We start from the raw sequence: 57,671 nt of genomic DNA, 5'->3' as shown, positions 1-57,671 counted from the left end.
CCGCCTGCCAGGGACTCATGGCCGGCATTAACGCCGCCCTCAGATCAAAAGAAAAGGAGCCGCTTGTCCTTAAACGATCCGAAGCTTACATCGGCGTACTGATCGACGACCTTATCACCAAGGGCACCGAGGAGCCGTACCGCATGTTTACTTCACGGGCGGAGCATCGCATCTTGCTGCGCCAGGACAATGCCGACCTTCGCCTCACAGAACTCGGCCACAAGATCGGGCTGGCCTCAGACAAACGATTTGAACAGTACCAAACCAAGAAACAAGCGATCGACCAGATACATGACCTTTTTGCGGAGTATACCGTCTACCCCGAAAAGATGGACCCGATGCTTCGGCAGCAGGGTACCTCCCAGCTCTCCCAGCCAGTCAAGGCGAAAACACTGATTCCCCGGCCCGAACTATCTATCTTTAACCTGCTCGAGGCCGACCCCCAGCTCAGGGATAAAGCAGAAAAAATAAGCACTGATGAACTCGTATTTGAACAGGTTGAAATCCAGATCAAATACGCCGGATACATCGAAAAAGAGTTTGAAATGGTAGAGGAGATGAAAGAAAAAGAGGATATGGAGATCCCGGAATCCCTGAAGTATGACAAGATCAACTCCCTTTCAACCGAAGGCCGCAACAAGCTCGACCGCATCCGCCCCGAAACCCTCGGGCAAGCGAGCCGTATTAGCGGGGTTTCTGCCAGCGACGTGGCGGTACTCATGGTATACTTGAAAAACTAACCACCTGCCTGTTTGCATGCCAACAAACACATCCTTCAATAACTTCAAATTCAAATAGTTTCACGTGGAACATCACCACATCAATCGCCAAAAGGTTTCACGTGAAACCTTTACAGCTGTTGACCAACTGATTGAGAAGTACCGCTCCCCTTTGGAGTCCTACCTCGACCGGCTTTTCTGGTGGAATGAGCGGGTGAACCTGGTCAGCCGCGACGTTTCACGTGAAACGGTCTGGGAGCATATCCGTCACTCGCTTATTTTAACGCAGTTTCCAGTGTACCGGAAGGCCGACCATGTCGTCGATGCCGGGACCGGCGGCGGACTCCCGGGAATTCCGCTGGCGATCGTGTCCCCCGAAAAATCTTTTATACTGAATGATATCGTTTCCAAAAAAGTGATGGCCATTCGCCAAATCCTCATCAATTTAGAACTTGAAAATGCCCTCTCCAAGACAGGATCTGTGCAAGAGATTCCCTTTCCCTCCTCTTCCCTTTTAATCTCCAAGCACGCATTCAAAATTGACGAGCTCTGGAATATGACGCATGACAAACCGTGGAATACAGCAGTTTTTTATAAAGGAATTGACTTCCAGCAGGAATTAAAAAGTATTGATACACCGCTGGAGGTTGACTGCTTTAGCCTTTCCCGAGGACCTGATTTTTATGATGGGAAAGGTCTTGTCATCATTAAGCGATAATCATGTTTGCTTTGGCTACAAGACCCTTTGCTTGTACACTAATAGGGCTGTTGCAAAATCCTGAATTCCTTATTCCGAGGGAGTCGTACTCCAGTTTCATTGGTTATATATGGTAGTTTTGTTCACGGTCCAGGGAGTGTTCACCATATTAAATGCAATGAATTGGAGGAATTAGCGGAAAAACCTTGTATTTAATAACCCATTTAGACTTGCAAGTTGCTGGCAGGTCATGAGTTAGCATCTGCCTGGGGAAGGCCCTATTTAGTTTATTTTAACACTTTCAATCCTGTTATAACCACCGGAAACCAATATGTCGCGCTCTTAGAGAGATTGATAAAACCTGTTACCTTTAACTCAAAAGTTACAATCTTCATCGAATAGCTTTACCGTTCAAGGTCAACTTAACATTGCAACTGGAAAACATGCAGGATACGTTAACGAGGCTTATTCAACAGTAACATGATCTCCAATTAATTTATTAATGCTACCATGGCATACCTGGCAAAATGCATTGTTTACTTGAGGCTTTGAAAAACCAGGAGTTTTGTTCAAGGCTAAAGCCTGAGCGGATTTGAAACCGCAGTTTATATCATTATAAATGAGGATTTAGCCCCCCCCAAAATGCCGGAATTGAGCAAAACAACGGTTTTGCAAAGCCCTCTACTTGTCTCCTATCACGCTTCAGCCAGACAATTCACCAGCAGTACCTTCTTTGCAGGGATCCTGAGAAAACCGTTTTTTATATCTAATTAATAAACATTTTAAATCCACAGCATGAATAGCAATGAACGCCGCATGAAGCTGATATTAATGCTTCAGCAATCCACCAAGCGACTGACCGTCAATGATATAGCCGAAAAATTTAATGTCAGCAGGCGCACGGTTTTTCGGGATTTTAACAGCCTGTCAGAGATGAACGTGCCGGTCACTTGGGATAAACACAAGGGCTACGGCATAATGCGGGGTTACAAAGTTCCCCCGCTGATGTTTACCTCGAGGGAGCTGGCTACTATATTGGTGGGACTCAATTTTGTGAAGTCGCAAGTCGACAAAACGATGGTGGAGGATGCCAGGGGCGTTGAGCTTAAAATAAAAGAGGTGCTCCCCGGGGAACTGAAATCGCTTATGGAGACGCTGGAAGAACGCACGGTTGTAGATCCATTTCTTAACTACGGACCCGAAAAAAAAGAAGGGGGTAACTGGTACCTGGTAAGTACGGCGACCTCTGAAAATAAGCAGCTTCAATTTTCGTACTTAAGCAAATCAACGGGCGAAGTAACTGAGCGGAAAATCGACCCCTACCTGCTGGTTTTCTATCGAGACCACTGGAATGTGATCGGCTGGTCCCACAAAAGAGATGATTTCCGAAATTTTGTGCTCGATCGCATGTCGCAGGTCAAAATATTGGACGAAACATTTACTCCAAAACCCGATATTGACGTAGAGGCCCTAATTTTTCGATTTGGCGGCAAATCTCATTTAATCAAGGTAGATGTATCCGAACCGGTTTTACGCCGCTTTAAAAGCAATTTACCGACAAAGATTATTAGGCAAAAAGAAATAAAACCTAATTTATTTAGGTTAGAATTTAATTTCGATAACCTGGAATTTATAAATAGCTGGTTGTTGCAATTTGGAAACAATATAAAAGTGGTGTATCCTGAAAATCTCATAGAAAAAAGAATAGATTTACTAAATAATATGATTGACAGTACCAGGTAAATAGCATCGTATCTTTTGTTCCTGATTTTCATCCACAACGCAGAAGACGATACCATTTCGAAGTTTGCTGCCCTGTGACAGCATGCTGGGTATTAAATATCCAGGTAACTCACGTTGCATCAGAATACTACAAGGCATGCAGCTTAATTCTCGTGAAGAATACAGGCTAACTATTCCCGCCCTTCCATTATTAACAAATTGCTAATTTTTTTCCTGTCAGTACACAAATCTCTTTATAGAAGCATAATCCTGCAACAATAGTTTTTTAAATCCGCTCTCCTACCTTCTCCCGTGAAGCTTGCAGCATTAGCTGTTCCCATTAAATCATTTCCAACATTCAAACATCATTCTTTTAAATAGTTAACGATACAGGACATTGTGTTATGAAAAAATATCTGCTTTCATGCTTACTCTTTCTCTCCTTTACAGCGGGAGCTCACGCTCAAGAGTTTCAGTTATCCGGTACGGTAACTGATGCAACTGCTCGCTCCCTGCCGGGGGTGAACATCATCAAAAAGGGAACTGCCAACGGCACGTCTACTGATGCCGATGGCAACTACAGCCTGACGGTTCAACCGGGTGATACGCTGGTATTTTCATTTATCGGGTATGAAACCAGGATGATCCCGGTTCTTGAACAAACGACGGTGCTGGACGTTACCCTCCATGAGTCCAGTACCGAAATAGGACAGGTTGTGGTAACGGCTCTTGGCCTATCCCAGGTGAAAGAAAAAATTGGCTACTCTACCCAACAAATTAACACTGAATCGATCACCAACACGAGCGCACAAAACCTGGGAAACTTATTCACGGGCAAGGTGGCGGGGCTATCGGTAGCCAACCCAACCGGCATGTTCTAGGAGGCACAATTTAGCCTGCGTGGCAAAGAGCCCCTTATCGTACTGGATGGCGTTCCGATAAAATCGGACCTGTTTGATATCTCCAAAAGTGACATTAAGGAGATCAACGTATTGAAGGGTACAGCCGCCTCTGCCCTCTACGGGGCCCGGGGCAAAGATGGAGCTATCCTTATTACCACAAAAGATGCCAGTACACAGGGTTTGAAAATCGACCTCACAACCAGCGCCATGGTATCAGCGGGCTATACCGTATTTCCGGAATACCAGGACCAGTACGGCAACGGTTCCAATGGGAATTACGAATTCTGGGACGGAAATGGCGGCGGAGTTGCTGACGGCGATATGATATGGGGACCAAAATTTGAGGAGGGAGTTAAAATACCACAGTGGAACAGCCCGATTCTCGACACCCAGACCGGTGAGACGATTCCCTGGTGGGGAACGGTAGAGGGTACGAAGTATGATGACAAGTCGCGATATGAGCGGGTTCCCATCGCATGGGAGTCTCACGACAATCTCAAGTCATTTATGCGCCCGGGGATCATTCCCAGTACCGATTTTTCCATCGCTTTTGGAGGTGATAAAAGTCAATACCGGTTTTCCGGAAATTATACCTACCAGCAGGGACAAGTCCCCAATACCGGGCTGAACAGGGGCGGTCTTAGCTTTGCCTCCACTTTTGAACTGAGTCAAAATATTACCCTCGAGAGCAAACTTTCTTATAACAAGGTCTATTCCCCAAACTACCCGGCGTATGGATACGGTCCGAACAACCATATCTACACCCTCCTGATCTGGCAGGGTACCGATGTAAACCCGCAGGATCTGGAGAACCATCTGTGGGTGCCGGGTCAAGAGGGTTATACCCAGGCCAACTGGAACTACGCATGGTACAATAATCCCTATTTCGGGGCGTACAATCGCAACCAGGAGTATGATTCAAACGTGTATCGCGGCCAGCTTCGCCTCGAATGGGACATTACCGAGAATCTGAGCATCCAGGGAAGATCCGCTGTGAACCAAAAAGACCGATTTGAAGACCAGGAACGCCCCAAATCATACCTGCGGTACGGCGATCCGCGCGATGGCTTTTACAAAACGTGGAATACGGCAGAGCTCCTGGCTGACAACGACCTTCGCGCCAGTTACCAACAGACCGTGACCCCATTTTTGGATATCGACATAACCGGCGGGGGAAACGTGGTGTACCAGGAGTTTGAAGAATATTATAATTCTACCGACGGCCTGATTGTGCCCGGCGTATACAGCCTGAACAACACCAAGCGAAATGTGCTGGCCTCCACGCTGGTCCGCAAAAAGTCGATCCACAGCCTGTATGCCACTGCTAATTTTGATCTTTTTGACGCATTCTACCTGAACGTGTCAGGTCGCAACGATTGGTCATCTACCCTCCCGGAGTCCAACAACTCCTACTTCTACCCTTCAGCATCACTGAGCGTAATGGCGTCAAACCTTGTGACACTACCTGACGAGATCGATTTTTTGAAATTCTATTCCTCGTGGGCGAAGGTATCAAGCGACCTGGATCCCGATTTTACCAATCCTTATCAAATTGAGACCTACTATCAAAAAGTGGGTGATTTTAACGGAAATCCACAGCTGGCCTATCCCTCCAACCTGGCCAATCCCAACATAGAACCCCAGCAGTCGATCTCCACGGAACTGGGTATTTCTGCCGGACTTTTGGATCACCGTCTCAATTTTGAGGTGACCTACTACAATATTTTGGATAAAAACCAGATCATTAACCTGCCGGTTTCGAATGCCTCCGGATTTAACAGCCGCAAGGTGAACGGTAACGAATACACCACCAACGGTTGGGAGGTTGTGGTCAATGCCGCTCCTTTTCGCAGCCCGCAATTTGGCTGGGATATTACGGCAAACTGGTACACACAAGTTCGGCGGCTGACCAGCATCTACGATGGGCAGCAGCGTTTTAACAACCTTTCAGTCGGTGAACGGGCCGACAACTACTACACCACCGGCTGGCTCAAGTCGGCCGACGGACGACTTGTACTGGATGAAGAGACCGGACTGCCCACGCAGGATCCCTATCCCCAGTTGAAAGGGCACCGAAATCCCGACTGGCGATTTGGGCTGCAGAACTCCTTCCGTCACAATAAATGGTCGCTGAGCCTCGGCGTAGATGGTGCCGTTGGCGGACTCATGCGCTCGCTTACCGTAGAAAAGATGTGGTGGGGCGGCAAACATCCGGAATCGGTAACCTGGAGAGATGAAGAATATGCGGCGGGTCACCCGGTGTACGTTCCGGAAGGGGTGAATGTAACAAACGGCGAGCTGATCCGCGATGCCAACGGGAATGTAATCAACGATACACGGGAATATAAAGAAAACACCACTGCGGTAGGCTGGCAGCAATGGGCCCAAAACTATCCATACCGGGCCGGGGTGACCCAGGATGAAAGTGAAAAATTTGCCAATATTTTTGACCGCAGTTTTATCAAGCTGCGCAGTCTTTCTCTTTCATACAACATCAGCGGACTGTTTGCAAACACCGGTATCGAAAATGCCAGCGTTACCGCATTCGGCTACAACCTGGCGATCCTGAAGTCAGCCAAAATTATAGATCCCGATTTTGGAAATGATAACGACCTGCAGGATCCCTCCACCCGCTATATCGGACTGAAAGTTGATCTATCCATATAACAGAGGTCTCAAAACCAGGAGTTTTCTCCAAGCTCAATCCCTGATTGAATTCGAAGCCGCAGCGTATACTACAGAAGTGAGAATTTCGAATGTGCAAAAATGCAGGAATTGGGCAACACAACGGTTTTACAAAAAACCTCCAATAATAATATCGTATATCACAACAGTTAAACCTTGCAAGACAATGAAACATATTCTGTTAATCGTTTTATCACTGAACCTGCTGCTCACCGCCTGCACCGACTTAAGCGTGGTAGGGGAAAATCCCAACAACGTATCCCAGGCTCCGCCTCAATTGCTGCTCACCCAGATAGCCTCCGATGCATTTCAGGTCGCCGGCAAAAACCCGCAGTATGCCAGCCGCATGATTGTAAGTACAGCAGTGGAAAATGAGATCCAGTATTACAAGTGGGGGCGGGGTAACTTTGATGATTATGACCGGCTGCGAAATATCACCAAGATGATAGAAGAGGCCAACCGGACGCAAAAGCCGGCCTATGAAGCCCTGGGAAGATTTTTTCGCGCCTATTACTTCTACAATTTAACCCTCCGGTTTGGAGATATCCCCTATTCCGACGCACTCAAAGCGGAATCAGAAGCTGTCTACGCACCGGAATATGATCTCCAGGAGCAGGTCTTCAGCGGTATCCTGGATGAGCTTCAAACAGCCGATCAGCTGCTTAATGCCGATGATATCATCGAAGGAGATATCATTTATGGAGGAGACGCCTCAAAATGGAAAAAGCTGATTAACTCCTTTCGGCTGAAGGTGCTGATCACGCTCTCTAACAAAACTGATGGCAGCACCATCGACATTGTGAGCCGGTTTGCCGATATCTATGCAAACCGTCCCCTTATGGAATCGATCGGGGATAACGGGCAACTGGAATTTTTCGACCAGATCGGCAGCCGGTACGGAGAGTTTAACGACAGCGATTACGGTTCCAGCATGTACATGGATTCCACCTTTATCAAACGGCTGCAGGACCGGGAAGATCCCCGTCTTTTTATTTATGCCGCCCAAACTAAAAATGCCAGGGAACAGGGACTCGCAATCGATGACTTCTCAGCCTATGAGGGTGGGAGACCGACCGGGCAGTACAGCTATAATGATGACAAGGCAGCGGCTGGAAATATTTCAAAGGTGGATCCCCGGTACTATTCCAACCCAACCAACGAGCCCCACGTATTGCTCGGGTACCCCGAACTTCAGTTTATCCTGGCCGAGGCCAGCGTACGGGGCTGGATCGGCGCCAGTGCAAAGGCGCATTACGAAAACGGCATCCGGGCAAGCTTCGAATTTTACAACACGTATGCCGAGAATTATGCCTCATTTCTGACAAGCCAGGCGGCAGACACTTACTTGCAAAACGGCCTGGTATCCCTGGACAATGCCGCAACCAGCGAACAGAAAATAGAGCGGATTGTCACGCAAAAATACCTGCAATCTTTTCTGCAGGGTGGATGGACCCCGTATTTTGAGCACCTGCGCACCGGGTATCCCTATTTTATGGAGCCCTCCGGCGGCGCCCCGCCCACCCGCTGGATCTACCCGCAAAGCGAATATCAAAATAATAATGCCAACGTATCGGCTGCCATTGAACGGCAATTCAGCAGCGACAACATTCGGGCTGTCCCGTGGTGGCTGAAATAAGCTGCTATTTTAGGAGCGTTAAGCTAATTTCCATAACGTGAAAGATTCCTCACTTAAATCATATATCATAAAAGAGATCTGATAATGAAATATATTAATTCACTTCCCCCTGTCCCGGCTTTAGTTCTTATCGTACTACTCGCAGGACTGGTACAACCTGTCCATGCACAGGATTCCGGGCAGGAGAAGATTTTCCTGATAACGTTAGATGGACTTCGCTGGCAGGAGCTGTTTACCGGGGCCGACCCCAAATTGATAACTCATCCGCAATACGTTTCAGACACCACGTCACTGAAAAAGAAATACTGGCGGGCCACGCCGGAAGCGCGGCGCCGTGTACTAATGCCTTTTGTATGGAACAACGTGGTGGAAATGGGTCAGATTCACGGCAATCGTCGGTACGGCAGCAAGGTTAACCTGACCAACTCCATGCTGTTCTCCTATCCCGGCTACAACGAAATCTTGACAGGGCAGGCTGACGACCAGCGGATTAACAGCAATAATAAAATTCCCAACCCGAATGTGACCATTTTGGAAGAGCTGAACCAGTCGGCTGAATACCGCGGCAGTGTAGCCGCATTCGGTAGCTGGGACGTATTCCCCTATATCATCAATGAACAGCGAAGCGGGGTGCCGGTCAATGCCGGTTTTGAGAAAGCCGCGGACGAAAACCTTACTGAGATCGAGCGGTTTTTAAACCGCATGCAGCCCCACACGCCCAGTCCATGGGGATCGGTGCGGCTCGACATGTTTACCCATAACTACGCGCTTGAATATATCAAGCGGAATCAGCCCGATATTGTGTATATCGCTTATGGAGAAACCGATGACTTTGCCCACGACGGTGACTACGATGCCTATCTTAATTCGGCTCACAGCACGGATGCATTTCTTCGGGAGCTGTGGGAGTATACCCAGTCGAATCCCTATTACAAAAACAGGACCACGTTCATACTGACCACTGACCACGGGCGCGGCACCACCCCGGTCGATACCTGGCGAAGTCACGGTTCTGACATTGAAGGAGCCGACCAGGTATGGCTGATACTTTACGGTGCCGGAATAGAGCAGACGGGTGAAATGAAGACAGAGGAGCAGCTCTACACCCCGGTTGTCGTGGATAAGATCCGGTCGATCCTGGAATAGCTCCTAATGCTCACGATAATGTATGAAAAAATAATGCAACCTGATGGCAGGCAGTATCTTACATCATACATTACCGCCTTTTGGGTTGACAGGGTGTAAAGCGCTGCGAGATTTGCCCTTCAGCTGCGTAATGGGAACATCACCGGCTCAACGTACGACGACGGTACGTCTGCACGGCCATGTTCCCTTTGCCTTGCTGAAGAATAAATTCTTGGTGAGATCAAGGCTAGCCAGGATTTAAAGCCAGAGACCGGTCATTCTATATTACCGGGCCCGCTTCCATGAGCTCCCTGCTGGCCGAGTCCCGGTATTGCCCAAAATTATTCTTGAACAGTTGGCCCAGTTTTCGAGCCTGTTTATCATAAGCAGCCGGATCATCCCAGGTGTCTCGCGGCTGAAGAATTGCTGCGGGCACATTTGGGCACTGGGTGGGAATCTCAAAACCAAACACCTCGTCACTGGTAGTCGGAACCCGTTCCAGCTCGCCCCCATGGATAGCATCAACAATAGCACGTGTATGTTTAAGGTCAATGCGGTGGCCCTCTCCATGCGGTCCGCCGGTCAGCCCGGTATTGACCAGCCAGGCGCTTGAGTTGTGGGTTCGCATCTTATCTGCCAGCATTTCTGCATACTTGCTCGGTGGCCACGCCAGGAAGGCTGCTCCAAAACAGGCAGAGAAGGTAGCTTCCGGCTCGGTTACGCCCATTTCCGTGCCGGCGACCTTTGCAGTATACCCGCTGATGAAGTGATACATCGCCTGTTCTGCGGTCAGCTTGCTTACGGGAGGAAGCACGCCGAACGCATCATAGGCCAGGAATATAATATTCTCGGGGTGACCACCGGTGCAGGGGATTTTGGCATTTTGTATATATTCGATCGGATACGAGGCCCGCGTGTTTTGCGTGATGCTGGTGTCGTCAAAATCCACCTCGCGCGTTTCAGGGTCATATCCCACGTTCTCAAGCACGGTCCCAAACCTGATGGCATCGTATATCTCAGGCTCCTTCTCCTTCGAGAGGTTGACCGTCTTGGCGTAGCATCCCCCCTCTATGTTGAACACTCCCTCCTCGCTCCAGCAGTGCTCATCATCACCAATGAGCCTGCGGCTGCTGTCAGCTGAAAGCGTGGTTTTACCGGTTCCGGAAAGACCAAAAAAGAGCGCCACGTCCCCGGAGGCCCCTTCATTGGCGGAACAGTGCATGGAGAGCACGTTTTTCCTGGGCATCAGGTAGTGCATAACCGTAAAAATTCCCTTCTTCATCTCCCCGGCATACTCGGTGCCCAGGATTATCATCTCCCCTGTTTTGAAGTTGACGTCCACGCTGGCATCCGAGGTCATCCCCTCGGTGAACCGGTTGGCGGGAAATTTACCGGCGTTATACACCACAAAATCGGGCTCCCCGAAATGGGCAAGTTCTTTTTCAGTGGGACGAATAAGCATATTGTTCATAAACAACCCGTGATAGGCGCGCCCGGCAATAATCCGGACTTTGAGCCGGTAGTCGGGAGCCCATCCCGCGAACCCGTCCACCACATAGAGCCGTTCCCGGGTATTAAGGTAGTCGGTCGCCCGCTGGCGGTTAATATTAAACGTATGCTCGTCAAGAGGAATATTTACATCTCCCCACCAGATCTCGTCTTCAAACTCATCTACGGCCACCACCCGCTTGTCGGCCGGGCTCCGCCCCGTGCGCTTTCCCGAACGGACCACCAGCGCCCCTTCATCGGTGATAGCCGATCCACTGTCGTGCCGAATCGCCTCCTCGTAAAACCGGGCTGGTACTGCATTCCTGATTATATTTGGTACGGCAATATCGTGCTTTGATAAATCCAGGTGCTGTTTGGTCATAATACCCTGTATTGATTTTAGTCGTGAATTCATTATGATGACCACACGGTATCATATTTGGTATATAGGAATTAATCATGAATATCATGTTAACACCTCCACCGGGCATCGTTTGAGATATCAATATCCACTATTCTCCGATAACGCTGTTGACGGTGAAGTGTTGAATTAGTATAAAGGAAAGATAATACACGAACTAAATACTTTTTATCTATGATACAGCGAAGATCAGTTGCCATAATCGGAACCGGAAATGTTGGCACCGCGGCGGCCTATGCCATGTTTAACCAGCGGACCGTCAGTGAAATTATACTGGTGGACCTGGACCGCGAACGGGCGCAGGGTGAAGCGATGGATCTGATGCACGGTCAGCTGTTGGTCGGAAATGTAACGGTCCGGGCAGGCAGTTATGAAGATCTGGCCGAAGCCCAGGTCGTGGTTGTAACGGCGGGAGTAGGCCAGTCATCGGCCTCGGAGTCGCGGCTTGAGCTGCTCAACAGGAATACTGAGGTATTCCGCAATATTATCGGGAAGCTGGACCAATACGCACCGGACGCCATCCTGATTATTGCCACCAATCCCGTGGATATCCTAACCTACGTCTCCCAGAAACTTAGCAGCCGACCTTCACAGCGTATTTTCGGGACCGGAACCCTGCTGGATACCGCCCGTTTTCGTGCACTCATTGGCGACTATTACGATGTGGATCCCCAATCTGTGCACGCCTACATCCTGGGCGAACACGGCGATTCAGAAGTCCCGATATGGAGCCAAGCCAACATCGGAGGCAAACCGATCCGCAACTCCGTGGTGATGAACAGGCATTTTAAACGGGAGGTGATGGAATCGATCTTTGACGACGCAAAAAATGCGGCCTACAATATTATCGAAAAGAAAGGCTACACCAACTCCGCCATCGGTGTGGTGATTGCACGTATCGTAAAGGCGATCCTGGAAGATGAGAAAAGCGTTATTCCGATCAGTGTGTACTGGGATGGAGAATACGGTATCGAAGATGTGTGCATGAGCCTGCAGTGTGTAGTGGGTAATGAAGGAGTAGTCAACCGTATCCTCCCCGAACTGGACAAGAAAGAGATCGAAGGACTTCGCAACTCGGGCCGTGTTTTAAAGGAAAACCTCCAGAGCATTGATATTTGACTTGACCTGGCTAACTTGATTACTGCAAAAGTGATTAGCCTGTATTTCTCACCAAGAAATTGATTTGAATGCAAGGCGATGGTGGAAATCGGGATCGAAACGTATCGTTATACATTGAGTGAGCGATTTCCACCATCAACGCAGCATACGAGACAATTTCGCAGCTGGCTACACACTGTAATAGTATTTTTGGTATTGAAATAAATGTAACTCACTACATATCAAAGTTTTTAAAAATTATAAAATTTTCCTCGTGAGAAATGCAGGTTTAAAGCCGCAAAGCTTGCTGAGTAAAAACAGAAAAGGCCCCCAATTAAGAGGGCCTTTTCCAATAGTTATTGGGGACCTTTGCAGAGCCTGCTATGTTGTTGGAGGTGGTTGTACCACCGACCTTATTGATCTTTAAACGGGAGTACAACGCCCTTCAAACGAAGAATTGAGGGGGTACAAAGCCCTCAACTGGTGATTGAGACCCTGCATCAGAACCCGAGATCGGCTTGATTATACCGTCTCATCCTCCTCTTCATTCACCACGCGCGTGACAGCAGCAATCTGCCCCTCTTCATCGAGGCGCATAATCCGGACGCCCTGCGTATTGCGGCCCATTGTACGGATACCGCCGCAGTTCATGCGGATTACTTTGCCCTGTTCGGTGATAATCATCAGATCATCTTTGTCTGATACCTCTTTCAGAGAGATCAGGTTGCCGGTTTTCTTGGTAACTTTCAACGTAATAACGCCTTTTCCACCCCGGCTCTGCTCGCGGTAATCTTCTACCAGCGAACGCTTGCCATATCCGTTTTCAGAGATTGCCAGTACGGTCGCTTCATGCGTATTCTTAACGACGACCATATCGACCACTTCATTGTTTTTGCCGAGATCCATCCCTTTAACGCCGGTGGTGTTTCGGCCCATATCTCGGACCTCTTCTTCGTGGAAGCGGATCGCTCTTCCCTTCTTGCTGGCAAGAATAATATTGCTCTGCCCGTCGGTAAGCGCAGCTTCGAGAAGTCCATCCCCCTCTTGTATATTAATTCCAATGATACCATCGCGGCGCGGCCGACTATAGGCTTCAAGCCTTGTTTTCTTAACCTTGCCCTGCTTGGTGGCCATGATGATATAGTTGTTGTTAATATATTCCTCATCCTCCAGCGTTTTGACCGGGACAAACGTCTTGATGGAGTCATCCTTGTCAATATCGATCAGGTTAACAATTGCGCGACCGCGCGACAGGCGCGATCCCTCCGGTATCTCGTACACCTTTAGCCAGTAGCACTGTCCTTTTTCGGTAAAGAACAGGATGTAGTTGTGGTTGGTTGCCACGAACAGGTGCTCCACATATTCATCATCGCGGGTAGAAGTGCCTTTCATTCCCTTGCCGCCCCGTTTCTGGCGCCGATACCCGCTTACGGGCATGCGCTTGATAAATCCTTTGTTGGAGATCGTAACCACTACATCCTCATCGGCGATCATATCCTCCACGCTGAAGTCATCCGCCGAGTGAATGATCTGTGTGCGACGCGAATCGCCATACCGATCTCTGAGTTCAGTGATTTCTTCCCGGATAATCGCTTTCTGGCGATCCCGATTAGACAGGATATCACGGTAATCGGCAATTTTTTCGGTAATTTCGCCGTATTCAAGATCGATTTTATCCCGCTCAAGTCCCGTCAGTTTCTGCAGCCTCATATCCAGAATTGCCTTTGCCTGGATGTCGGTCAGGGCAAACTTGCGGCGCAACTCGCGGTTCGCCTCATCAGGACTGTTTGAGCCACGGATCGTTTTAATAACCTCATCGAGGTTGTCGAGCGCAATTTTGAGTCCTTCAAGAATATGAGCACGGGCCTCCGCCTGATCCAGATCATAGATCGTGCGCCGAATAATTACATCGATGCGGTGCTCTACATAATGATGTATCAGATCCTTTAGGTTCAGCAGCTCCGGGCGCCCTTTCACCAGTGCAATATTAATGACGCCAAACGTCTGCTGCATCTGGGTATACTTATACAGCTGATTCAGGACGATGCCCGCGTTGGCATTGCGCTTCAGCACAATAACAATTCGCATTCCCTCGCGATCCGATTCATCACGAACCTCGGAGATCTCCTCGATCTTGTCGTTCTGAACCAGTTTGGCAATTTTCTGGATCAGCGTGGTTTTATTAACCTGATATGGAATTTCGGTCACCACAATCTGCTCGCGGTTGCCCCTTAGCTCCTCGGTACTGGCCCGGGCCCGCATGGTGATTTTCCCTCTTCCTGTCTCGTAGGCCTCTTTCACCCCGTCATACCCGTAGATTATTCCGCCGGTCGGAAAATCAGGCGCCTTTATGTGCTCCATCAGTTCGCTGATCTCAATATCCGGGTCATCGAGGTAGGCCAGTATCCCATCGATCACTTCTTCAATATTATGGGGCGCCATATTGGTTGACATCCCCACCGCAATACCGGACGCGCCATTGATCAACAGGTTCGGCAGCATGCTCGGCAGGACCGTCGGCTCCTGGAGCGTGTCATCAAAGTTCGGCTGGGTGTCTACCGTATCTTTGTTGAGGTCAGTGAGCATCTCTTCGGCAATGCGCTGCATGCGCACCTCGGTATACCGCATGGCCGCAGCGCTGTCACCGTCAATCGAGCCAAAGTTTCCCTGCCCGTCAACAAGCGGGTAGCGCAGGGAGAAATCCTGCACCATTCGTACAATGGTATCATACACCGCCGAATCGCCGTGCGGGTGGTATTTACCGAGCACCTCACCGACAATACGAGCACTTTTCTTATAATTTCGGTTATGAAGCATGCCCAGCTCACTCATGCCGTACAATACGCGGCGGTGAACCGGTTTTAGGCCATCCCGTGCATCTGGAAGCGCACGCGATACAATTACGGACATCGAGTAATCGATGTACGATGACCTCATCTCTTCTTCAATTGAAATAGGTACAATCTTCTCTCGGGCCATTTAGTAGATGTTTTTCAGTTTCTGGTTTGAAAATTATTTCCTTAAATACAGCAAAAACCTCCAAGGATTCAGAAACCTTGGAGGTTTCAAAATTCATACTCTACACATCAAGCGTGGCGTACTTGGCGTGGCTTTCAATAAATTCGCGCCGGGGTTGCACATCATCCCCCATCAAGCGGGAGAACAGCTTGTCGGCAGCCGCAGCGTTTTCGACCGTCACCTGCTGCAGCGTTCGGGTTTCGGGGTCCATTGTTGTTTCCCAGAGCTGCTCGGGATTCATCTCCCCAAGTCCCTTGTAGCGAGAAACGTCGAATTTATAACGCGACTTTTTATGCTCTTTGACCAGTCTGGTGCGTGTTTCTTCATCCCATGCATATTCAATATTCCCGCGACTGTCGGTAATGCGGTACAGTGGAGGCGTGGCGATATAGACGTGACCACCCTCAATAAGCGGTTTCATATAACGATAAAAGAAGGTAAGCAACAGCGTGCGAATGTGAGATCCATCCACATCGGCATCGGTCATGACAATAATTTTATGATAGCGCAGATTTTCGAGCTCAAAATCCTCTTCCGAGTGTCCCACGCCGGCACCCAGTGCCGTAATCATCGCCTGGATTTCGTTGTTCTCCAGGATACGGTTGATCTTCGCTTTTTCCACATTCAGAATTTTACCGCGCAACGGCAGTATCGCCTGGAAACTCCGGTTGCGCCCCATCTTGGCGGACCCGCCGGCCGAGTCGCCCTCCACCAGGTAAATTTCGCAGTGCTCCGGGTCGTTGATGGAACAGTCGGCCAGTTTGCCGGGCAGTCCACCACCGCTCATGGCGCTTTTGCGCTGGATAAGCTGCCGGGCTTTCCGTGCTGCTTCACGGGCTTCGGCCGCCAGGATCACCTTCTCCAAAATCTTTTTGGCGGTCTTTGGATTTCGCTCCAAATACTCATTCAGCTGATCGTACACCACAATTTCAACGGCGCTCTGTACCTCCGAGTTGCCGAGCTTTGTTTTTGTCTGGCCTTCAAATTGCGGTTCAGGCACCTTCACACTCAGTACCGCCGTCATTCCTTCGCGGAAATCTTCGCCGGAAACACTGAATTTCCCTTTCAGCAGGTTGTTATCCTCGGCATAACGCTTTAACGAACGGGTAAGCGCACGACGAAAGCCGGAAATATGCGTACCGCCCTCGCGCGTGTTAATATTATTAACGTAGGAGTGGACATTCTCGGCATATGAATCGTTGTAATGGATCGCCAGCTCCACCGGGACCATATCAACCTCGCCCTGGATGTAGATCGGTTCTGCCATTAATGACTCCCGCTCTTCATCGAGGTAGCTGACAAAATCCTTTACCCCGCCTTCGTAGTGGAACGTATCCTCGATAATATCTTCAGGGTCGCGATCATCGCGCAGATATACGGTAATCTCCGGGTTCAGGAACGCCAACTCCCGCATCCGGTCCGCAATAATATCGTACTTGAATTCCAGGCTCTGGGTGAAAATTTCGGGATCCGGCATAAAGGTAATGATGGTACCGGTTTTATCTGTTTTTCCCGTCTCCTTCAGCGGTTCAAGTACGCCCCCTTTGGCAAACTTCATTTCATAGACTTTTCCATCGCGGTGCACCTCGGCGTGAAAGCCTGAAGAAAGGGCATTCACGCAGCTGACCCCCACCCCGTGAAGTCCACCGGAAACCTTGTATACATTCTTGTCAAATTTACCGCCGGCGTGCAGCTTGGTCAGTACCACCTCAACGGCAGGTATGCCCAGCTTGGGATGCTCATCCACCGGGATGCCGCGGCCATTATCCGAAATGGTGATCGATCCATCCTCATTGATAATAACACTGATTTCATCGCAGTAGCCGGCCAGTGCCTCGTCAATAGAGTTGTCAACCACCTCATTGATAAGGTGGTGAAGCCCGCGCTGACCAACATCTCCTATATACATTGCAGGTCGCTTCCGAACAGCCTCAAGACCCTCTAAAACCGTAATATTTTCCGCCTTGTAATCCGATACTTGTTTTTCAGCCATATATAAGGGGTTGAATAGTGGTTAAAATAATCGTTTTGACGCCTGAAAATAGTGTTTATAAAGGCCAATTCAAAGTAAGCGACAGTCGCTACCGCCGCACATAAAGATGTGCGCTCTAATCCGTTTTAAAGACCGTCCGCATGACAGGTTTTGAACGGTCTGGTGCCGTTTTGAAGAGCCAAATATCAAAAAATTATTCCTTCAAAAGAAACGTTGATCTTTTTATCCAATACGCATATTTTACCGGTCTCTTTCAAAACAGATATAAACCACGTTTTTGAAGTATTATGGCACGTAAAGATGACATTACGGGTAAAGGGCCGCAGAACGGATACCGGTCCTCTAAATCCAACAACAAGACCAAGCACCGGTTCCATCAGAACTTGCAGAAAAAGAAGTTTTATGTACCCGAGGAAGACAAGTGGGTGACGTTGAAAGTTTCTGCAAAAACACTCCGGACGATCAACAAAAAGGGAATTAGTGCGGTACTGAAGGAAGCACGAAAAAAAGGTACCCTCATAAAAGACATCTAATTTTGTTTTTGGTTAATTCGTATTCCAAGCAACTGCAGGCCCGAATAACGATTAACTGACAACCAATAACCAATCAACACTATGGCTAAAGGAAATAGAGTCCAGGTTATTTTGGAATGCACCGAAAAGCCGGGTTCTTCGCGGTATGTAACCACGAAAAACAAGCGCAACAATCCGGACCGGCTGGAGCTGCGCAAATACAACCCGGTACTACGCAAACACACTATCCATAAAGAAATTAAATAGAGATTGAGTCATGGCTAAAAAGCAAGTTTTTGGTGAAGAAGCACAGAAGCTGAAAGGCGCTCATCGCAAAATGGCGAAAGTCATTATCTCTACCAAGTCGACCCGCGGAAAGTACGCTTTCAAAGAGGCGATGGTGGATGAAGATGAGGTGCGCAATTTCATCAGCCAAAATAAAGAGCGTTAAGTTTTAATTCAGCAGCGTTTTCCGGGGTTGCATCTGTTTTGATGATGCAACCTTTTTTTTGCTTCCATATTTGCCCTTGTTGCAGTTACGCATCCCTGAGGAAAAAGAGCCTCTTTAGGGATGAAGTTTCTTACTGCTGTTTGGGTTTCAGGTTGAATGTTACAACTTAGTGTACATTTGCAGCCTTAAACCTTCAACTTTATAACCTGTAACTAACAATTCAGTACCATGTCTATCCAGGATCAGATTTTGTCAGACCTAAAAGAGGCGATGAAAAACAAGGAAAAAGATCGCCTGAAGGTACTGCGATCCATCAAATCCAAGCTGCTGGAGCGGGAAATCAGCGAGCGCAAAGGGGGCGAAGCCTCCCTCTCCGACGAGCAGGTGACCGAAGTGCTTATGAAAGCCGCCAAACAGCGCAAGGAATCGATCGAGCAGTTCAGGGAGGGCGGCCGCGATGACCTGGTGGCCAGCGAGCAGAAGGAGCTGGATATTATAGAATCGTACCTTCCGGAGATGCTTTCTGAAGAGGAAATCCGCGATATCGCCCGTCAAAAAATTGAAGAGCTCGGAGCCGAAAATATGGCGGACATGGGCAAGGTAATGGGCGTGATGATGAGCGAACTGAAAGGGCAAGCCGAGGGCAGCCTTGTCAGCAAGGTGGTGAAAGAAGAGCTCTCTTAACCCGCCAGGCATGAATCTGCTAGATCTGATTATACTACTTCCTCTCCTCTATTTTGCCTATCGTGGATTTGTCAACGGCCTTATAAAAGAAGTGCTCAGCATCGCGGGCATTGTGCTGGCCGTGTTCCTTACCTTTGAATACATGGATACGCTAAACAAGCTGATCGGCCCGTTTTTTGGCGGTGATGAATCTTATATTCCCTTTATCTCCGGTGCCATCCTGTTTATCGGGACCATCGTAGTGGTACAGGTGATCGCCCACCTCTCCAGGAAGATGCTGGAGGCAGTGAATCTAAATTTCATAAACCGCATATCGGGCATGGCGTTCGGTGTGCTGAAAAGCGGAATTGTCATTAGCGCCATCCTTTTAATACTGGCGGGCTTTAACCAGCCTTCAGAAGAGGTCCGGAACGAGTCTGTAACCTACTCAAATATCGTATACCTGGCACCGCTGGCCTATGACCTGGTGGCCTCGGCGTGGCCCGGGGCGGAAAATTTTTCCGACACCATCCACAAAACCCTGGATGAGTACAATCCGATACAAAATTTCCCTACACTGGATCAGTAACAAACGCAATGAGCAATTTCAGGTACAAATACCAACCCCCAAACTACTGGTTCACGCCCTGAAATCCCGGCTTTGTCCCGTTTTAATGGTGCTGGCAAGCAAGCGGTTCTCAGGATTTCAATAAACACAACACGTTCAAGTTTAAGAAAATAGTTATTTAGATGCCTTTTTTACCTGTAGATGAGCAACTGGAAGTGATACGGCGCGGAACGGTTGAGATCGTTCCCGAGGAAGAACTGGTGGAAAAACTGGAAAAATCCAAAAAGAACAATCAGCCCCTGAAAATCAAGCTGGGCTGCGACCCCACCCGGCCCGACCTGCACCTGGGTCATTCGGTGATCCTGCGGAAGCTGCGCCAGTTCCAGGACCTGGGGCACGAGGCAATCCTTATTATCGGCGACTTTACGGCCATGATTGGCGACCCCACCGGTCAAAACGAGACCCGGCCGGCCCTCTCCGAAGTGGAGATCAAAGAAAATGCCGAAACCTATCTCGAGCAGGCTACACAGATCCTGGACGAGGACAAAACCACCATCGTTTACAATTCTGACTGGCTCGGAACCATGCATTTTCAGGATGTAATAAAGCTGGCGTCCAAGCTGACGGTGGCCCGAATGATTGAGCGGGATGACTTTTCCAGGCGTTTTGAAGCCAATGAACCGATTTCGCTGCACGAATTCCTCTACCCGCTGGCCCAGGGACAGGACTCCGTGCACCTGCGCTCCGATGTGGAGCTGGGCGGGACCGATCAGAAGTTTAACTTGCTGGTGGGTCGCGAACTCCAGAAAGATGACGGGCAGGAGCCGCAAATCTGCCTGATGATGCCCCTGCTGGTGGGAACAGACGGGACCAAAAAGATGTCGAAATCCTATGACAACTACATCGGCATCACCGAAGAGGCCAACGACATGTACGGCAAGGTGCTTTCCATTCCCGATGACCTGATCTATCCGTGGTTTGAACTGATTACCGACATTCCGGTCGATGACCTGCCGAAATATAAAAAGAAAGCCGAGGAGGATCCCCGCAATGCCAAACACGATCTGGCTTTCACCCTCACCGCGATGTACCACGGGGGCTCCGCGGCAAAAGAGGCGCGCAACTATTTTGAGCAAACGGTGATCAACAAGGAGATCTCCGACGAAGCGCCCACATATGAGTATGAGGCGGGATCAGAGGTGCGGCTGCTCGATATCATTGCCGACACGGGATTCACCGAAAGTAACGGTCAAACCAAACGGCTGATTAAGCAGGGGGGGGTATCGATCGATGATGAAAAGATCACCGACAAAGGCTATCGTGTCAGCTTTGAAGAAAACACCGAACTGGTTCTAAAGGTCGGAAAGCGCAATTTTTGTTACCTGAAAAGCAAGTAAGAAATCACGGGTACTATTAAACGACATCTCAATTCCTGATTACCAGTTTATTTTTTCTTTCCCGGTCGGGCGATTGCATTCCTATCAGATTCTGATATATTGATTTACACTAAATCGCCAGTAAGACCGCAACAGAATGGGTACGCACTATAAAGGGACCGAAGAAGAAAAAGAAACGTTAAATGCATTTATCAAGCTGATGCGTGCCACCGAGTCGATCAACTCGCGCCTCAATCGCCACCTGGCGGATGCCGATATTACGGTAAGCCAGTTTGGGGTGCTGGAGGCCCTTCTCCACCTGGGTCCACTGAATCAAAAATCACTGGGGGAAAAACTCCTCAAAAGCGGCGGAAATATCACCATGGTCATTGACAACCTGGAGCGGTGCGGTTATGTGGAACGACATCGCGATCCCGAAGATCGCCGCTCGGTATTAATTCACCTTACCGACGAAGGAGAACAGTTTATCCAGTCTTTTTTTCCAAAGCACCTGGAGGTGATCAAAAATGAATTTTCTGTGCTTTCAAGGCGGGAAAAAAAGCAACTGGCGGATATTTGTAAAAAATTGGGCCTCCAGGAAAAAAACACACAATAATCTATGGCCCGTGTAGTTAATGTATCCTATATGATGGATATTTGTGTTTATTTCCCTAGTAAACATTTCCATTAATCCCTAAAAGGGGGCGAGCTGATTCCTCGCTCCCTTTTTCTTTTCATGCTCGACCTGCCCAGAAGATTTGGGTGCGGAGCTATGATTTATTCCTGTTTTACAGGATAAAGGAAGCATTCCAGTTCAAATACACAATCTGCCGCTGAACGCCTCCCCATATTCCCTGTCCTATGAGACCCGTTATCCCGGTAGAGAGAAACGGTTCGACCGGGTGCAGCCCACTATTCATACTCCTTCATGCCTGGAATGCGGATTTTAAAATGGGGTGCTACTCGTACCGTATGGCATCAGCCGGTTCTACCCGGGAGGCGCGCCGGGCCGGATACCAGCTGGCCGCCAGGCACAGCAGCAGCGTACCTGACAGTATGATCCCCACATCAACCATGTCGATACTTGCGGGATAGGCATCAATGATAAAGGCTGAGGATAGCTTGATCAGTCCATATTCTTTCTGCAGCCAGCTCAGAAGCAACCCGAGTGATCCCCCAATGCCGCAACCAATAAGGCCGATATAGATCCCCTGTTTTATAAAAATGCTCTTAATCCTGTCGGGCGAGAGTCCCATGGTTGACAGAATTCCGATATCCCGGTTTTTCTGAATTACAATCATCGTCAGTGATCCCACGATATTCAACACGGCCACCAATACGATAATCATCAAAATCAGGTAGGAACCCCATTTTTCCAACAGCATCACATCATAAAGCGGTTTTTGAAGATCATACCAGGTCGATATCTGGTACCCGGGGCCCAGCCTGGATTCGATCTCCTCTTTGACGGAGCTCGCAAGGTCGCTGTCGGTCAGCCGCAGATCTATGCCCGTAATCCTGCTACGGTAGTCGAACAGCCGCTGGGCCGCTTCAAGATCGATGTACACAACCGGCTGGCTTACGACCTGCTGCATAAAGTATGCCCCCCTGATCTCAAACCGGTAGATTCGCGGAAATGAAAACTGGGTGAGCGACTTCCGCATTCCCTCCGCACTGAGCAACGCCGCCTCATCTCCCACATCCAGTCCCAGTTGACTGAGCTGCTGTTCGCTCATCAACATTCCCGGCTTTTTATCGCGTACGGAAAAATCAAATGTTCCGCTCGTGATCATACTGTCTGCCTGGTTGAGCCGGAAAAAGTCCGCTTTGCGGATCCCCCGAATATCCACGACCTGGTCCTGGTTGCCTTCATGGGCCAGCAGCGCCTTATCTGATATATAGGGAGCCGCTGCCATAACCTCGGGTATCGATTCCAGTTCCTGCAACAGCTCCGGATCATGAACCAGCTCCGTCGATGTCTCCGATTGAATACGAATATCGGGATCATAGGAGAGTAGCAGTCCCTTTATCACATCAAAAAAACCGTTGAAAACCGAGAGCACGACAATCAGCAGGGCCGTTCCTATGGTGATACCGGTAATACTGATCATCGTAAGGGTCGATATCAGCGAAATGTGTTTTTTTGAAAAAAGATATCTGCGCGCTATGTAGCCGGTGGTTTCCATGACAGCTAAGATAGGAATTATGCGGCACGGTTCCATTCACGATTTGCAGGCCCTGCCGCACGAATATTTTACTTCTCACTAAACAGTTTATTCACAAATAAACATCTCAAATAAACAAGTTATAATATTTTAACTTTTTTAAATTTATAATTGTCCTAATTTAACTGATAGTAGATATTATAGATACATAAATGATTTTCTTTACAATACAGAGAGAACAATATTCACAAGAACTAAGATTACTGTAGTCCCGGAAGAAGAAAAACTACTTATATAGTTCTTCTTCAACTCTATTCAGCGGGTTCCTGCCTGGGATCTGCTGAAATTGAACAATTTTTAACTTTTGCAGCCATCTCGCAAGGGTACTGCATATTAATTCGGATACTTTGCCTGTGGGTAACACACAATCAAAATCGATTGCACCAATGGTAAATAACAACTTAAATAAACTCTCCAACAAGGTATCCAATCTTCATCGATTCATTGAAGAATATGGAGATAAACTGGATAGCCTGACTGATCAGGAAATTCAACTGCTGATATTGGTATCCAATGGGTACAAAAGCGACGAAATAGCGCAAAAATTAGGTTATAGCACAGCAGAGGTTGAAACGCTTGAACAAGAGATCGAGACCAAACTATCTATCGACTCCAAAAAGGATTATGAAGAATACGCCGTCGTTATCAACCTGATCCGCATCTGGTTTGATTCCCTTTCCATTGTTCTTGAAAAAGACTCCGACAATACCCTCTCCTTCATAAAGGACACGCGCAATAAATCCTGAAGTTACCGCCGATGGATTTAAAGATTCTCACGGCGTTTATCCGCGATTGAACCTGGTCTCCCACGAGTACTTCACCGGACTATTATACCAGGAATAAATTAAGATGAACATAATAATACATTTTTGAACTAATTTATTTACAACTGGCTGCCGCCTCCCCTTTCATCTCGTGTCGTCTGTCACTCACTCGTTTAAAATTGAATGTACAGGCCTTTTACCCTATCTTCTCAACTTCAATTTGAATCCTTAACATACCTAATACAGAATGCGAGTCATCATTTTCGGGCCTCCAGGCGCCGGCAAGGGAACACAAGCTGCCAAAATAGCCGAGGAGTACCATATTCCCCATCTTTCTACCGGAGAAATATTTAGAACTGCCATCAAAAACGAGACGGAACTGGGCAAAAAAGTAAAAGCCATCCTTGATGCCGGTGATCTGGTCCCGGATGACACAGTGGTCGACCTGGTAGAAGAGGAGCTCAAAAAAGATGATTACAGGGACGGCTACATCCTGGACGGGTTTCCCCGTACTGTTCCCCAGGCAGAGGCTTTTGACGCAATATTGGAAAAGAATAACCAGTCGCTGGATGCTTTTTTAGTGCTGGAAGTGCCGGAGGAAGAGCTGATCAAACGAATTTTAAGCCGTGGTGAGGGTCGCTCTGACGATACTGAAGAAGGCGTCAAAAACCGTCTTGAAGTTTATCACAACGAAACCGCACCGGTTCTGCAATACTACCAGAAGCAGGGCAAAGCAGAAAAAATCGACGGGGTTGGATCCATTGAAGAGATTTTCGGGAGAATCAGAGATACGCTGGAAAGCTAGCCTGGATCTCTCAAAAAATTTGTTCTTCAGCAAGGCAAAGGGAAAATGGCCGCGCAGACGTAGCTTTGTACGTTGAACCGGTTATTTCCCTTTTAACGCAGCTGAGACAAATCTCCTTTTTATTACCTGTCAAATAAAAAGGTCGTCACAATATGATGTAAGATGCTGCCTGCCATCAGGGTACCTGATTTGTGCATACATTATCGTGAGAAATACCGGCTACTGTACTCACCACTTAAAAAGTACAGTAAAGTAAGTAGCATAAAATGGGCAAGAATTCCCCCTTTGAAGGAGGTTTGGGGAATGTAGTACGCCCAAATAACTGTTTGGCTACTTAACGAATTTAGTGGTCATAACACTAGTACCCCCCCCGTGTATTGGCTGGTTTAAGGAATACAGCACAATTCTTTTTAAGGCTCCTCAAAAAAGTTTTGGTGCCCATTTTCCATATCCCCACCCAGATCCCGGCAGCAGCAACTGTTAAACCACCTGCAGAATAACGGGTGCAATATCCCGGATACTGCCAACATCCCTGAATGCTCCGGCGGCCGGCCCTTCTGCAAACAGCGGCACCTCGTTAAACGTATGCGTTTTGGTTGAAAGGTCCTCAATATTGCCATGATCACTGCTTAGCAACAGGGTATCTTCATCGTTCCTGTTCCGAATCAGGTATTCCAGGAACGCACTAAACCGGCTAATCACCTTGCCGGCCTCCGCTTCACTCTGGGTATGTCCCGCCTTGTCGGTCAGGTAATATTCGTAAAGTACAATATCATGGCTGCGGGCCTGGTTAAGCATCCGTTCAGCCGCCTCCCCGGGATCTATTTCCGGTATCTCTATCGCCAGCTGTTCCCGCCAGGCCTGTTGTGTTATTTCTGCTGTAATTGCCTTGCCCTTTTTCAGGTCCTCCACGGTATGCAGCGGTATCCCCGCACTTTTGGTCATCAGGGTAGTACAGCTCCATCGATTGTTCTGCTCAGAACGTCGAAAAAAAATGTCGGGATACGCATTCATAAAGACACAACTTTTTCCTCTCTCCGTGGCCTTTTTAAAGATACTGTAGTCCCTGAGCAACGGCTTTGTCTTGGAATGGGGGAATGGTCCGAAGTGACGGCCTACAACCCGCGCTGCATTCCGGCCGGTAAACAGGGTGGCCTGACCAGTTCCACTTTGGGGGAGCCCCTCCACCCCAAGCGTAGCATCAATGCCTTTAAAAAGGTGCCCGTCAGACAAAATAGAATGCGCATCCCTGGTAAACGGCTGTCCACCAGACATCGCCTCAAACCCGGTATACCTATTTTTTGAAAAAGGATTTTTCGGGGCGGTTTCTCCCAGTCCAACTCCGTCAATAAATAAGAAAAGTACTGCCATGGTATACTGTCTTACCTGTCCAACAGGATGGTCACCGGTCCATCATTCAGCAGCTCTACATCCATATAAGCGCCAAACTTTCCGGATTCCACATTTAATTGAGAATGCTCTTTAAAATAACGGATCATCTGTTCATAGAGTTCTTCTGCTTTCCCGGGGCCCGCCGCCTCCATATAACTGGGCCTGTTTCCCTTTTCAGGGTCTCCATACAACGTAAACTGCGAGACCACCAGAAGCTCCCCTGAAATATCTTGCACCGAATCATTCATTTTTCCACTTCGGTCATCAAAAATGCGGAGTTTCAAAATTTTGTCGCAGATCCACTTCAGCTTCTCAACCGTATCATCCCGGTGGATTCCCACCAGTAAAAGCAATCCATTACTGATAGATCCCGTTACCTTTCCCTCAACTTCAACTTTGGCATGACGCACGCGCTGCACAACTACACGCATTATAAACCTCCTTAGTTAATGTGGATTACCCTGTGGATAACTTTTCACTTAATTGAGTTCCATAAATTCCGTGCAAGTTCTCAACAACATTCAACATTTAAACAAAGTTTTCCACAGGTTATCAACGTTAATACCGGTGTTAATAAAATAATTTTATCTTTCCAGGTGCAACCGGCGATTGTGGATAAGTATTGAACTTACCCGTAAGACACTGTTTTTAAAGGGAAATGTTATCCACAATTACTATCCACATCAGGCCCACAATTTTGTCAAGAGTGGTTAATGATTTTCTTTTCAACTTATCCACAGTTTCTACTATGTACTACAAAGAATTTAAATTTTACTATACTTGTATAAAACGCGAGGAAAACGTGGATAAAACCTTTTAAAAAGATTCTCCGTTCTTTCTATATTTTTCTCAGTCAATAGAACCGAAGCGTTTAACCACATTCCAGATTTTTTATGGAACAAAATCTCAGATACCCGATCGGGCCCGAGCAGTCCCCCGCATCTTATGGGGAAGCAAATATTCCTGAACGGATAGATGAGATAGAACATCTTCCAAAGCAACTTACACGAACGCTTCAACCATTGACACGGCCAAAGCTTGAAACTCCATATCGACCTGGTGGCTGGACCGTCCGTCAGGTTATTCATCACATCGCCGACAGTCACATGAACGGTTTCATCAGAACCAAATGGGCACTGACAGAAGACCTTCCCACGATTAAACCTTATGAACAGGAAAAATGGGCCGCACTCTCAGACTACCAGGCCCCGGTTTCCACTTCGCTGGATCTCATTACCTCCCTTCACAGTCGGTGGGAAATTATACTGCATCGCCTGTCCAAACAGCAGATGTTTATTCAATACATTCATCCGGAATCCGGGAAGCAATCGCTCTGGCAGCATATTTTCCACTACGCATGGCACGGTCGCCATCATCTGGCGCATATTACCCAACTAATTGAAAGAAAAAACTGGCATTAACATTTTTATGAGTAAAAAAAAGAGTATTACCTACAAAGACTCTGGCGTAGATATTGAAGCAGGAGAACAGATGGTCGACTCCATCAAAGGCATAGTCCGCGAGACCCACAACGCCTCTGTACTGACCGATATTGGTGGTTTCGGAGGATTCTTTCGTCCCAACCTGGGTGATTTCAATGATCCCGTCTTTGTAAGCAGTGTAGATGGAGTAGGAACCAAGCTGATTGTCGCGTTCAAAACCGGCCGGTATGATACGGTGGGCCAGGACCTGGTGAACCACTGCGTGAATGACATTGCCGTATGTGGAGCCCAGCCACTCTTCTTTTTGGATTATTTTTCAACCGGGAAACTGAAGCAGACCGTGGGATATGAGGTAGTCAAGGGATTTGCCAGAGCCTGCAAGGAAAACGGTGTGGCCCTGATCGGCGGTGAGACAGCCGAGATGCCCGATATCTACAGTGAAGGCGAATTCGATCTGGCCGGTACCATCGTTGGTATAGTAGATCGTGAAAAAATTATTAATGGAGAACAGATCCGCGAAGGCGACCGGTTGCTCGGTTTTGAAAGCAGCGGACTACATACCAACGGCTACTCGCTGGCCCGGAAGGTGCTATTTTCAGAATATGATGTGAGTGACAAGGTTGAGCAGCTCGGTACCACCGTCGGTGACGCCATGCTCGCAGTTCACCGTTCTTACCTGTCTCATATATCGAAATTAAAGAACATTGAAGGCGTACACGGGTTCTCCCACATCACCGGCGGGGGAATTGTGGGCAATACCAGGCGGATTCTGCCGGCGGGCCGCTCGCTGGATATCGACTGGGAGGCCTGGGATCGCCCTGCCATTTTCGAACTGATCCAGGAGCTCGGCAACGTGCCGGAAGAGGACATGCGGGCGACCTTTAACCTGGGGATAGGTCTGATTGCAGTTGTACGCCCGGATGCCGTGCAGGAAGTGAAGGCGTGGGCAGAAAAACAGGATGAGCCGATACATGAACTTGGATCCGTCAAGTAAAAAACAAGATGTGACATGCCAAAAGTGCACCTTCTGAAGATAGCACACGGCCGCAGCGGTGATAAAGGAAATACCAGCAATGTGGGGATCATCGCACGGCACCCGGAGATCTATCCGTTCCTTGAAGAGCAACTCACGGCGGATATTGTGAAGGAGCATATGAAGCATATCTGTAAAGGCAGAGTTGAACGGTATGAGATGCCGAATATCGGGGCGCTGAACTTTGTTCTGCACGACAGCCTGGGAGGCGGGGGAACGGTATCGCTGAAACTTGACGCCCAGGGCAAAACCCACGCCTCTACCCTGCTGCGAATGCAGCTGGAGGTACCCGAAAAGTTGCTTAAGCACGTTGAGTAATTCCTCGATTCTGTGTAAAGGCCCTTTGCAGAACATGCTATTTTGTTGGGATTGGGAGAGGTTGTATCACCGTTCTTGATGATCTTTTAACGGGAGTACAACTCCTTCCAAACGAGGAATTGAGGACGTTCGAAAGCCCCCTGTGAGTGAAAGAATGGGGAATACCCGAATGATAACTGAAAAAAATCTACCTGCTCCCTGGTTCAACGGCGGCAGTATTCACCTTTTACCCATGACAGATGAAGATACTACTCACCGGCGCCACAGGTTACATCGGCAAGCGGCTACTCCCGGTTTTACTGGATAAGGGACATACGGTGGTATGTTGTGTTCGGGATAAACAGCGGTTCGATACCTCAAAATATTCACAGGATCAGCTGGAGGTGGTGGAGCTTGACTTCCTGAAACCTGATACGCTGAATGCGATCCCAAAAGATATTGATGCTGCCTACTACCTGATCCATTCCATGTCGGCGGCTGGTGATGATTTTGAGGAACTCGAAAAGAAGAGCGCGCAAAATTTTAGAGATCGACTTCGGCAGACTGATGTTCAACAGGTCATATACCTGGGCGGTATCGTAAACAGTAAAGAGCTCTCCAAGCACCTGCGCTCCCGCAAACAGGTGGAAGATATACTGGCTTCACCTTCTTATGCCCTGACTACGCTTCGGGCCGGAATCATTGTGGGATCAGGAAGTGCGTCATTTGAAATTATCCGGGACCTGGTGGAAAAACTGCCGGTAATGATCGCCCCAAAATGGCTGAATACCCGCACGCAACCGATCGCTATCCGTAATGTGATAGAATTCCTCAGTGGTGTGCTGGGCCGGGAAGAAACGTATAATAAAACCTACGATATCGGCGGCCCGCAAGTACTTACCTACCGGGAAATGCTGCTGAAATTTGCAGAGGTGCGTAATCTTAAACGAACTATCATAACGGTTCCGGTGATGACGCCGCGGCTCTCCTCCTACTGGCTCTACTTTGTAACCTCCACCTCCTACCAGCTGGCGGTAAACCTGGTAAATAGCATGAAGGTGGAAGTGGTGTGTGACGAAAATAATCTGGACAAACTCCTGGAGATAGCGTTGATTCCCTACGAAAAGGCGATTCGAATGGCCTTTGACAAGGTGGAGCAGCAGGAGGTACTCTCCAGCTGGACCGATGCCCAGTCCAGTAACCTGCTGGCCGAAGGGATCTCCAACCTGATTGAAGTTCCAACTTACGGCTGTTTTAAAGATGAGCGTTCCCGGCATGTTGAGGATGAACAACACATTCTTGATAGAATTTGGTCCATTGGCGGAAAAACCGGCTGGTATTACGGAAACTGGCTGTGGGAGGTCAGGGGCTTTCTCGACAAGCTGGTTGGGGGGGTGGGATTGCGGCGCGGTCGCAAAAGCAATACCGAAATTACGGCCGGTGATTCGCTGGATTTCTGGCGTGTTCTGTACGCTGATAAAGAAGAAAAACGGCTCTTGCTCTATGCCGAGATGAAGCTGCCCGGCGAAGCGTGGCTCGAATTCAGAATAGCGGGCAATACCCTGCATCAAGTGGCCACATTTCGCCCATTGGGGGTATGGGGCCGACTATACTGGTATGCCCTGCTGCCTTTCCACGCATTTATTTTCAAAGGAATGATTGACAAAATAACGGAAAAGCCCGAATCAACAACGTAAATGCAATATTTTGTAAAAATAAATAAATTCCACTATTCAACTTCGCCGAGATCTCCCCTTCGAGCTGCCCTTTTCAGTTCATCATTGGCATAGATCGCTATTTCCACCCGGCGATTTTGCTGTCTGCCAGTGGCTGTGCTGTTGTCGGCGATCGGTTGCTCCTCGCCATACCCGATGATGGTCATCCGATCGCTCTCCACCCCCAGGAACGAGCTGTAGCTGGCGACCGACTTTGCCCGTTCTTCAGAAAGCTGCTGGTTATACCCGTCAGGTCCGGTATTGTCGGTATGGCCCGCAAAGAGAATATTGGTGTCCTCATACTTTTGGAGGATCTCTGAAAGATCTTCCAGGTTGGATCGCGACTCATCACGAAGGGCGTGTGAATCCACATCAAAGAGAATGCCTGAATCGAACGTGATTTTAATGCCCTCTCCCACCCGTTCAATGGTGGCATTGCTGAGATCCTCGCGCATTTCCCGGGCCTGTCGGTCCATGTAATTGCCTATAGCGGCCCCCGCTGCCCCGCCCACGGCAGCTCCTATGATCGCTCCCTTGACAGTGTTGCCAGTCGCCTTCCCGATAATAGCGCCAGCCAGTCCACCGGCCCCGGCCCCGATTGTACCGCCTTTTGCGGTTTTACTCCAGTTCTGACAGCCGGTGATGACCATACACAACATCGAAATAGAAAGAAAAAGAGCAGTAGCCTTTTTAGTCCTTTTCATAAATGAAATAATTTGTTGGATTGTTGGTGGTTAAACGTGTTAGATGGGACCTGCAGAAAAATGTTCCCTTCTGAAGAAATCCCGGTTACCGGGCTCCTTAATATTTTCGGACAGGAAGGGGAATTCAGATCAGGAGACGGAAAGACATTCCAGGAGGCTAGAATGAGTGAAAAGAACCATGCGAAAAGGAAACGGTTTAGCTGTATTTCTAATATGGAAAAGAAATATAGCTATAGCCAACAAATTTAACTGGCAGCATTGCCAGTAGAATGGTCCTGGTTCAGGAACGCTACCGGAATATTAACCCGGGTTCTGTCCCACCTGATGGTGATGGAGGTGGAATCATTTTGAACCTCTCCAAACTGGATGGAGAACGCTTCGGCGGCATCTTCCACCTGTTCTGAATTTACATCAACCCGCAGTATGTCGTATTCAGCATTATAGTCGAATGCGCCCCACTGCCCCAGCTCACCATTGAGAATTAGGGTCCATTGCTCTTTTCCCGGGATGGTGAAAAGCGCATAGGTACCGGCTTCTACTTTTTTATCCGCCAGCACAATATCGCGGGTGGTTGTCAGCTCGGTTGCCTCATTGGCCCCGGTACGCCAAACCTCGTTGTAGGGAACGAGATCCCCAAAAATGGTGCGGCCGCGCTTATACGGCTGACCGTAGACAATCTTGATGTAGGTATTGTTGTGATCTACCTTGGCGATGGCAATGGGACTTTTCCGCCGATCGGTGTCTGTTTGCGCAGGTTCCTCCTGGCAGGAAACAGATATAAGAAACAGGAAAGTAAAAGCGAAAGCGACAGATGATTTTTTCATAATAACTTTGGAGGTTAAATGAATTACCACAATCAGGAAAAGGGGGCTAAAAGTTCCCCGCAAACGGGGTAACGTGATTTCGCGCGGGCTCGTAACCGACCGCCACCCCGAGGTCAAACGTCAGGTTAGAAATTCGAAACCGGGTGCGCAGCCCGAGGCCGAGCACCGTGCGGGAAGCACTACCCAGCCCGTAATGCTCGACATCTGCGACGGTATCAGAAAACCCGACCAGGTACAGGTTGCTGAGGTAGGCGGGAAAGAAAAATCCGCCCGCATCTGGATAGAACAAGGGGATCGTGTACCGGGTATTAACACTCAGCAGGTGTTTCGCAGCCGCAAAAACAGGTTCGGAAAATCCATTGGAGACCAGTCGCTGATTGTCAAATACCGGGGCGGTCTGCGTCATGGCCTCGATACCGACGCGAAGGGATTGGTTCAGGTGTTTTAGCGGAGCGGTGTAAAAGAAAAGGCCGGAGTGCCAGGCCGTGGCGTTAGAGAAATCGATAAGCTGTTGGTAGTCTGCAGTCTCGAGAGAGGCGGATCCACCACCAAAAAAATGCTCCAGCTCCGAATAGAAGACCAGGCCACTGTTGGGCTGCAGGTCACGGATATTCTGCTGAACCCGGTAGGCAAGAGAGCTGGACAGGTTGACACCGGCAGAATGGGCGTAATTTGAGGCGGGCTCCCCGTTGTGGTCCAGTTCAAAAAACCGGGTGCCCCTGACTGTTACCGAAGGCGTAACGGCCACTGAAGAGAACCGGACGTTGTTTTCCAGGATCACCCGCGTGGGAATGCCCGCTGAAGCACCCACATCCTGGCGTAAAAATTGAAGGGGTTCCTCGTTACCGGTTTGATTTTCAACCATAATGGTATTGAATGAGGGAGTGCTGAACGCGTTTAGCTCCATCCCCGGGAAAAAACCGGTATGTCTGTATGTCAGATCGTACCATAACCGCCGCTGGACGTGAGACAGATCCAGCTGGTAGGCATTGCGCTGGAGCAGATCGTTGCTGTGGAAACTGAGTCCCGCCTCGTAGGTGCCGGAATTTGAAATCTCGCTCACCGTTGGCATGATGGTGCGTGGCCGGATCCATTCCCCGCCCGGCTGGTATGAAGTCACCTGCCAGGACGCTGTTTTTTCTTCCAGGTCTGATCCAAGCTCTTTACGGGCCATCAGACGTTCTTTTTTATCAGAGGGACTCCACCGGCTGGCAGGGACAGGTTGGCCAGCGAAATTGCTGCGCTCGAGGATCACCGGCAGCCGCTCATTTTTCTGCTGAATCACAAAAGCGATGCGCTCCCCGTCGGGACTGTAGCTCCCTTCCATCGCATTGTGGGTGGCGCTGGTGATCCGGCTGAGAGTCCGGGTTTCAAGATTGTATTCATACAGCTGCAGCGTGCCGGTATGGTCGCTGCTGAACATCAGACGGTTGCCGGAGGGGTGCCACGCGGGATCAAATACCGAGCCCTTCTCAAAAGATATTTCCGGGACCTGCCCTACCTCCTGCCGGATTGAATCTTCATGCACTATCCATAGGCCCTGGAGTCCGCGACGGTTGGCCACAACGGCCAGTTGCCGGGCGTCCGACGGGTTCGGCTTTACACTTACAAACTTTGTATCGGGCAGGGGGAGTGAAGCGTTGACCTGCAGTGCAGAGTGAGCGCGGTCGAGCATAACCAGTGCATTTGATTCCTGGTCGGTCTGCAGGGCAAGGAGTCCGTCCTCCTGGTAAACCGGGGCGAAGGCCCGCAGATTTGTAGAAACCCGCTTCACTGAACCAGAGGGGATATCTGCCTCATAAAGATCCATTATAAACGTGTTGTGGTATATCGGGCTTGAGCGGTAGCTGGAAAACAAAAGTCGTGTTTTATCGCTCGACAGGTCGTAGTTGTAATCACCGACGGACCGGATTTTTATCACGTTTTTCAGCCTGCGTTCCTCCAGGGAATAGGTATAAAATCCCGGGCTGGCGTTGTAAAAGCTCCCGTAGACAAGCAGCTGGCGGTCGTTGAGCCATGCCGGGCGACGGATTTCCGCCCCCTCAAAACGGATCGGCATCGGATCATAAGTGGCGAAGTTCGCCTCGTCCCCCCTCTCCTGATCCTCCACAAACTGATCATAGAGCGTGCCGGGCCACTGGCCGGTTGAATGACGAAGAGCAGTGCCGTATCCGAGGAATGGCCATCGTATGAAAAAGTCGATCGCCTCGCGCGTAGCATCCCCCCCGTAGGTTCGCTGCAGCCAGCTTGTAAACTGGTATCCGCCGATGTAATGGCGGTCGAAGGGCCGGCTGTAGGCGGAGATACTGAGCATCTCTCCCAGGGACCAGCGCTCGGAGCTGGAAAAAACGGCATCGAACTGGTTCCTGAAATAGGGATAGTTTCCACGGCCGCCGCCGGGTGTAACGCCGGCAGTTTCGTAATAGGTGGCGATGCCTTCGTGCACTCCCTGGGGAACGGATCCCTGGATCGAGCGGGCAGCGTCCGGGGAAAACAGCTTGACGATGCGGGCCCAGAACCCATCCAGGTGATTGTAGTGAAGGGCGTGGACCAGCTCATGCGGGACCACGGTCTCCAGCCAGTTGCCCGACCGCGGATTCATCGTCTTACCCTTGATCGGGGGTATCTCAATCTCCGATCGGAAGTGGAGGGAGCTGACGAACCCGTTGGAACGGTCATTGTAGTTGTTCAGAACCACCGGGAAATCGGACAGCTGCCCGCCCACAAGCTGCTGCACCTCCGGGTATTCATGTTCCAGGATGCGCGCCGTCCGGTAAGCCACCGAGTCCTCTCCGTCCGGAAAAACAATCTTGAAATGCGGGGTCTGCAGTTCCTGCCAGTTTAAACCCGGGGGGCGATACGTGTTGGGATACCATTGGGCAGAAGCAGAAGTAGCGCAGAACCCGGCAAGTATGGCAATGAATACAATGCGTTTCATAGAGGCAATACTACAAACAATATGGGGAGGGTGCCAAATGTGGAAACAAGCTCTGGTTGTACACCGATGGTTTTATCCGGTAAAATTCGGGAGATACTGGTAGAAGGCCCAAAAATGGGAAAAGGTGCCGCCCATCACAAACAGGTGCCATATTTCGTGGTGACCGAACCACCCGGGCAGCGGATTCGGTTTTTCAATACCGTAGATGACGGCACCCGCGGAGTAGGCCAGTCCCCCGGCGGTCAGCCAGAGCAGGAACGCCAGGGGAAGCTTCTCGAACAGCGTTGGAAACAGCAGTACGCCCAGCCAGCCCATGGCCAGGTAAAGAAGCAGGGAAAGCCACTTCGGAGCGTCAATCCAGAATATTTTTTTGAGAATTCCGCCCAGGGCAAAAGTCCAGATCCCTGCAAAGACAATCCATTTCCAGCTATCATCCAGCACAATCAGGCAGATGGGGGTGTAGGAACCGGCAATCAGCACATATATCATACTGTGATCCAGTTTTTTCAGGAACCGGATCGCCCTCTCTCCCACATGCAGGCTGTGGTAGAGCGCGCTCGATGTATAAAGCAGTACCATGCTGAGTCCAAACATCGAGAAGGCAACCAGGTGGGTTGCTGAGCCCAAAAAAGCGGCATCATAAAGCAAAAGGAATAACCCCACGACCGAAAGCAGCGCCCCGGCACCGTGTGTCAATCCGTTAATGGGTTCTCGTATATGTTTTTTTAGAAAGTGCATGCCGCAATATACAGGTTTTTAGATAACAACTGACATTATGATACGCCTGGTTAACGCAACCCGCCGTAAAATCGTTTATCAGAAATAAAGGGGTTTGAAAAACCAGGGCTTTTGGTCAAGATCAAAGCCCTTATCAAGTCACTGACGATGTTGGGAGGAAAGAAGGGCTGTCCGGGATTTTTGGGCATATTTTCCAATGAGCGTGCAACAAGTGGATTTTGTACAGGCCTCTGCGAAATTGGCCTTCACTTTTTGTACTTTTGGAGTTGTACAAAAAGGAGCCTGAAACCTATATTACAAAATTCAGGTTTATTTAAATCACGACCGTTATGTCTGACAATTACCGCGCATTAACCCGAACGTACCGGCCCACAACATTCGATGATATTGTCTCGCAAAAACATGTGAGCAATACCCTTAAAAATGCGATCAAGCAGCAGCGGCTGGCGCACGCCTACATGTTTTGTGGTCCGCGCGGGGTCGGAAAAACCACCATGGCCCGGGTGCTGGCGCGTACGGTCAATGAAATTGATGCCTCGGTAGATGGGGAGGGCCTGAATCAGACATTGAACATTGTTGAGATCGATGCGGCCTCCAACAACAAGGTGGACGACATCCGGGACCTCCGCGAGCGTGTGCGTATTCCGCCGCAAAACGGCCGCTACAAGATCTATATTGTCGACGAGGTGCACATGCTCAGCAAGTCAGCATTCAACGCCCTGCTGAAGACGCTGGAGGAACCCCCCGACCACGTCATTTTCATTTTTGCGACTACCGAGCCGCACAAGGTGCTGCCCACCATCCTCTCCCGCGTTCAGCGGTTCGACTTCAAGCGGATAAGTGTGGACGAGATCGTGGATCGGCTGCAGCAGGTGGCAGAAGATGAAGGGATTACAATCGATCTGGAATCGTTGCACGTAATCGCCAAAAAGGCGGACGGCGCCCTGCGCGACGCGCTCGGGCTGCTGGACCAGGCGATCGCCTTTTGCGGGACCGACATCGACCACGAAGAGCTGCTTCGGGCACTCAACGTGGTGAGTACAGACCGCATGTTTCAATTAATGGAAACGGTTGAGCGGCACGACGCGAGCGCGGGTCTGGAGCTGGTTAACCAGTTGCTGCAGGAAGGCCACGATATCCAGGAATTTTTGGTAGGGCTGCTGGAACATCTCAGGAACCTGTATGTGGCAAAAAATTCCGACCAGATGCACCTGGTGGAGGCGTCCGCCGAAACAAAGAAGCGGTACCGGCAAGCCTCGGATCCCTTCAGCGAAGATGATCTCCTGCGCATGATGCACCTGGTCAGTGAAGCCCAGTACAAGATTAAGGAGGCCAACCAGCCGCACATCCAGTTTGAACTCACCCTGCTGAAACTGGTCCACATGGAGCGCTCAAAAAAATTGAACCAGCTATTGAACGAGCTGGATGCTTTAAAAAAAAAGCGTAGCCGTGTAGAAGGGGAGCGCAAACAGCAGGAACTCCCCGGGGATAGCTCCGCAGCGGTTGACCAAAAGAACTCTCCTGAGACTGCCCGTCCAACGAAGACCGGCGTCGGGGATCCTCCGGAAAAAGAGAACGAGCCCGGATCAGGTGACGATTCTGAATCCCCGGCAGCCGACTCTGTGGAAACCCGGGAAGAGGATCCCGAGCCGACGGCTTCAACCCCTCCCGATGATTCCGGCTCCGGGCAGCGGCCCCGCAGCCAGGCTTCTGTGGAGGAACCCGACCAGGAAAATGAGGTAGCCGTCGCTGAAGAGGAGGACGACTTTTTCGGGCGACCCTCGCTGGGGGGATTTGGAAAGACCACTGCAAATAATGGAAATGGGGTTGCTGCGGAGGAGCAGGAACGAGAACCAGAAACGACAGCAGGCTCATCGGTACCAAAGAAAGATCACATTACGTTGGAGGAGGTCAGGGAAGAGTGGGACCCGTACCTGAAGCTCCTTAAAGAGCAGGTGCCGCAGACCCTGTATTTTCAGATGCAGCGTGTCGAGCCGATCGCCCTGAAAAACCGGAAGCTGACACTGCGCTGTTCAAACGATTTTGCCAAGCGTATTCTGGATGAAAACAAGCGGGACCTGGCCAAAAAACTGGAATCGATAACCGGCATCTTCCTGCGTTTTGAAAGTGTCGTCCAGAAGAATGAGCAGCAGGACAAAGAAGAGGCCAAAAGTCCCTATGAGCGATTTAAGGATCTGCAGGAACGGGATCCAAAAATAAAGATGCTTGTTGAACTGTTCGGGGCCGAACTCGATTATAACCTGAACCGGTAGGATGATTGAATAAGACTGTAGTCCCAGCAGGTTAATCTCCCCGGTTTCCTCCTCCGGGCTGGAACTAAAGCCTTTGGGACCAGCACAGGTTAAAAACTCCCCCTTGAAGAAGAGGGCGTTATAAAAGAAAGTAAATACGTTAACATGAATAATTTCAAACAACCAAAATCTCTATTGTTATGAATAAAAATATGGCGGATATGTTTGGGAAGTTTTCCCAGTTACAGGAAAAAATGGAACAGGCCAAACAAGAGCTCGCAAAGGTAGAGGTAGAAGCCGAAGCCGGTGGCGGGATGGTAAAAGTGAAAGCCAACGGCAAGCGGCAGATTATTGCTATTGAGCTCGACGAGGCCGTAATTGACCCGGAAGATGCCGAGATGCTGGAAGACCTGGTGGTGGCCGGAGTCAACAAGGCGCTTGAAAAAGCAGAAGAAGCGGCCCAGCAAAAGATGCAGGAGACCTATAAAGATATGATCCCCGGCGGCGGAATTCCCGGGATGGATCTCTCCAAACTGGGTTTCTAAATTTTTTACAGGCTGCAGGTTGAATGTCTGAAGTTAACGCTGGCTTGCACCATGTAATGTTTAACTTTTAACAATAGAATATGCAAGGCACCTCAGAAATACTGGAACGGGCTATTGAGCAGCTGGCCAAGCTGCCGGGAACAGGCCGGAAATCAGCGCGTCGCATCGCCCTCCACCTGCTAAAACAGAGTGAAGAATCGGTGATGCAGCTGGCGGATGCCCTGGTCGATCTAAAACAGTCGATTACCCGCTGCTCGCACTGCGGAGTTATCAGCGACGGCGATCCCTGCTCAATATGCAGCAACCCGAAACGCCAAAATGGGCAGCTCTGCGTGGTCGAGGAATCACAGGATGTCTACCTTATTGAAAAAACCAACGAGTTCCGGGGGATGTACCACGTACTGGGGGGAGTCATCTCCCCGCTCGATAATATCGGGCCCGACGACATCCGCGTAAAAGAGCTGATGAGGCGGGTAAATGATGAGGAATATCCCGTTGACGAGGTAATCCTTGCACTGAATCCCGACTCCGAGGGGGAAGCGACTTCGTACTACATCAACAAGCTTTTAAAACCGTATGATGAGATCAAGGTAACCCGCATCGCCTACGGCATTCCGATGGGTACCGAGCTGGAATTTATTGACGAGGCCACTCTCAGCCGCGCCTTTGCCAGCCGCAACGCTTTTTAACCCCAAAATAATGGCTCCTGCAAAGACGTAAAGAGGCAACTTTTTAAAGATCAATCTGGTTTTCTGGGGCTCTGCATGAGACCTTTCAACCACGAACTTAATCCAAACTATACCTGATTTTATGCATCTACGCTACGGATTGATTCTGCTACTGCTATTCTGTTTCTCGCTTACCGCACACAGCCAGACGCGTGACTACTGGCAACAACGGGTGGAGTACGAAATGGAGATCGAAATGAACGCCCCGGACAACCAGTTCACGGGAACCCAGAAACTGACGTATCACAACAATTCTCCCGATACGCTGCGGCGCGTGTTTTATCATCTTTATTTTAACGCTTTTCAGCCCGGCAGCATGATGGACAAGCGCTCCCGCACCATTGAAGATCCCGACAGCCGCGTGCGCGACCGTATCTACCACCTGTCAGAGGACCAGATTGGTTATCATCGGATTCGATCAATGAACCAGGACGGGGAGTCGGTTGATTACAGGGTGGATGGAACCATAATGGAAGTGGAGCTGGATGAGCCAATTCTGCCCGGTGCAAGCACGGTTTTTCAGATGGAGTTCGAAAGCCAGGTGCCACTGCAGATCCGCCGCTCCGGCTGGAAAAACAGGGAGGGCGTCGAATTTTCGATGACACAGTGGTATCCCAAGATTTCGGAATACGACCACGAAGGCTGGCACCCCAACCCGTATGTGGGTCGCGAGTTTCACGGTGTCTTCGGCAGCTTTGATGTTAAAATCAAGATTGATTCCTCCTATGTGATGGGGGCCACCGGAAATCTGCAGAACCCACAGCAGATCGGCCACGGCTACCAGGATCCGGGCACCGCGGTGAACCGCCCCGGTTCCGACAAGCTTACCTGGCACTGGAAAGCCGATAACGTGCACGATTTTGCCTGGGGTGCCGATCCCGACTTCACACATACAACGGCGCAGGTACCCGGCGGACCAATGCTCCACTTTTTCTACCAAACCGACCCGGTGGCCGCCAACGTATCCTCGGGAAGCCGGCAGGATTCGCTGAAGGCCTACTGGGAGCGTCTGCCGGAATTTACGGTCAAAAGCTTTCAGTTTATGAACAAGCACTTTGGAAAGTATCCGTATGAGAAGTTTTCCGTGATCCAGGGAGGCGACGGCGGCATGGAGTACCCGATGGCTACCCTTATTACCGGCAACCGCTCAGAGCGGAGCCTGGTTGGTGTTACAGTGCACGAGCTTGTTCACATGTGGTATCACACTGTGCTGGCCAACAACGAAAGCCGGTTTCCCTGGATGGATGAAGGGTTTACAACCTACGCCTCTGCCCTGGTCACGGAGCACCTTTACGGGGAACGTGACTTCCCCCACAGCGGGGCCTATGGCTCCTACTACCGGATTGTGGAAGATGGCGAAGAGGAGGCGCTGGATACCCACGCCGATCATTTTGTCACCAACCGCGCATATGGGGTGGCCTCCTACTCAAAGGGCGCTGTATTTCTGAATCAGTTGCGGTATGTGATCGGGCCTGAAGCATTTGACCGCGGCATGAAGCGCTATTTTGAAACCTGGAAGTTCAAACACCCGACCGGCCGCGATTTCCTGCGGGTGATGGAGAAGGAATCGGGTATGGTGCTCGACTGGTATTACGAGTATTTTATTGAAACGACCAAAACCATTGACTACGGGATTGAAACTGTGGTAGGGAAAGGCGACTCTACGTTCGTGACCCTGAAGCGGGAAGACCTGATGCCGATGCCGATCGACGTGCTGGTGGAATATTCCGACGGCAGCAAACAGCAGTTTTACATTCCCCTGCGCATCATGCGGGGCGAAAAGCCCAACGAAACTCCGGGTATTGAACGGGCGGTGCTGCCAGACTGGCCGTGGGTGTATCCCTCCTATACGTTCGGAATTCCGGAAGCGCCTGAATCAATTTCGCGCATTACTATAGATCCCACCGGCCGCATGGCAGATGTGAACCGGGAAAACAACGTCTTTGAGATGGAGGAGGCAACACGCGTTTTTGAAACAAAATGAAGGTGAGGATTCAGCATGAATCCGGGCCCGTTGCAGGGTGGAGATATTGTTGGATACAGATTCTACGGCAACGTTCTGGAAAAAGAGGATTATTGAAATGCAGGAATTGGCAAAACAACGGTTTTTGGAACTCCTCTGCGAACTCATTCCAGGGGCTGTCATCGAACGTGGGGAATATCCGTCAGATATTGCGTGTAGAGGGAAGCCGCATGCTCCAGGTCAATTTGGTTAAGTTCCAGCATCGTTTCCAGTCCTTCAAGTTTTGCATCGCAACTGCGGACCTGGGCGATTTTCGAGGAGATATCATCAGATTTCAACAGGCCGTTGCTGATGACCGCCGCCATCGATAGCAGCGTCGCGAGCAGGCACAGCACCTGCCACACCGGAATGCCGAAAGAAACGACCCCTTTGGCCGCCTCGATAAAACCACTGCCCCCCATGCCGGGTCCGGCCGTTAAAGCGGCAGCCAGGGCCCCCGCAATGATGGAAGTAGTAAGAAGTCGTGACTTTTTAGGCTCATTCCTGCTGAGATAATCCGCCGCTTCCCGCCGTTTGTTTTTTATTTTCTTTAAAAGAGCATTCCTGTCACTCATTGTTACACCCGATGTGGTTCAGTTATCGTTGTTTTCCTTGCCGGATAGAACCTCTCCACCTGATTCCGACAATTGAAGGTCAGGGCTGAGTTCATATATAAAGAGGGCTTTGCAAAACCGTTGTGTTGGCCAATATCGGCATTTTCGTGGATTCGAAATCCTCATATGTGAGATATAAACTGCGGTTCCCGATCCGCTCAGGCTTTGATCTTGAACAAAACTCCTGGTTTTTTAAAGTCCTCTAAAAATATAAACGGCCTATCGTAAAAATGAGGGTATAAAACAGGTGTTAAATCCCTTACATTCTATACGGCCTGACAAAACAAATTACTATCTGGCGCGTTTTGAACCAAAAGTAAAACTCAAATTTGAACGGAGTACTATATGATTAACAGAAACAGTATGCGCACAGTCTTTTTAATGACGCTTGTGGCTGTGCTTTTTATGCTGGTCGGTCAAATTTTGGGTGGATCGACCGGGCTGATTATTGCTTTCATATTTGCAATGGGAATGAATGCCGTGAGTTACTGGTATTCCGATAAAATGGTCCTCAAAATGTACAAGGCGCAGGAAGTGGACCCGCAGTCTAATCCCCAGCTATACAACATGGTAAAAGAGCTGGCGGAAAGTGCAGATCTGCCCATGCCGAAAGTATACATTATTCCCCAGGAGCAGCCCAATGCGTTTGCCACGGGTCGAAATCCGGAGCATTCGGCGGTTGCTTTTACGCAGGGGATCCTCAATGTGCTGGATCGAGATCAGCTGCGCGGTGTGACCGCCCATGAGCTGGCCCATATTAAAAATCGCGATATTTTGACGCAGACCATTGTGACGACGGTCGTAAGCGCGCTGAGCATGCTGGCCCAGTTTGCATTCTTCCTTCCCATCGGTGGAGGCGACCGCGACGGGCCCAACCCGCTGGTGGCCATACTGGTGCTGATAACGGCACCCATTGCCGCCTCGCTGCTGCAGGCCGCCATCAGCCGAACCCGCGAATATGAAGCGGATCGAGTGGGAGCTGAAATTTCGGGCAAGCCGCAGAGCCTGGCTGCCGCCCTCCAGCGTATTGAGCAGGCGGTAGAACAGACGCCGATGCGTGTTTCGGAAACGGCCATGCGCTCTACCTCGCACATGTTCCCGGTGAACCCGTTTAAAGGGGGAAAGTTTATGAGCCTTTTTTCAACCCACCCGGAAACGGAAGACCGGGTAAACAGGCTGATGCATATGGCCCAAACCGGAGAATATAATTTTGATTAAGCAGAGATAGCCACAGGAAGTTCATAAAATTCAATTCTATGCTCAAAGAGACGTAAGAACACTCCTTTCTTCTCCCCGGGGAACTGGGGAGGAGAACTTGGATCTGCTAATTTCAGCCGTTTTCAAAAGGGGGTGGATGCATTCCGTTAAACCAGCAGCGCATTTCCACAGGACCTGGAAGTGTCGCCCATGATATTGATCATGTCCTGCATACCGGCAAATTCCCAGCGACAGAAATAGTTGTGTGTACAAACAACAGGCCGGTATTTTCTACTCTTCCTGCCTGTACTGCTCCTGGTATGCATTTTTTATACGCTGGTTCATATGTCGCCGGTAGTTTTCATATTCGTATTTGCGGATGGTAAACTCCGAATGGTAGGTACCGTCATTACATTCAACATGGAGCTTGTCCGGATGATCGGATTCTGTAATCGTTACCTCTATATTGCCGATTTTGTACGAATTCACGGGATTGTCCATCTCAGGCGACTCTAATTGTATATATGGGTTATTAATACAGTTCTTCAGCGTTGTTCCTAAGTTAACGTGTTTTGCCGGAATATAATGATGCCACGTACCACTACCGGGAACGGAAGCGTCATATCCATTCTTATTCTGCTGCTCCGCTTGGAATAATACACTTTTTAATCGTGAAGATTCAATATTGCAGTCCTGCAATATCCCCCCTCGGTAATACTTGCAACATTGCATTTGTCGATAACGCGGTTACGCATCGTGTTGAGCTTAAAAATTTTTATGTGATTTTTTTCTGCTTTTCAAGCATTATGAGGCTGTTTTTCCGGGGATCCAAAAAAATATTTCTTTGGATCTTACTTTTGGAACGGTCCTTGTAACTACCAAGAGAAAGAACACAGAAACGTTTGAATAAAGGTTAATCGAAAAAAGAGTGAATAAATCACAGATACGATCTTTCACAACATCTAACAATCTCAATCATAAAATCATTACAGGTTTTATTATGAAACAATCAACCAAATACCTTTCTCTATTTCTATTGTCATTCTTTGTGATGGCAGGTAGCGTATTTGCCCAGGACACCGACCGGGACCTGCAATATTATACGAGTCCCGACCAGCGGGGTGTTAATCAATTTGAAGCCCCTTTTACCACGGATCAGGAGTTTGACGGAGTGAACGTTCGCCTCGGCGGCGCCAACACGCTCCAGTTCCAGGCGATTACCCATGAGAATGCGGGTCCCTGGCAATCGGGCGTTGACGAGTCTGGAAATCCGATTATGAGTTCACTGCCGGAACTGGGATCCAATTTCAATCTCGCTACCTCCAACCTGGATTTTGACGTAGCACTGGATAACGGGCTGCGAATGCACCTGCGTACGTATCTCTCCTCCCAGCACCACCCGGAAGCGTGGGTAAAGGGCGGGTATATTCAGATTGATCGCCTGGACTTTATTTCAGAGGGCTTTGCTTCTGATCTGATGGACAACCTCCGCATTAAGGTGGGGCACATGGAGATCAACTACGGTGACAACCACTTCCGCAGAACGGACAACGGGGCGGCTATTCACAATCCCTTTGTAGGCAACTACATTATGGATTCATTTACGACTGAAGTCGGCGGTGAAATTTACTACTACGGCGGGGACCTCTTTGCCATGGTGGGACTCACCAACGGTAAACTGAACCAGAGCACGATCAAAACCGATCCTGCAAACACGGGTAGCTTCGTAGGAAAGCTGGGCTATGACTCCCAGGTGAACGAAGACCTGCGCCTGCGTCTGACCGGTTCTATCTACACCACCGGCCAGGCCAACGGGATCTACCTGTATGATGGTGACCGTGCAGGCTCCCGCTACTACAACGTCATGAGTGGCGGCTTCCGCTCTGGTCGATTTGATCCCGGTTTCGATAACGAGATTACGGCCATCATGATCAACCCCTTTGTCAAATACAACGGCCTGGAGTTCTATGGCGTCTTTGAAACCGTTACGGGTAAAGATGCGGGACAGCCCTCAGATACCTTCAACCAGTATGGTGCAGAACTGCTCTATCGCTTCGGTGCTGGAGAGGATGTCTACCTGGGTGCCCGATATAACCTCGTATCAAATGATGATATTGATATCGAGCGATTCAATATCGGCGGTGGCTGGTTCCTGACCAAAAACGTGCTGGCCAAACTCGAATATGTAACCCAAACCTATGACGGTTTTACCGGTCAACTGGAAGATGGCCAATTTGACGGCGTAATGCTGGAAGCCGTAATCAGTTTCTAACGAATATCCCTAACAAAGCACCAATCCCTATGGTGCGGCTATAAAACGACCTTATGATTGAGTGCGTTATAGCTTACATACATCCCTAAATACATAACTCCCTTATTTTAAAAGCCGCTCCCTGAAAGGAGCGGCTTTTACTATAATAACAGGGTATTGCTGTTCCCCTTCTTTGCTGAAACCATTGAACTCAATCCGATAGAAGGTGAATCTTACCCGGGATCGGCTACTTAACACTCCTGCTACGGTCACTCAACATTAATGTCGAAGCCGGTTGTTAGGTCATCCACTTACTCTTATCCCGAGCTGAGGTTTGCCTGTTATATAGCCTGTCCTCAATAGCCCTTCCATGCCAGCAAATGTACGGTAGCCGACTTCATCTGCTTGATTGCTGACCGGTGGTAACGTTTATCGGGCTATTGCCGGGTGTAGGGGGGCGATAAAAGGTAACCTAAGATACGGAGGCGAAAAAATTGGGAGAGTCAACAGGAGTAAAGACCGGGGATGCCGTAAAGGGTCACTAATTTGCGTTATCCACGCTGGTCTGCCGGTCTATGACCTCCAGCAATTCTTCAAAGTCGATTGGCTTTAGTATCACCGCAGAGGCTCCCTGTTGTAACGCGGTGGACGCATTGTCGATGTGGAAGTATTCGCTGAGGATAATAACAATACTGGAAGAACGATGCCTTTTAATATATTCCAGTATATTCAAACTGTTATGGCGGGGCATGTGCAGGTCCAGAAGTATAATATCGAACTGTTGCTCTCCTATTTTTTGGATCGCCTGTTCTCCATCCTTTGCAACCTGGCAGATATAGCCCTCTCCCGCCAGGAAGAGCGACAGGGCCTCTCTGATGGTTTGCTCGTCATCGATAATTAAAATGGATCGGTTCATTATAGATATTCTTCGAAAGATTTTTATAGCTCTATATGTTAGGTATGCAATACTGGTACCAAAAAGGCGAAAGAATGAAAGTTTTCTGAATACGGCCCCTTGAGAGGCGTTATGCCCACATAAACTGAAATGGAGCTTTGAGAAGCAGGGAAACTGAAATAGCAGTGTTGCAACACTGCAAACCGGGCCGCAGCTATAAATTGCACTACTGCAACGCGCCTGGGATACAGCTGAAATACCCGCGACCGCGACCCGGCAGATGCATAAAGAGGAGGGCTTTTTTACCGGGTAAAAAATAATTCACTGTTATTCACCTTTTTGGAACGATGGTTGCATGTATTAGTAGTAGAACTACAAAATCAATAATCAGAATAATGGAGTTACAATGAAAACGTTCAACATTTATATCCTAAGCTTGCTTGTTGCGGTAATGGCTGGTTCCATAAACGCAAACGCCCAAAACAACGCCTACACGTTGTTATCTGAAAGTAGCATGACCATAGAGGGAACCTCGACGATACACGACTGGGAAGCCGACGTGGAAGAGATGAAATTAACGGCGGATCTGTCCGAAAACCTGTTTGAGTCTGCGGTTCCGGCATCGGCCGAATTTATCAAGGCGCTGTCGTTTTCCGCGGTTGTTGAGAGCATTGAAAGTGGAAAGGGAGGCATGAATAATAAGATCTATGACGCCCTGAAGGAGAAAGATCATCCTGAAATCACATACACGCTTTCCGAGGCGGAGCTTGTTTCCAGTGACGAAAGTACCGGGACGTTTACCCTGGATACCACCGGAGAATTAACGGTGGCGGGTACCACACAAACGATAAGTTTTCCTGTAGAGGGAACGCTCTCTGATGGTGAAAATGTTCGTTTTCAGGGGTCCTACTCGCTGAATATGAAAGATTACGATGTAGATCCTCCCAGCGCTGTTTTTGGCACGATTAAAGCGGGTGAGGAAGTAACGATATCGTTCAATGTTGTAATCGCCAACAAGGCTGTGGCAAATAATTAACAGAAACCGATCAATTCCCATGCTCCGGCACCAGACTGTAATACGATATATTTCCCAGGCGAGACCTGCACTACTGAGACTGCTGAGTGTGGCACTGCTGGCGGTGTGGGGATTATCGCTGCAGCTTGCCGGGGCCCAGGAGATTTCTCCGGCCTATGAGGCGGGAAATATCGAGATTGAACCGACCGGCGCACTCTGGCTGGAGGGATCGGCCTCGGTTGTCGATTACCGCTGCTATGCCGAAAGCCTGGCCGGTTCCGGTGAAATCGAAAATACCACCGAGCCCACCCAAAATGTACAGGGCCAGGGGGATGTAAAGGTAAAAGTAACCATTCCCGTAAAAGCGCTGGAATGTGGTAAAAGCAAGATGAACCGCGATCTCTATGAGGCCTTAAAGGCCGAGGAGCACCCGAGCATAACCTATCAGCTGTTGCAGGCAACCCTCCTCAGTGAAAGTACGCATCCCGATTCGGCCGGCTGGATGAAAATTCAGACGGAGGGCCTCCTGACGATCGCCGGGGTTACCGACACGACCAGCCTGGTGGTAGAGGGGCAGCTGGTCGGGCAGGAGCGATTCCGCGTAAAAGGGGTAAAACCACTGAATATGCACGATTTTGATATTGAACCGCCCACCGCCCTTATGGGCCTTATCAAGGCCAATGAAAAGCTTACGGTCCATTTTGATGTATCCGTTCACCTGAACGGGGGAGGCGAGTAGATTGACCGACCGGCTAAAACATTTTGGTGCCCTCTCCTGCTTGGCCAGGTGTTGTCTTTGGCAAGTTTTTTAAGCGGAAACATCCCTGGTGTCGTATCAAAAACCTGGATTTCGGTTTGTTCCTGACCGAACGCGGATAAACACCGATCAGGCTGATCTGCACAGGTCAATTATGTGAGGGTGCTGTTGGAACACCTGTTCTGTGGTTAATCCGCAGTATCCGTTTCATCTGCGTTCCGGCATCCCGTAAAGCTGCATGGTTACGGTTGACTGGCCACCAGTTTCCATTCTATGAATCAATCGCGTACCGCTCCATTTTGCGATACAGCGTGGAGGGATCGATGCCCAGCAGGCGGGCCGTCTCCGACTTGTTGCCATCCGTCCGCTTCAGCACGCTCTTGATATGATGCTTTTCAAACGCGTGTACCGCCGCGTCGAGCGACTGGCTGTCAAGGTCCACTTTGTCATCGGTGTTGCGGATGGAGGCGGGCAGGTCCTCAACAGTTATGTGATCTTCAGTCCCGAGAAGCACTGCCCGTTCGATGACATTTTCCAATTCCCGCACATTCCCCTTCCACTGGTAGGAGATCAGCGCGCTCATCGCATCGCTGGTGATTCCCTTCACGGCCCTGTTCAGCTCGCGGTTGTATTTGTTTAAAAAATGGTGTGTGAGGATGGGGATATCCTCCTTGCGCTCCTCCAGCGAGGGCATCGCAATTTCAACCACATTGAGCCGGAAATAGAGGTCTTCGCGGAAAGTGCCCTTTTCCACCTGTTCTTCCAGGTTGCGGTTGGTGGCCGTAATAATCCGGGCATTGAAATTTACTGACCGGTTTGACCCGACCGGTTTGACCTCTTTCTCCTGCAGAACCCGCAGGAGCGTGACCTGTACGCCGGGAGGAAGTTCGCCGATTTCGTCAAGGAATACCGTTCCCCCGTTGGCTGCTTCAAAAATACCCTCATGGTCTTTATCCGCCCCGGTAAAAGCCCCTTTTTTATAACCGAAAAGTTCAGCTTCCACCAGGTCGGCCGGGATAGATCCGCAGTTGAGGGCCAGGAACGGTTTGCCGGACCGGTCGCTGTGGGAGTGGATGGCGCGGGCCACGAGCTCCTTGCCCGTACCGCTGGCACCCGTAATAAGTACGTGGGTTGAGGCGTTGCTTACCCGGCTGATCATGTCATAAACCCGCTTCATCGCCTCGCTTTCCCCGATAATGTGATTGAAGTTGAACTTGCGGTCGATCTGTTCGCGCAGGTACCGGTTTTCCTGGATAAGCTCTTTGTGTTCCAGCAGGTTTTGGATGCGGATCAACACTTCTTCAAAATCGATCGGTTTCAGGATATAGTCGGAAGCGCCTTTGCGGAGCGCTTCCACGGCGGTTTCCACAGTGGCGTGAGCGGTAATAATGATGGTAAGGGTCTGGGAAGAGAGCTGTTTGGTCTTTTGAAGCACTTCTAGGCCGTCGGCCCCGGGCATCTTCAGGTCGCTTATCAGGATATCAAACCGGCCATCCTGGACCGCCTCAATCGCCGCCGTCCCGTCTGCAACCGTCGTGCAGCGATATCCTTCATCCTCCAGTATCATGGAGAGGGTTTCCCTGATCTCTTTCTCATCGTCGGCTATTAAAATCGAACCTTTCATCTACTGCTGTTCCTGGTTGTGATTATTGGTTTTTGGGAGCGTGATGGTGAATGTGGTGCCCTGCCCTACTTCCGACTCAACCGAAATGGTTCCTCCCATCTTGTTGATGATGCCATGACTGACCGAAAGGCCCAGCCCGGTACCGGCCCCAACTTCTTTGGTCGTGAAAAAAGGCTCGAAAATCCGGTCCAGGTGCTCTTCGCTGATCCCCGTGCCGATATCAGACACCATGATGCAGACGCCTTCGGGTTCCTCCATCCTTTTTGTGTTGATATTTACTTCGGGGTCTTCAACTTCATTCATCGCATCAACGGCATTGAGCAGCAGGTTTACCAGGACCTGGTGGATATGGTCGGGCACACAGAGAATAGTAGGCAAATCAGGATTAAGATTCAGGTTAAAGGCCACATCCCGGCAGCGGGCGTCGTGCTTGAGCAGGCCCACCGCCGACTCAATGGTGTTGTTGATCTGCGTTTCCTCCCGATCCAGGCTGGAGGGCCGGGAAAAGTCCACAAGATCGCGAACAATTTTGTTTATTCGCTGGATCTGGTCACGCACCTTCGTGAGCTGGTTCTGTACGAATTCGTCATCGGTTCTGCGCTGGACCAGCTGGGTCAGGGATGAGATGGCCGTCAGCGGATTACCGATCTCGTGGGCCACGCCCGCCGCCATATGTCCCACAGCCGCCAGCCGTTCCGACTGCTGCACCTGTTCTTCCCGCATGCGGAGCTCCGTCAAATCCCGGAGTACCTGCGATCGGCCAACGATTTTGCCATCTACATCCCGAATAAAAGACTCGGTTAAATTCACCAGCACCCGGTTGCCATCCTTGGTCAGCCGCTCGGTTTCGTAGTTTTGCACATAGCCCCGGTACTGCATGCCAAACTCCAGGCAGTCGAGTTCGCGTGCTTCCAGCAGGTCGCGGGGAATAAATTTTTTAATAGACTCCCCGACAATCTCCTGTCGGTCCCACCCGAAAATATCTTCCGCCCCGCGGTTCCAGGCGGTAATTATGTCGTCGTTGTTAACGGCCAGGATCGCATCTGCTGATTGCTCAATAATATCTTTGTAGCGACCCTCGGCGACCTCCAGTCGGTCTTCGTAGAGTTGCCGGTATTTGTAGACGGTCCAGGCCGCCCATACCACAAGCAGTATCGATACGAGCACGCCACGGGTAAAATAAAGCCATCGCAGGGTGCTGATAGAGGGATCGTCCAGGATCGTCATCTGCACGATTTCGAAAAATCCGAAGACGGCCCCCAGTATTAGCAACGAGGTGAATATCAGGTACCCCAGCCGCACATATTTAAAAAACTTCAGCAGTTCTCTCATCAAGTCAACTCATTATTGGATCGCTTTACAAACGTGATTGATATTCAGTGAAAGATCAGGAATTGACCGCATTAAATCTATCTTACCACAGGCCCAATAACCGCCGGATGGTAATAATCTGGCCTGTATGATACGAATTGTGGTCAATAATCAAGATCGCCTCCCTGAACAAAGTCTGCCCGTCTCCATGGGGAAAAGGTGTAAACAGGTCTATTCCGGGATCTTTCACCAGGTCAATCATCTCCTGCAGGTCAGAGTTGATAGCCTCAAGAGAACGCTGCCATTCCGCATTTCCGGACGGGGCTTTTTCGGGCGGCCAGTAGTCGTCGGGCCACTTCGGGGCCTCATACCCGGGATTGACAGAAAACTCCAGGATGTCGGCTTGTGCGATGCGCAGGTGCTCCACAAGTTCCCAGATGGAGTAGGGAAGTGAGTTCGGGCGTATCCCCACGTCGCTGATATTAAGCCCTTCTACGGCGCGTTCAAAACTGGTGTGGGCATGTTCGTTTGCCAGCTGATCGATAAGATGTTTCCTGAGATCGTCCATAATTTGGTTGCCTGGTTTAATTACATTCCCCGGTACCGGGTGGAAATTTTATTCTCAGAGGTCTTTCTGAACGAGATGAGGGACGTAAAATAAATGTTAGTCGGGAGGGCAAAAAGAAAAAGCCCGGCAGACACCAGACTTTGTTTTAGACAACTGTTATTAATTTAAGGGATTATACCCATACAGATCAACTATTTTTTTAATTCACTAACTAATATATAAGTAAACTATATTTATAATTGATCTTTATCTGCTTAACATATAGCTTTTTAAGCTCGGATTTAACGATAGCAATGTAATAAAATGACCATTTGGTAGTCTTTTATGCCTAAAGAGATAGGAAGCCTGACACTGTATTCTGTAGATGATCTCCATGAGAAGCTCGGACTCAGTAAAATGACGATTCGCGCGTACCTGCGTGAGGGGAAAATACGGGCCCGAAAGCTTGGAGTACAGTGGTATGTGACCGAAGAAGCCCTGCGCGAATACTTTGACGAGCCGAGGGTAGATCCGCCGGCTCAAAAGAGCAGGAAAAAGTCGACCGGGAACTTTCGCTATGTGGTACAGGGCATTAACGACCTGGTGAGCGAAAAGCAGGAGTGTGAGACGCTGGACGAGACCATCGAATGTATAGAAAACCAGGCGATTATCAGCTTGTTCCAGGTGGCCGTGGTAAATAAAGAAACCGACGAGGTTGAGGAGCTGATCAAGGCGCGCGAATTCCTGGACCGTTACCGGAAGTAACGCTGCTGGCGGCTCAACCTGAAGGGTTGATTTTCAGGCATGCTGAATGGCGTGCGAAAAGGCCTCACCGTCCAGGCTGCAAGGTTCGAAAATCCAGTCGCCAATATTTGCTGCCGGCAAAGGGACACCGGGAAAAAGACCGGGAGGCTGCTTATTTGGGTTTCAGGAATAGCACCAGTAACGATAAGAGTAAACTCAGGACAATAATTTATGTTGAAGAAAGATGATACCAAGCTCGAGATTTTTGGATTCGGAGAAACGGAAGCCGACAAGTTTTACGCACTGGTGAATTTGAATAAAAGTCCCGACGGCATTGATCTGGAGGAGCTGTCGCTTGCAGATCCCCGCAAGTTTGACGAAGAGCTGAACAGGATGGGGTGTATTTTGCTGCTCAAGGGCGAAGAGGTGGAAGAGCTGATCAATCGGGGGGATATTGAGGATGCCGACCTTCACAAATCGCTGTATGAGCTGGCCGTGGAAGAGGAGATCATAAAATAATGCGGGAAGCACAGGATAAAGGCCGGATTGAATAAACCGCGGGCTTTGAGAGGGGGGCCGACCTCTACACTTCGAATGGTCCCTCCTTTTGCCACCATTTCCAGGCCCGAAGCAGGGTGATCGCGGTTTTCCCGTCAGAAATCTCTCCGGTGTGTGCCATCTCGACGGCCTCCCGAAACGGCACTCGTTCCTTGACCAGGAACTCATCCTCATCCACAGTCTGTTCGAACTCCTCGATTTCCCACGCGATATACAGGTGGATAATCTCATCAGTGTAGCCGATGCTGGGATAAAAGTTGCCGAGGTAATGGAACTGTTGGCAGGTAAGCCCCGCCTCCTCTTTTAGTTCGCGGCGGGCGGTGCTGTCGGCCGTTTCGCCGGGATCAATTTTTCCGGCGGGCACTTCGTAGAAAATCTGCGCTACCGGGTAGCGAAACTGCTTGACCAGCATGACATCTCCATCCCTGAATACGGGAAGAACAGCCGAGGCCCCGGGATGCTTAATCCATTCTCTTGTCGATTCAGACCCGTCAGGCAGCCTGGCTTCGTCAAAAAAAACATGCAGCAGGCGGCCGTCAAAAATCTCTTTTGAACTGATCCGCTTTTCAACCAGCTGTTCACTATCCGAAATTAAGCTCATCGAGTATATCCTTTTCTTTTCCGTTTGAATTCATACCTTTGATGCTCAAAGTATAACCAATTAGGATGGCAGAAACAGTGGAAAAAGCGGCGTCCGATCCAGTTAAAATCCGGGTAAAAAACAAGGTGTTTACCTGGTCGAATGCGATTTCGGCCTCGCGTACGATCATCTCCTTCCCGGTAATCTACCTGCATTACGTGAATGACTTTCAGGTTACCTGGCTGGTGGTTGTGCTCCTGGCTTATGGGGTCATTTCAGACTACCTGGATGGCATTATAGCCCGGAAAACGGGCCAGGTGTCTGAGCTGGGAAAGATTCTTGATCCCATAGCCGACAAACTGACCGCCTTTTTCCTTTTTATCTACACGGTTTACATCGGCTATATCCCCCTGTGGTTTTTTGTATTTGCCGTTATTCGTGATCTGCTTATCCTTTCGGGTTCCGTCTATATTAAGCTAACCCGGGGCAAGGTGGCCATGGCGGTGACCTCCGGCAAGTTTGCGGTCAACGGACTGGCTGCGTACTGGATGAGTGTCTTTTTTGCACCGGAAGCCGGCCCGTTTCACCTCTTTTTTATGGGAAATGCCATTGCATTAATGGTTTTCTCCTTTTTTGATTATCTTCAACGATTCAACCAGATAAGGCAAGGGGCCGAATTTAACTGAATATTTGGTCTGGTTCCCTGTTTGGAGACGACATCGGTGCTTGAATATCTGTCTGGTTGAACGAATGCAATGTCAATTTATATCAATGGTAGCATACGCCAATGGGTATTTTAGAGAAGCTTGGACTTAAGAAAAAAGAGAAAGTCGACAAAGGAGTGGAAAAAAGCCGTTCCTCCCTCCTGGAAAAGATCGGCAAGGCGGTCGCCGGCAAAACCACGGTGGATGCAGCCGTTCTGGACGAGCTGGAAGAGATTTTGATCACCTCCGATGTAGGCGTGCAAACCACACTTGAAATCATCGACCGGATTGAAGGGCGGGTCTCCCGCGACAAGTACCTGACGGAAAACGAATTGCAGGATATGCTGCGCGATGAGATCATCGGTCTGCTGAAAGAAAGTTCTGCCGAGAGACCGGCAGACTTTGATGCCGAGTTTCCCACCAAACCTCACGTTATTTTGGTGGTAGGCGTAAACGGGGTGGGTAAAACCACCACTATCGGCAAGCTGGCGCACCTGTACAAACAGACCGGCAAAAAGGTCATGATCGGTGCGGCAGATACGTTCCGGGCAGCCGCCGTTGATCAGCTGAAGATATGGAGTGAACGCGCTGATGTGCCTCTTATCGAACAGGGACAGGGGGCTGATCCCGCGGCCGTTGCCTATGATACGGTTTCGGCAGCCCAGTCGCGCGGCGCCGATGTGGCCATTGTAGACACCGCCGGCCGACTGCACAACAAAAAGTCGCTGATGGATGAACTGGCTAAAATCAAGCGGGTGATCGGCAAGGTGGTGGAGGGTGCCCCGCATGAAGTGCTGCTGGTACTGGATGCCTCAACCGGCCAAAATGCGATGCAGCAGGCGAACGCCTTCACCTCTTTTGTGGATATAACGGGACTGGTGCTCACCAAGCTGGACGGTACCGCCAAGGGGGGCATCGTCCTGGGAATCTCTCACGAATTTGAGATCCCAGTCAAATATATTGGTGTGGGGGAAGATATCGATGACCTGCAGGTCTTTGATCGTGAACTGTTCGTAAACTCCCTGTTTGGAGATTAATTGCAAAAAGCCTGGATCTCTGAAAACGGAGGAGAACAGGAGTTTGAATGTTGTAAAGCTCTCTTACAAATAAACCGGGAGTAGTTATTTGTATCCTCTGCCGGATTTCCAGGGAATAAAATATTTGAAGAAGGCTTTGCAACATCCTTAATTCCTCGTTCTGAGGGAGTTGTACTCCCGTCTAAAGGGGCAATAAGGTCGGTGGTACCACCTCCAAACAAAATAGTTAGGTTCTGCAAAAGTCCCTTGAAGAAGGTTATAAGGCGGGGAACCCAGCCTGGATGGGGTTGAAAATTGCAGGTTGTATCTTGTCATTATACCAAATGAGGATATGTAGTCCCGGATATACGGAAATATCGTTATCGTGCCAACAACGGCCTGGCACGGCTTGTCTGATTCTCCCGAGCTAATCGAAAGTTAAATATGGCAACCAGCCTTTTTAAGAATTCAGTTACATCTGCATTAAAAGTGCTTTTTGTGTTCCTCTCCCTGTTGGGAGGAACGGCAATGATGGCTGAGGCTCGGCCCGCTATTGCCGATACTGCCCGCGCCTTTCAGTTGTTTCAAAAAGCGGATTCCCTGCAGAAATTTGCCCGCTACGATTCTTCCTCCTCATATTTTGAAAGGGCTGCGAGGCTGTATGAAAAGGCGGGGTCCTGGAGACGCGTTGTCGACAGTAACATTAATCTGGCAATTAACAGTATTGAGAGTGCCCGGTATGAGACGGCGAATACTGCTATTGCACAGACGGAAGACCTGGTACAGGAGCATACGCCCGGAAGTCCCCGGCTGCGGGCGAAGTTGCTGCGGCTCGGTGCGCGCCTGGATATGGAGCAGTCGCAATATGATTCTGCCATCACAAAAATTCAGAAAGGACTTGAGCTGCTTTCCGGCCAACAGCAGGAATATGCCAGATTACGTGCATACCTTCTTTTCTACCTCGGAGAGGTGTACGACAGCCAGGGAAAGCTTGAGCTGGCGATGGAGCAGTTTTTTCAGTCGCTGGATATATTCCACCGTTCGGAACCTCCGGGGTCCCTGTTTGTCAGCAAGGTGTACAACAGCATCGGTGCCACTTATCAAAAAATGGGTGATAACGGGACCGCAATGGAATATTACCGGAAAAGTATTGAGATCGACAGGAACCTGCTGGGTCCGGATCACCCGAATGTAGCCCGTGGAATCAATAACATTGCGATTATTCATTATTACCGGGGGGACTACCAGCAGGCGCTGGATTATATGAAAGAGGCTACCCAAACACTGAGCCGATATTGGGGAGAGCAGCATCCGCAGGTGGCGGCCGGGTATAACAATATCAGTATTGTGTACTCGGAAACAGGCAATTTGGAAGCCTCGGTCCGCTACATGCGAAGGTCCATCGAGATAAAAGAGCAGGTGATCGGGAAGGTCAACCTGGACGTGGCGATTGGCTACCAAAACCTTGGGGCTCTGCATTACGATATGGAAGCATACGACCAGGCAATTAAATACTACAAGAAGGCGCTGAGCCTCCACCGCCAGATCTTTGAGGGCCGGCACCCCGAAATTGCCAATATCTATGCGAACCTGGGAGAAGCCTATTCCGCCAAAAAAGCGTATGACGAGGCACTTCAGTGGCTGGAAAAAGACCTTGAGATGAATATTCCCCTGCTGGGAAGCGAGCACCCGTTTATAGCCGATACTCATACCAAGATCGCCCAAAATTTTATGCGGCAACAAAATCCGGAGGCCGCCCTTCAGCATATTCAAAAAGCCATTTCCATCCTGTCAGGCAACAATCCTGGAGAGAACGGGGGCCAGGAAGGGGTACATGACAGTGTTACCCATCCGGTCTTGCTGATGGAGGCCCTGCAAGGCCGGGGCGAAGCGTATCGCGCACTGTTTCAACAAACCGGGGAGCTCGATTATCTGGAGAAGGCGATGGAGACCTACCTGTCGGCTTCCTCGCTGGTTAATAATATGCAGGCGGGATACCGGAGCGATGAGTCAAAACTGGTGCTGGCGGAACGTGCGGATGCGATCTACAAACGCGGGCTGGATACAGCCTACAAGCTCTACCGGCGCACCGGAAGCTCGAAGCAGGTAGCTTATGCTCTCTTCTTTGCCGAACAGGGAAAGGCACAGGTGCTGCTAAGACAGTTAAAGGAGATGGAAGCGAAAAGTTTTGCCGGCGTGCCGGATTCGCTGATCTCCAGGGAACAGCAGCTCCGTCGTCAGATTACCCGCGTGCACAGGAGTATTGCGGAAAAGACAGACCGTGAAACCCATATCGATTCGCTTCAGATGACAAGCCTGCAAGACTCGGTCTTTACGTTGAAGCAGCAGTTGTCAGCACATATTGAACAACTGGAGCGGG

The 57,671-nt window shown here is 49.7% G+C and carries 50 protein-coding genes and 1 pseudogene (2 of these 51 cut by a window edge); 33 read left to right on the top strand and 18 right to left on the bottom strand.

Annotated elements, in window-relative coordinates; all coding sequences use genetic code 11:
* The 6 genes and pseudogenes from mnmG to ACG2F4_RS09625 all read left to right on the top strand — a co-directional run.
* Positions 1-740, top strand: the end of a protein-coding gene (mnmG, locus tag ACG2F4_RS09650; protein WP_395260203.1) for a tRNA uridine-5-carboxymethylaminomethyl(34) synthesis enzyme MnmG. Its footprint begins 1,150 nt before the window's first position; 740 of the gene's 1,890 nt are visible here — the last part of the coding sequence; the start codon falls outside the window, past its left edge; it ends in the stop codon at positions 738-740.
* 64 nt (positions 741-804) lie between these two features.
* Positions 805-1,437, top strand: a complete 633-nt coding sequence (locus ACG2F4_RS09645) for a 16S rRNA (guanine(527)-N(7))-methyltransferase RsmG (RefSeq protein ID WP_395260200.1) — start codon at positions 805-807, stop codon at positions 1,435-1,437.
* Positions 1,438-2,211: 774 nt separating this feature from the next.
* Positions 2,212-3,159 carry a helix-turn-helix transcriptional regulator gene (locus ACG2F4_RS09640; protein WP_395260198.1) on the top strand — a complete coding sequence of 316 codons (948 nt, stop codon included), beginning with the start codon at positions 2,212-2,214 and terminating at the stop codon, positions 3,157-3,159.
* A gap of 383 nt (positions 3,160-3,542) precedes the next feature.
* A pseudogene (locus ACG2F4_RS09635) lies at positions 3,543-6,707 on the top strand (SusC/RagA family TonB-linked outer membrane protein).
* 184 nt (positions 6,708-6,891) lie between these two features.
* Positions 6,892-8,361, top strand: coding sequence for a SusD/RagB family nutrient-binding outer membrane lipoprotein (locus tag ACG2F4_RS09630; RefSeq protein WP_395260196.1), 1,470 nt, complete (start codon positions 6,892-6,894; stop codon positions 8,359-8,361).
* Between the two features lie 84 nt (positions 8,362-8,445).
* The gene (locus ACG2F4_RS09625; RefSeq protein WP_395260195.1) at positions 8,446-9,507 is read left to right on the top strand and encodes a sulfatase-like hydrolase/transferase; all 1,062 of its coding nucleotides are present in this window, start codon (positions 8,446-8,448) and stop codon (positions 9,505-9,507) included.
* Positions 9,508-9,766: 259 nt separating this feature from the next.
* Here ACG2F4_RS09625 and pckA read toward each other — a convergent pair whose 3' ends face one another.
* Complete coding sequence (gene pckA, locus ACG2F4_RS09620; RefSeq protein WP_395260194.1) at positions 9,767-11,356, bottom strand: phosphoenolpyruvate carboxykinase (ATP); 1,590 nt, start codon at positions 11,354-11,356, stop codon at positions 9,767-9,769.
* A gap of 213 nt (positions 11,357-11,569) precedes the next feature.
* Between pckA and ACG2F4_RS09615 the strand changes: the two genes are divergently transcribed.
* The gene (locus tag ACG2F4_RS09615) at positions 11,570-12,514 is read left to right on the top strand and encodes an L-lactate dehydrogenase (RefSeq protein ID WP_395260192.1); all 945 of its coding nucleotides are present in this window, start codon (positions 11,570-11,572) and stop codon (positions 12,512-12,514) included.
* 501 nt (positions 12,515-13,015) lie between these two features.
* Here the strand turns inward: ACG2F4_RS09615 and gyrA are convergent.
* Positions 13,016-15,472 carry a DNA gyrase subunit A gene (gene gyrA, locus ACG2F4_RS09610; protein WP_395260190.1) on the bottom strand — a complete coding sequence of 819 codons (2,457 nt, stop codon included), beginning with the start codon at positions 15,470-15,472 and terminating at the stop codon, positions 13,016-13,018.
* 100 nt (positions 15,473-15,572) lie between these two features.
* Positions 15,573-17,504, bottom strand: coding sequence for a DNA topoisomerase (ATP-hydrolyzing) subunit B (gene gyrB, locus ACG2F4_RS09605; protein ID WP_395260189.1), 1,932 nt, complete (start codon positions 17,502-17,504; stop codon positions 15,573-15,575).
* Between the two features lie 287 nt (positions 17,505-17,791).
* On the opposite strand from gyrB, the gene rpmB reads away from it, so the two are divergent.
* From rpmB to ACG2F4_RS09570, 7 genes are all read left to right on the top strand, one after another.
* Entirely contained in the window at positions 17,792-18,037 is a 246-nt protein-coding gene (rpmB, locus tag ACG2F4_RS09600; protein ID WP_395260187.1) for a 50S ribosomal protein L28, read from the top strand.
* 81 nt (positions 18,038-18,118) lie between these two features.
* The gene (gene rpmG / locus ACG2F4_RS09595; RefSeq protein ID WP_310684097.1) at positions 18,119-18,283 is read left to right on the top strand and encodes a 50S ribosomal protein L33; all 165 of its coding nucleotides are present in this window, start codon (positions 18,119-18,121) and stop codon (positions 18,281-18,283) included.
* Between the two features lie 10 nt (positions 18,284-18,293).
* Positions 18,294-18,467: a DUF4295 family protein gene (locus tag ACG2F4_RS09590; RefSeq protein WP_395260185.1), complete on the top strand. Its 174-nt coding sequence runs from the start codon at positions 18,294-18,296 to the stop codon at positions 18,465-18,467.
* Between the two features lie 228 nt (positions 18,468-18,695).
* A complete protein-coding gene (locus tag ACG2F4_RS09585) occupies positions 18,696-19,151 on the top strand; it encodes a GatB/YqeY domain-containing protein (protein ID WP_395260183.1) in 456 nt (151 codons plus the stop codon).
* 10 nt (positions 19,152-19,161) lie between these two features.
* Positions 19,162-19,719: a CvpA family protein gene (locus tag ACG2F4_RS09580; RefSeq protein ID WP_395260182.1), complete on the top strand. Its 558-nt coding sequence runs from the start codon at positions 19,162-19,164 to the stop codon at positions 19,717-19,719.
* 161 nt (positions 19,720-19,880) lie between these two features.
* Positions 19,881-21,095: a tyrosine--tRNA ligase gene (gene tyrS / locus ACG2F4_RS09575; RefSeq protein WP_395260180.1), complete on the top strand. Its 1,215-nt coding sequence runs from the start codon at positions 19,881-19,883 to the stop codon at positions 21,093-21,095.
* Positions 21,096-21,231: 136 nt separating this feature from the next.
* Positions 21,232-21,690: a MarR family winged helix-turn-helix transcriptional regulator gene (locus ACG2F4_RS09570; RefSeq protein WP_395260178.1), complete on the top strand. Its 459-nt coding sequence runs from the start codon at positions 21,232-21,234 to the stop codon at positions 21,688-21,690.
* 172 nt (positions 21,691-21,862) lie between these two features.
* On the opposite strand, the gene ACG2F4_RS09565 is transcribed toward ACG2F4_RS09570, so the two are convergent.
* Positions 21,863-21,994 carry a hypothetical protein gene (locus ACG2F4_RS09565; protein ID WP_395260177.1) on the bottom strand — a complete coding sequence of 44 codons (132 nt, stop codon included), beginning with the start codon at positions 21,992-21,994 and terminating at the stop codon, positions 21,863-21,865.
* Between the two features lie 39 nt (positions 21,995-22,033).
* Positions 22,034-23,260 (bottom strand): FtsX-like permease family protein, encoded by a 1,227-nt coding sequence (locus ACG2F4_RS09560; RefSeq protein WP_395260175.1) that lies wholly within the window; start codon positions 23,258-23,260, stop codon positions 22,034-22,036.
* A 425-nt stretch (positions 23,261-23,685) separates the two neighbouring features.
* Here ACG2F4_RS09560 and ACG2F4_RS09555 point away from each other — a divergent pair, with 425 nt between their 5' ends.
* Entirely contained in the window at positions 23,686-24,045 is a 360-nt protein-coding gene (locus ACG2F4_RS09555; protein WP_395260173.1) for a helix-turn-helix transcriptional regulator, read from the top strand.
* 265 nt (positions 24,046-24,310) lie between these two features.
* Positions 24,311-24,868: an adenylate kinase gene (locus tag ACG2F4_RS09550; protein WP_395260171.1), complete on the top strand. Its 558-nt coding sequence runs from the start codon at positions 24,311-24,313 to the stop codon at positions 24,866-24,868.
* 480 nt (positions 24,869-25,348) lie between these two features.
* Here the strand turns inward: ACG2F4_RS09550 and ACG2F4_RS09545 are convergent, their stop codons facing one another.
* Both ACG2F4_RS09545 and dtd read right to left on the bottom strand, forming a co-directional pair.
* On the bottom strand, positions 25,349-26,239 hold the full coding sequence (locus ACG2F4_RS09545) for a hypothetical protein (protein WP_395260169.1): 891 nt from the start codon (positions 26,237-26,239) through the stop codon (positions 25,349-25,351).
* An 11-nt stretch (positions 26,240-26,250) separates the two neighbouring features.
* Positions 26,251-26,691 (bottom strand): D-aminoacyl-tRNA deacylase, encoded by a 441-nt coding sequence (dtd, locus tag ACG2F4_RS09540; protein WP_395260167.1) that lies wholly within the window; start codon positions 26,689-26,691, stop codon positions 26,251-26,253.
* A 462-nt stretch (positions 26,692-27,153) separates the two neighbouring features.
* On the opposite strand from dtd, the gene ACG2F4_RS09535 reads away from it, so the two are divergent.
* From ACG2F4_RS09535 to ACG2F4_RS09520, 4 genes are all read left to right on the top strand, one after another.
* Complete coding sequence (locus tag ACG2F4_RS09535) at positions 27,154-27,681, top strand: YfiT family bacillithiol transferase (protein WP_395260166.1); 528 nt, start codon at positions 27,154-27,156, stop codon at positions 27,679-27,681.
* Positions 27,682-27,688: 7 nt separating this feature from the next.
* Entirely contained in the window at positions 27,689-28,696 is a 1,008-nt protein-coding gene (gene purM, locus ACG2F4_RS09530; RefSeq protein ID WP_395260164.1) for a phosphoribosylformylglycinamidine cyclo-ligase, read from the top strand.
* Between the two features lie 15 nt (positions 28,697-28,711).
* The gene (locus ACG2F4_RS09525) at positions 28,712-29,053 is read left to right on the top strand and encodes a hypothetical protein (protein WP_395260163.1); all 342 of its coding nucleotides are present in this window, start codon (positions 28,712-28,714) and stop codon (positions 29,051-29,053) included.
* 239 nt (positions 29,054-29,292) lie between these two features.
* Positions 29,293-30,729 carry an SDR family oxidoreductase gene (locus ACG2F4_RS09520; RefSeq protein ID WP_395260161.1) on the top strand — a complete coding sequence of 479 codons (1,437 nt, stop codon included), beginning with the start codon at positions 29,293-29,295 and terminating at the stop codon, positions 30,727-30,729.
* Between the two features lie 32 nt (positions 30,730-30,761).
* Here ACG2F4_RS09520 and ACG2F4_RS09515 read toward each other — a convergent pair whose 3' ends face one another.
* The 4 genes from ACG2F4_RS09515 to ACG2F4_RS09500 form a co-directional block, all read right to left on the bottom strand.
* Positions 30,762-31,451: an OmpA family protein gene (locus tag ACG2F4_RS09515; protein ID WP_395260160.1), complete on the bottom strand. Its 690-nt coding sequence runs from the start codon at positions 31,449-31,451 to the stop codon at positions 30,762-30,764.
* A 245-nt stretch (positions 31,452-31,696) separates the two neighbouring features.
* The gene (locus tag ACG2F4_RS09510; protein WP_395260158.1) at positions 31,697-32,275 is read right to left on the bottom strand and encodes a DUF2911 domain-containing protein; all 579 of its coding nucleotides are present in this window, start codon (positions 32,273-32,275) and stop codon (positions 31,697-31,699) included.
* Between the two features lie 46 nt (positions 32,276-32,321).
* The gene (locus tag ACG2F4_RS09505; protein WP_395260157.1) at positions 32,322-35,213 is read right to left on the bottom strand and encodes a TolB family protein; all 2,892 of its coding nucleotides are present in this window, start codon (positions 35,211-35,213) and stop codon (positions 32,322-32,324) included.
* Positions 35,214-35,285: 72 nt separating this feature from the next.
* Complete coding sequence (locus tag ACG2F4_RS09500; protein WP_395260156.1) at positions 35,286-35,951, bottom strand: hemolysin III family protein; 666 nt, start codon at positions 35,949-35,951, stop codon at positions 35,286-35,288.
* Positions 35,952-36,280: 329 nt separating this feature from the next.
* Here ACG2F4_RS09500 and dnaX point away from each other — a divergent pair, with 329 nt between their 5' ends.
* The 4 genes from dnaX (at position 36,281) to ACG2F4_RS09480 (ending at position 41,460) form a co-directional block, all read left to right on the top strand.
* On the top strand, positions 36,281-38,224 hold the full coding sequence (gene dnaX / locus ACG2F4_RS09495; RefSeq protein ID WP_395260154.1) for a DNA polymerase III subunit gamma/tau: 1,944 nt from the start codon (positions 36,281-36,283) through the stop codon (positions 38,222-38,224).
* Positions 38,225-38,403: 179 nt separating this feature from the next.
* On the top strand, positions 38,404-38,748 hold the full coding sequence (locus ACG2F4_RS09490) for a YbaB/EbfC family nucleoid-associated protein (RefSeq protein ID WP_395260151.1): 345 nt from the start codon (positions 38,404-38,406) through the stop codon (positions 38,746-38,748).
* 80 nt (positions 38,749-38,828) lie between these two features.
* Entirely contained in the window at positions 38,829-39,437 is a 609-nt protein-coding gene (gene recR, locus ACG2F4_RS09485; RefSeq protein WP_395260148.1) for a recombination mediator RecR, read from the top strand.
* Positions 39,438-39,558: 121 nt separating this feature from the next.
* The gene (locus ACG2F4_RS09480) at positions 39,559-41,460 is read left to right on the top strand and encodes a M1 family metallopeptidase (RefSeq protein ID WP_395260146.1); all 1,902 of its coding nucleotides are present in this window, start codon (positions 39,559-39,561) and stop codon (positions 41,458-41,460) included.
* Positions 41,461-41,618: 158 nt separating this feature from the next.
* Here the strand turns inward: ACG2F4_RS09480 and ACG2F4_RS09475 are convergent, their stop codons facing one another.
* Positions 41,619-42,053 carry a hypothetical protein gene (locus ACG2F4_RS09475; protein ID WP_395260144.1) on the bottom strand — a complete coding sequence of 145 codons (435 nt, stop codon included), beginning with the start codon at positions 42,051-42,053 and terminating at the stop codon, positions 41,619-41,621.
* A 384-nt stretch (positions 42,054-42,437) separates the two neighbouring features.
* On the opposite strand from ACG2F4_RS09475, the gene htpX reads away from it, so the two are divergent.
* Positions 42,438-43,310 carry a zinc metalloprotease HtpX gene (gene htpX, locus ACG2F4_RS09470; RefSeq protein ID WP_395260141.1) on the top strand — a complete coding sequence of 291 codons (873 nt, stop codon included), beginning with the start codon at positions 42,438-42,440 and terminating at the stop codon, positions 43,308-43,310.
* Between the two features lie 270 nt (positions 43,311-43,580).
* On the opposite strand, the gene ACG2F4_RS09465 is transcribed toward htpX, so the two are convergent.
* Positions 43,581-43,778 carry a hypothetical protein gene (locus ACG2F4_RS09465; protein ID WP_395260139.1) on the bottom strand — a complete coding sequence of 66 codons (198 nt, stop codon included), beginning with the start codon at positions 43,776-43,778 and terminating at the stop codon, positions 43,581-43,583.
* A 511-nt stretch (positions 43,779-44,289) separates the two neighbouring features.
* On the opposite strand from ACG2F4_RS09465, the gene ACG2F4_RS09460 reads away from it, so the two are divergent.
* Complete coding sequence (locus ACG2F4_RS09460; RefSeq protein WP_395260137.1) at positions 44,290-45,561, top strand: hypothetical protein; 1,272 nt, start codon at positions 44,290-44,292, stop codon at positions 45,559-45,561.
* 520 nt (positions 45,562-46,081) lie between these two features.
* Here ACG2F4_RS09460 and ACG2F4_RS09455 read toward each other — a convergent pair.
* Positions 46,082-46,456 (bottom strand): response regulator, encoded by a 375-nt coding sequence (locus tag ACG2F4_RS09455; protein WP_395260136.1) that lies wholly within the window; start codon positions 46,454-46,456, stop codon positions 46,082-46,084.
* Between the two features lie 430 nt (positions 46,457-46,886).
* Between ACG2F4_RS09455 and ACG2F4_RS09450 the strand changes: the two genes are divergently transcribed.
* Together ACG2F4_RS09450 and ACG2F4_RS09445 are read left to right on the top strand one after the other, a co-directional pair.
* Positions 46,887-47,471 carry a YceI family protein gene (locus ACG2F4_RS09450; protein WP_395260135.1) on the top strand — a complete coding sequence of 195 codons (585 nt, stop codon included), beginning with the start codon at positions 46,887-46,889 and terminating at the stop codon, positions 47,469-47,471.
* A gap of 19 nt (positions 47,472-47,490) precedes the next feature.
* Entirely contained in the window at positions 47,491-48,189 is a 699-nt protein-coding gene (locus ACG2F4_RS09445) for a YceI family protein (protein WP_395260134.1), read from the top strand.
* A gap of 289 nt (positions 48,190-48,478) precedes the next feature.
* Here the strand turns inward: ACG2F4_RS09445 and ACG2F4_RS09440 are convergent, their stop codons facing one another.
* From ACG2F4_RS09440 to ACG2F4_RS09430, 3 genes are all read right to left on the bottom strand, one after another.
* On the bottom strand, positions 48,479-49,831 hold the full coding sequence (locus tag ACG2F4_RS09440; protein ID WP_395260132.1) for a sigma-54-dependent transcriptional regulator: 1,353 nt from the start codon (positions 49,829-49,831) through the stop codon (positions 48,479-48,481).
* A complete protein-coding gene (locus tag ACG2F4_RS09435) occupies positions 49,832-51,163 on the bottom strand; it encodes a nitrogen regulation protein NR(II) (RefSeq protein ID WP_395260130.1) in 1,332 nt (443 codons plus the stop codon). It abuts the gene before it with no gap.
* 82 nt (positions 51,164-51,245) lie between these two features.
* The gene (locus ACG2F4_RS09430) at positions 51,246-51,710 is read right to left on the bottom strand and encodes a DinB family protein (RefSeq protein WP_395260128.1); all 465 of its coding nucleotides are present in this window, start codon (positions 51,708-51,710) and stop codon (positions 51,246-51,248) included.
* A gap of 324 nt (positions 51,711-52,034) precedes the next feature.
* Here ACG2F4_RS09430 and ACG2F4_RS09425 point away from each other — a divergent pair, with 324 nt between their 5' ends.
* Both ACG2F4_RS09425 and ACG2F4_RS09420 read left to right on the top strand, forming a co-directional pair.
* A complete protein-coding gene (locus tag ACG2F4_RS09425; protein WP_395260126.1) occupies positions 52,035-52,454 on the top strand; it encodes a helix-turn-helix domain-containing protein in 420 nt (139 codons plus the stop codon).
* Between the two features lie 210 nt (positions 52,455-52,664).
* Positions 52,665-52,952, top strand: a complete 288-nt coding sequence (locus ACG2F4_RS09420; RefSeq protein WP_395260125.1) for a hypothetical protein — start codon at positions 52,665-52,667, stop codon at positions 52,950-52,952.
* 64 nt (positions 52,953-53,016) lie between these two features.
* Here the strand turns inward: ACG2F4_RS09420 and ACG2F4_RS09415 are convergent, their stop codons facing one another.
* Positions 53,017-53,592 carry an NUDIX domain-containing protein gene (locus tag ACG2F4_RS09415; RefSeq protein WP_395260123.1) on the bottom strand — a complete coding sequence of 192 codons (576 nt, stop codon included), beginning with the start codon at positions 53,590-53,592 and terminating at the stop codon, positions 53,017-53,019.
* 65 nt (positions 53,593-53,657) lie between these two features.
* Here ACG2F4_RS09415 and ACG2F4_RS09410 point away from each other — a divergent pair, with 65 nt between their 5' ends.
* The 3 genes from ACG2F4_RS09410 to ACG2F4_RS09400 form a co-directional block, all read left to right on the top strand.
* Positions 53,658-54,257 (top strand): CDP-alcohol phosphatidyltransferase family protein, encoded by a 600-nt coding sequence (locus tag ACG2F4_RS09410; protein WP_395260122.1) that lies wholly within the window; start codon positions 53,658-53,660, stop codon positions 54,255-54,257.
* 101 nt (positions 54,258-54,358) lie between these two features.
* Positions 54,359-55,312 (top strand): signal recognition particle-docking protein FtsY, encoded by a 954-nt coding sequence (gene ftsY / locus ACG2F4_RS09405; RefSeq protein ID WP_395260120.1) that lies wholly within the window; start codon positions 54,359-54,361, stop codon positions 55,310-55,312.
* Positions 55,313-55,735: 423 nt separating this feature from the next.
* A protein-coding gene (locus tag ACG2F4_RS09400) for a CHAT domain-containing protein (protein WP_395260118.1) crosses the window boundary here: on the top strand, positions 55,736-57,671 show its 5' portion. The gene runs 1,148 nt beyond the window's last position; only the first 1,936 of its 3,084 coding nucleotides appear in the window; the start codon lies at positions 55,736-55,738; its stop codon lies off the right edge, out of view.

It is taken from the genome of Halalkalibaculum sp. DA3122 (assembly GCF_043951865.1).
GTDB lineage: Bacteria > Bacteroidota > Rhodothermia > Balneolales > Balneolaceae > JAMQKA01.
The sequence above is the reverse complement of the archived record's forward strand: the minus strand, read 5'-3'. Positions and strand labels throughout refer to the sequence as shown.

Bases quoted from the DNA above. Each gene is read 5' to 3' on its own strand.
- ACG2F4_RS09640 (WP_395260198.1), top strand. From the start codon at position 2,212: ATGAATAGCAATGAACGCCGCATGAAGCTGATATTAATGCTTCAGCAA.
- ACG2F4_RS09430 (WP_395260128.1), bottom strand. From the start codon at position 51,710: ATGGACGATCTCAGGAAACATCTTATCGATCAGCTGGCAAACGAACAT.
- recR (WP_395260148.1), top strand. From the start codon at position 38,829: ATGCAAGGCACCTCAGAAATACTGGAACGGGCTATTGAGCAGCTGGCC.
- ACG2F4_RS09420 (WP_395260125.1), top strand. From the start codon at position 52,665: ATGTTGAAGAAAGATGATACCAAGCTCGAGATTTTTGGATTCGGAGAA.
- ACG2F4_RS09615 (WP_395260192.1), top strand. From the start codon at position 11,570: ATGATACAGCGAAGATCAGTTGCCATAATCGGAACCGGAAATGTTGGC.
- ACG2F4_RS09625 (WP_395260195.1), top strand. From the start codon at position 8,446: ATGAAATATATTAATTCACTTCCCCCTGTCCCGGCTTTAGTTCTTATC.
- ACG2F4_RS09590 (WP_395260185.1), top strand. From the start codon at position 18,294: ATGGCTAAAAAGCAAGTTTTTGGTGAAGAAGCACAGAAGCTGAAAGGC.
- ACG2F4_RS09460 (WP_395260137.1), top strand. From the start codon at position 44,290: ATGAAACAATCAACCAAATACCTTTCTCTATTTCTATTGTCATTCTTT.
- ACG2F4_RS09555 (WP_395260173.1), top strand. From the start codon at position 23,686: ATGGTAAATAACAACTTAAATAAACTCTCCAACAAGGTATCCAATCTT.
- dnaX (WP_395260154.1), top strand. From the start codon at position 36,281: ATGTCTGACAATTACCGCGCATTAACCCGAACGTACCGGCCCACAACA.
- ACG2F4_RS09480 (WP_395260146.1), top strand. From the start codon at position 39,559: ATGCATCTACGCTACGGATTGATTCTGCTACTGCTATTCTGTTTCTCG.
- ACG2F4_RS09415 (WP_395260123.1), bottom strand. From the start codon at position 53,592: ATGAGCTTAATTTCGGATAGTGAACAGCTGGTTGAAAAGCGGATCAGT.
- ACG2F4_RS09550 (WP_395260171.1), top strand. From the start codon at position 24,311: ATGCGAGTCATCATTTTCGGGCCTCCAGGCGCCGGCAAGGGAACACAA.
- ACG2F4_RS09630 (WP_395260196.1), top strand. From the start codon at position 6,892: ATGAAACATATTCTGTTAATCGTTTTATCACTGAACCTGCTGCTCACC.
- tyrS (WP_395260180.1), top strand. From the start codon at position 19,881: ATGCCTTTTTTACCTGTAGATGAGCAACTGGAAGTGATACGGCGCGGA.
- pckA (WP_395260194.1), bottom strand. From the start codon at position 11,356: ATGACCAAACAGCACCTGGATTTATCAAAGCACGATATTGCCGTACCA.
- ACG2F4_RS09560 (WP_395260175.1), bottom strand. From the start codon at position 23,260: ATGGAAACCACCGGCTACATAGCGCGCAGATATCTTTTTTCAAAAAAA.
- gyrA (WP_395260190.1), bottom strand. From the start codon at position 15,472: ATGGCCCGAGAGAAGATTGTACCTATTTCAATTGAAGAAGAGATGAGG.
- ACG2F4_RS09525 (WP_395260163.1), top strand. From the start codon at position 28,712: ATGCCAAAAGTGCACCTTCTGAAGATAGCACACGGCCGCAGCGGTGAT.
- ACG2F4_RS09580 (WP_395260182.1), top strand. From the start codon at position 19,162: ATGAATCTGCTAGATCTGATTATACTACTTCCTCTCCTCTATTTTGCC.
- rpmB (WP_395260187.1), top strand. From the start codon at position 17,792: ATGGCACGTAAAGATGACATTACGGGTAAAGGGCCGCAGAACGGATAC.
- ACG2F4_RS09445 (WP_395260134.1), top strand. From the start codon at position 47,491: ATGCTCCGGCACCAGACTGTAATACGATATATTTCCCAGGCGAGACCT.
- purM (WP_395260164.1), top strand. From the start codon at position 27,689: ATGAGTAAAAAAAAGAGTATTACCTACAAAGACTCTGGCGTAGATATT.
- rpmG (WP_310684097.1), top strand. From the start codon at position 18,119: ATGGCTAAAGGAAATAGAGTCCAGGTTATTTTGGAATGCACCGAAAAG.
- ACG2F4_RS09505 (WP_395260157.1), bottom strand. From the start codon at position 35,213: ATGAAACGCATTGTATTCATTGCCATACTTGCCGGGTTCTGCGCTACT.
- ACG2F4_RS09585 (WP_395260183.1), top strand. From the start codon at position 18,696: ATGTCTATCCAGGATCAGATTTTGTCAGACCTAAAAGAGGCGATGAAA.
- ACG2F4_RS09425 (WP_395260126.1), top strand. From the start codon at position 52,035: ATGCCTAAAGAGATAGGAAGCCTGACACTGTATTCTGTAGATGATCTC.
- ACG2F4_RS09510 (WP_395260158.1), bottom strand. From the start codon at position 32,275: ATGAAAAAATCATCTGTCGCTTTCGCTTTTACTTTCCTGTTTCTTATA.
- ACG2F4_RS09410 (WP_395260122.1), top strand. From the start codon at position 53,658: ATGGCAGAAACAGTGGAAAAAGCGGCGTCCGATCCAGTTAAAATCCGG.
- ACG2F4_RS09500 (WP_395260156.1), bottom strand. From the start codon at position 35,951: ATGCACTTTCTAAAAAAACATATACGAGAACCCATTAACGGATTGACA.
- htpX (WP_395260141.1), top strand. From the start codon at position 42,438: ATGATTAACAGAAACAGTATGCGCACAGTCTTTTTAATGACGCTTGTG.
- gyrB (WP_395260189.1), bottom strand. From the start codon at position 17,504: ATGGCTGAAAAACAAGTATCGGATTACAAGGCGGAAAATATTACGGTT.
- ACG2F4_RS09455 (WP_395260136.1), bottom strand. From the start codon at position 46,456: ATGAACCGATCCATTTTAATTATCGATGACGAGCAAACCATCAGAGAG.
- ACG2F4_RS09565 (WP_395260177.1), bottom strand. From the start codon at position 21,994: ATGAATAGTGGGCTGCACCCGGTCGAACCGTTTCTCTCTACCGGGATA.
- dtd (WP_395260167.1), bottom strand. From the start codon at position 26,691: ATGCGTGTAGTTGTGCAGCGCGTGCGTCATGCCAAAGTTGAAGTTGAG.
- ACG2F4_RS09475 (WP_395260144.1), bottom strand. From the start codon at position 42,053: ATGAGTGACAGGAATGCTCTTTTAAAGAAAATAAAAAACAAACGGCGG.
- ftsY (WP_395260120.1), top strand. From the start codon at position 54,359: ATGGGTATTTTAGAGAAGCTTGGACTTAAGAAAAAAGAGAAAGTCGAC.
- ACG2F4_RS09440 (WP_395260132.1), bottom strand. From the start codon at position 49,831: ATGAAAGGTTCGATTTTAATAGCCGACGATGAGAAAGAGATCAGGGAA.
- ACG2F4_RS09535 (WP_395260166.1), top strand. From the start codon at position 27,154: ATGGAACAAAATCTCAGATACCCGATCGGGCCCGAGCAGTCCCCCGCA.
- ACG2F4_RS09520 (WP_395260161.1), top strand. From the start codon at position 29,293: ATGAAGATACTACTCACCGGCGCCACAGGTTACATCGGCAAGCGGCTA.
- ACG2F4_RS09515 (WP_395260160.1), bottom strand. From the start codon at position 31,451: ATGAAAAGGACTAAAAAGGCTACTGCTCTTTTTCTTTCTATTTCGATG.
- ACG2F4_RS09435 (WP_395260130.1), bottom strand. From the start codon at position 51,163: ATGAGAGAACTGCTGAAGTTTTTTAAATATGTGCGGCTGGGGTACCTG.
- ACG2F4_RS09570 (WP_395260178.1), top strand. From the start codon at position 21,232: ATGGGTACGCACTATAAAGGGACCGAAGAAGAAAAAGAAACGTTAAAT.
- ACG2F4_RS09450 (WP_395260135.1), top strand. From the start codon at position 46,887: ATGGCTGGTTCCATAAACGCAAACGCCCAAAACAACGCCTACACGTTG.
- ACG2F4_RS09545 (WP_395260169.1), bottom strand. From the start codon at position 26,239: ATGGCAGTACTTTTCTTATTTATTGACGGAGTTGGACTGGGAGAAACC.
- ACG2F4_RS09490 (WP_395260151.1), top strand. From the start codon at position 38,404: ATGAATAAAAATATGGCGGATATGTTTGGGAAGTTTTCCCAGTTACAG.